This is a genomic window from Streptomyces sp. NPDC101237 (assembly GCF_044767465.1).
GTDB lineage: Bacteria > Actinomycetota > Actinomycetes > Streptomycetales > Streptomycetaceae > Streptomyces > Streptomyces gramineus.
Map to the genome: position 1 here is coordinate 221,495 of NZ_JBIWNY010000003.1, position 56,242 is coordinate 277,736.

At 69.8% G+C, this 56,242-nt stretch carries 51 protein-coding genes and 2 pseudogenes (2 of these 53 cut by a window edge); 19 read left to right on the forward strand and 34 right to left on the reverse strand.

Features of this window, described 5'->3' with window-relative positions; genetic code table 11:
• Positions 1-10 carry the end of a BTAD domain-containing putative transcriptional regulator gene (locus tag ACIRQ9_RS06910; RefSeq protein WP_404167923.1) on the forward strand. It extends 3,257 nt beyond the left edge of the window, so the window shows 10 of its 3,267 coding nt (coding positions 3,258-3,267); its start codon lies beyond the left edge, outside the window; the stop codon is at positions 8-10.
• Between the two features lie 25 nt (positions 11-35).
• On the opposite strand, the gene ACIRQ9_RS06915 is transcribed toward ACIRQ9_RS06910, so the two are convergent.
• Both ACIRQ9_RS06915 and ACIRQ9_RS06920 read right to left on the reverse strand, forming a co-directional pair.
• Positions 36-866, reverse strand: a complete 831-nt coding sequence (locus ACIRQ9_RS06915; RefSeq protein ID WP_404167925.1) for an ABC transporter permease — start codon at positions 864-866, stop codon at positions 36-38.
• The gene (locus ACIRQ9_RS06920) at positions 863-1,870 is read right to left on the reverse strand and encodes an ATP-binding cassette domain-containing protein (protein WP_404167927.1); all 1,008 of its coding nucleotides are present in this window, start codon (positions 1,868-1,870) and stop codon (positions 863-865) included. Before ACIRQ9_RS06920 ends, ACIRQ9_RS06915 begins: the two co-directional genes overlap by 4 nt.
• 88 nt (positions 1,871-1,958) lie before the next feature.
• Between ACIRQ9_RS06920 and ACIRQ9_RS06925 the strand changes: the two genes are divergently transcribed.
• The gene (locus ACIRQ9_RS06925) at positions 1,959-2,480 is read left to right on the forward strand and encodes a GNAT family N-acetyltransferase (RefSeq protein WP_404167929.1); all 522 of its coding nucleotides are present in this window, start codon (positions 1,959-1,961) and stop codon (positions 2,478-2,480) included.
• A gap of 78 nt (positions 2,481-2,558) precedes the next feature.
• On the opposite strand, the gene panB is transcribed toward ACIRQ9_RS06925, so the two are convergent.
• Positions 2,559-3,434, reverse strand: coding sequence for a 3-methyl-2-oxobutanoate hydroxymethyltransferase (gene panB / locus ACIRQ9_RS06930; protein WP_404167931.1), 876 nt, complete (start codon positions 3,432-3,434; stop codon positions 2,559-2,561).
• Between the two features lie 192 nt (positions 3,435-3,626).
• Here panB and ACIRQ9_RS06935 point away from each other — a divergent pair, with 192 nt between their 5' ends.
• The 4 genes from ACIRQ9_RS06935 (at position 3,627) to ACIRQ9_RS06950 (ending at position 8,568) form a co-directional block, all read left to right on the forward strand.
• Positions 3,627-5,225 carry an MFS transporter gene (locus ACIRQ9_RS06935; protein ID WP_404167933.1) on the forward strand — a complete coding sequence of 533 codons (1,599 nt, stop codon included), beginning with the start codon at positions 3,627-3,629 and terminating at the stop codon, positions 5,223-5,225.
• A gap of 83 nt (positions 5,226-5,308) precedes the next feature.
• Positions 5,309-5,944, forward strand: coding sequence for a TetR/AcrR family transcriptional regulator (locus ACIRQ9_RS06940; RefSeq protein WP_404167935.1), 636 nt, complete (start codon positions 5,309-5,311; stop codon positions 5,942-5,944).
• A gap of 200 nt (positions 5,945-6,144) precedes the next feature.
• Positions 6,145-7,197: an endonuclease/exonuclease/phosphatase family protein gene (locus ACIRQ9_RS06945; protein WP_404167937.1), complete on the forward strand. Its 1,053-nt coding sequence runs from the start codon at positions 6,145-6,147 to the stop codon at positions 7,195-7,197.
• Between the two features lie 147 nt (positions 7,198-7,344).
• Positions 7,345-8,568 carry an MFS transporter gene (locus tag ACIRQ9_RS06950; RefSeq protein WP_404167939.1) on the forward strand — a complete coding sequence of 408 codons (1,224 nt, stop codon included), beginning with the start codon at positions 7,345-7,347 and terminating at the stop codon, positions 8,566-8,568.
• 347 nt (positions 8,569-8,915) lie between these two features.
• Here the strand turns inward: ACIRQ9_RS06950 and ACIRQ9_RS06955 are convergent, their stop codons facing one another.
• The 3 genes from ACIRQ9_RS06955 to ACIRQ9_RS06965 all read right to left on the reverse strand — a co-directional run bounded on the left by ACIRQ9_RS06955 (position 8,916) and on the right by ACIRQ9_RS06965 (position 12,449).
• Complete coding sequence (locus ACIRQ9_RS06955; protein WP_404168214.1) at positions 8,916-10,835, reverse strand: protease pro-enzyme activation domain-containing protein; 1,920 nt, start codon at positions 10,833-10,835, stop codon at positions 8,916-8,918.
• A gap of 328 nt (positions 10,836-11,163) precedes the next feature.
• Positions 11,164-11,787 carry a DUF305 domain-containing protein gene (locus ACIRQ9_RS06960; protein ID WP_404167941.1) on the reverse strand — a complete coding sequence of 208 codons (624 nt, stop codon included), beginning with the start codon at positions 11,785-11,787 and terminating at the stop codon, positions 11,164-11,166.
• A complete protein-coding gene (locus ACIRQ9_RS06965) occupies positions 11,787-12,449 on the reverse strand; it encodes a DUF3105 domain-containing protein (RefSeq protein ID WP_404167943.1) in 663 nt (220 codons plus the stop codon). The genes ACIRQ9_RS06960 and ACIRQ9_RS06965 overlap by 1 nt, the downstream gene beginning before the upstream one ends.
• A gap of 168 nt (positions 12,450-12,617) precedes the next feature.
• On the opposite strand from ACIRQ9_RS06965, the gene ACIRQ9_RS06970 reads away from it, so the two are divergent.
• Positions 12,618-13,061, forward strand: coding sequence for an Rrf2 family transcriptional regulator (locus tag ACIRQ9_RS06970; protein WP_404167945.1), 444 nt, complete (start codon positions 12,618-12,620; stop codon positions 13,059-13,061).
• 11 nt (positions 13,062-13,072) lie between these two features.
• On the opposite strand, the gene ACIRQ9_RS06975 is transcribed toward ACIRQ9_RS06970, so the two are convergent.
• Positions 13,073-14,266: a globin domain-containing protein gene (locus tag ACIRQ9_RS06975; RefSeq protein ID WP_404167947.1), complete on the reverse strand. Its 1,194-nt coding sequence runs from the start codon at positions 14,264-14,266 to the stop codon at positions 13,073-13,075.
• A gap of 309 nt (positions 14,267-14,575) precedes the next feature.
• Here ACIRQ9_RS06975 and ACIRQ9_RS06980 point away from each other — a divergent pair, with 309 nt between their 5' ends.
• The gene (locus tag ACIRQ9_RS06980) at positions 14,576-15,937 is read left to right on the forward strand and encodes a glutamine synthetase family protein (RefSeq protein ID WP_404168216.1); all 1,362 of its coding nucleotides are present in this window, start codon (positions 14,576-14,578) and stop codon (positions 15,935-15,937) included.
• A 74-nt stretch (positions 15,938-16,011) separates the two neighbouring features.
• Here the strand turns inward: ACIRQ9_RS06980 and ACIRQ9_RS06985 are convergent, their stop codons facing one another.
• From ACIRQ9_RS06985 to ACIRQ9_RS07050, 14 genes are all read right to left on the reverse strand, one after another.
• Positions 16,012-17,280: a tyrosine-type recombinase/integrase gene (locus ACIRQ9_RS06985; protein WP_404167949.1), complete on the reverse strand. Its 1,269-nt coding sequence runs from the start codon at positions 17,278-17,280 to the stop codon at positions 16,012-16,014.
• 79 nt (positions 17,281-17,359) lie between these two features.
• On the reverse strand, positions 17,360-17,617 hold the full coding sequence (locus tag ACIRQ9_RS06990; RefSeq protein WP_404167951.1) for a helix-turn-helix domain-containing protein: 258 nt from the start codon (positions 17,615-17,617) through the stop codon (positions 17,360-17,362).
• A gap of 438 nt (positions 17,618-18,055) precedes the next feature.
• Entirely contained in the window at positions 18,056-19,531 is a 1,476-nt protein-coding gene (locus ACIRQ9_RS06995) for an ATP-binding protein (protein ID WP_404168218.1), read from the reverse strand.
• Between the two features lie 2 nt (positions 19,532-19,533).
• Positions 19,534-20,370, reverse strand: a complete 837-nt coding sequence (locus tag ACIRQ9_RS07000; protein ID WP_404167953.1) for a bifunctional DNA primase/polymerase — start codon at positions 20,368-20,370, stop codon at positions 19,534-19,536.
• Positions 20,367-21,413, reverse strand: coding sequence for a DNA cytosine methyltransferase (locus ACIRQ9_RS07005; RefSeq protein WP_404168219.1), 1,047 nt, complete (start codon positions 21,411-21,413; stop codon positions 20,367-20,369). Before ACIRQ9_RS07005 ends, ACIRQ9_RS07000 begins: the two co-directional genes overlap by 4 nt.
• 228 nt (positions 21,414-21,641) lie before the next feature.
• The gene (locus tag ACIRQ9_RS07010) at positions 21,642-21,830 is read right to left on the reverse strand and encodes a hypothetical protein (protein WP_404167955.1); all 189 of its coding nucleotides are present in this window, start codon (positions 21,828-21,830) and stop codon (positions 21,642-21,644) included.
• Complete coding sequence (locus tag ACIRQ9_RS07015) at positions 21,821-22,033, reverse strand: hypothetical protein (protein ID WP_404167957.1); 213 nt, start codon at positions 22,031-22,033, stop codon at positions 21,821-21,823. The genes ACIRQ9_RS07010 and ACIRQ9_RS07015 overlap by 10 nt, the downstream gene beginning before the upstream one ends.
• A 209-nt stretch (positions 22,034-22,242) precedes the next feature.
• On the reverse strand, positions 22,243-24,318 hold the full coding sequence (locus ACIRQ9_RS07020) for a cell division protein FtsK (RefSeq protein ID WP_404167959.1): 2,076 nt from the start codon (positions 24,316-24,318) through the stop codon (positions 22,243-22,245).
• 90 nt (positions 24,319-24,408) lie between these two features.
• Positions 24,409-24,609: a DUF6257 family protein gene (locus tag ACIRQ9_RS07025; protein ID WP_404167961.1), complete on the reverse strand. Its 201-nt coding sequence runs from the start codon at positions 24,607-24,609 to the stop codon at positions 24,409-24,411.
• Positions 24,610-24,687: 78 nt separating this feature from the next.
• Positions 24,688-25,065, reverse strand: coding sequence for a DUF6251 family protein (locus ACIRQ9_RS07030; protein ID WP_404167963.1), 378 nt, complete (start codon positions 25,063-25,065; stop codon positions 24,688-24,690).
• Positions 25,049-25,396, reverse strand: coding sequence for an RRQRL motif-containing zinc-binding protein (locus ACIRQ9_RS07035; protein WP_404167965.1), 348 nt, complete (start codon positions 25,394-25,396; stop codon positions 25,049-25,051). Before ACIRQ9_RS07035 ends, ACIRQ9_RS07030 begins: the two co-directional genes overlap by 17 nt.
• The gene (locus ACIRQ9_RS07040) at positions 25,396-26,271 is read right to left on the reverse strand and encodes a protein spdB (RefSeq protein ID WP_404167967.1); all 876 of its coding nucleotides are present in this window, start codon (positions 26,269-26,271) and stop codon (positions 25,396-25,398) included. The genes ACIRQ9_RS07035 and ACIRQ9_RS07040 overlap by 1 nt, the downstream gene beginning before the upstream one ends.
• Entirely contained in the window at positions 26,268-26,915 is a 648-nt protein-coding gene (locus ACIRQ9_RS07045; protein ID WP_404168220.1) for a GGDEF domain-containing protein, read from the reverse strand. Before ACIRQ9_RS07045 ends, ACIRQ9_RS07040 begins: the two co-directional genes overlap by 4 nt.
• A gap of 14 nt (positions 26,916-26,929) precedes the next feature.
• Positions 26,930-27,199 (reverse strand): DUF6284 family protein, encoded by a 270-nt coding sequence (locus ACIRQ9_RS07050; RefSeq protein WP_404167969.1) that lies wholly within the window; start codon positions 27,197-27,199, stop codon positions 26,930-26,932.
• Between the two features lie 500 nt (positions 27,200-27,699).
• Between ACIRQ9_RS07050 and ACIRQ9_RS07055 the strand changes: the two genes are divergently transcribed.
• Positions 27,700-28,458 (forward strand): helix-turn-helix domain-containing protein, encoded by a 759-nt coding sequence (locus ACIRQ9_RS07055; RefSeq protein WP_404167971.1) that lies wholly within the window; start codon positions 27,700-27,702, stop codon positions 28,456-28,458.
• Between the two features lie 2 nt (positions 28,459-28,460).
• Positions 28,461-28,934, forward strand: coding sequence for an NUDIX domain-containing protein (locus ACIRQ9_RS07060; protein WP_404167973.1), 474 nt, complete (start codon positions 28,461-28,463; stop codon positions 28,932-28,934).
• Here the strand turns inward: ACIRQ9_RS07060 and ACIRQ9_RS07065 are convergent.
• The 4 genes from ACIRQ9_RS07065 to ACIRQ9_RS07080 all read right to left on the reverse strand — a co-directional run bounded on the left by ACIRQ9_RS07065 (position 28,922) and on the right by ACIRQ9_RS07080 (position 32,564).
• Positions 28,922-29,488, reverse strand: a complete 567-nt coding sequence (locus ACIRQ9_RS07065) for an HD domain-containing protein (RefSeq protein ID WP_404167975.1) — start codon at positions 29,486-29,488, stop codon at positions 28,922-28,924. The two genes, ACIRQ9_RS07060 and ACIRQ9_RS07065, sit on opposite strands and share 13 nt — an antisense overlap.
• Position 29,489: 1 nt before the next feature.
• Positions 29,490-29,951: a GntR family transcriptional regulator gene (locus tag ACIRQ9_RS07070; RefSeq protein ID WP_404167977.1), complete on the reverse strand. Its 462-nt coding sequence runs from the start codon at positions 29,949-29,951 to the stop codon at positions 29,490-29,492.
• 317 nt (positions 29,952-30,268) lie between these two features.
• Entirely contained in the window at positions 30,269-31,555 is a 1,287-nt protein-coding gene (locus ACIRQ9_RS07075) for a PIN-like domain-containing protein (protein ID WP_404167979.1), read from the reverse strand.
• A gap of 22 nt (positions 31,556-31,577) precedes the next feature.
• Positions 31,578-32,564: a hypothetical protein gene (locus ACIRQ9_RS07080; RefSeq protein ID WP_404167981.1), complete on the reverse strand. Its 987-nt coding sequence runs from the start codon at positions 32,562-32,564 to the stop codon at positions 31,578-31,580.
• A gap of 1,207 nt (positions 32,565-33,771) precedes the next feature.
• Here ACIRQ9_RS07080 and ACIRQ9_RS07085 point away from each other — a divergent pair.
• Positions 33,772-33,861 (forward strand): annotated as a pseudogene (locus ACIRQ9_RS07085) (glutamine synthetase); the annotation flags it as partial.
• 87 nt (positions 33,862-33,948) lie between these two features.
• Here ACIRQ9_RS07085 and ACIRQ9_RS07090 read toward each other — a convergent pair.
• The 5 genes from ACIRQ9_RS07090 to ACIRQ9_RS07110 all read right to left on the reverse strand — a co-directional run bounded on the left by ACIRQ9_RS07090 (position 33,949) and on the right by ACIRQ9_RS07110 (position 38,099).
• Positions 33,949-34,137 (reverse strand): hypothetical protein, encoded by a 189-nt coding sequence (locus ACIRQ9_RS07090; RefSeq protein ID WP_404167983.1) that lies wholly within the window; start codon positions 34,135-34,137, stop codon positions 33,949-33,951.
• Between the two features lie 130 nt (positions 34,138-34,267).
• Positions 34,268-35,287 carry a TolB family protein gene (locus tag ACIRQ9_RS07095; protein ID WP_404167985.1) on the reverse strand — a complete coding sequence of 340 codons (1,020 nt, stop codon included), beginning with the start codon at positions 35,285-35,287 and terminating at the stop codon, positions 34,268-34,270.
• The gene (locus tag ACIRQ9_RS07100) at positions 35,284-36,552 is read right to left on the reverse strand and encodes an MFS transporter (RefSeq protein ID WP_404167987.1); all 1,269 of its coding nucleotides are present in this window, start codon (positions 36,550-36,552) and stop codon (positions 35,284-35,286) included. The genes ACIRQ9_RS07095 and ACIRQ9_RS07100 overlap by 4 nt, the downstream gene beginning before the upstream one ends.
• A 1-nt stretch (position 36,553) precedes the next feature.
• Positions 36,554-37,453, reverse strand: coding sequence for an alkaline phosphatase family protein (locus ACIRQ9_RS07105; RefSeq protein WP_404167989.1), 900 nt, complete (start codon positions 37,451-37,453; stop codon positions 36,554-36,556).
• Between the two features lie 70 nt (positions 37,454-37,523).
• A complete protein-coding gene (locus tag ACIRQ9_RS07110) occupies positions 37,524-38,099 on the reverse strand; it encodes a pyridoxamine 5'-phosphate oxidase family protein (protein WP_404167991.1) in 576 nt (191 codons plus the stop codon).
• A 146-nt stretch (positions 38,100-38,245) separates the two neighbouring features.
• Here ACIRQ9_RS07110 and ACIRQ9_RS07115 point away from each other — a divergent pair, with 146 nt between their 5' ends.
• Positions 38,246-41,266, forward strand: a complete 3,021-nt coding sequence (locus tag ACIRQ9_RS07115; protein ID WP_404167993.1) for a bifunctional [glutamine synthetase] adenylyltransferase/[glutamine synthetase]-adenylyl-L-tyrosine phosphorylase — start codon at positions 38,246-38,248, stop codon at positions 41,264-41,266.
• Between the two features lie 127 nt (positions 41,267-41,393).
• Here ACIRQ9_RS07115 and ACIRQ9_RS07120 read toward each other — a convergent pair.
• Positions 41,394-41,654, reverse strand: a pseudogene (locus ACIRQ9_RS07120) (TetR/AcrR family transcriptional regulator C-terminal domain-containing protein); the annotation flags it as partial.
• A gap of 11 nt (positions 41,655-41,665) precedes the next feature.
• Between ACIRQ9_RS07120 and ACIRQ9_RS07125 the strand changes: the two are divergent.
• Positions 41,666-41,809, forward strand: a complete 144-nt coding sequence (locus ACIRQ9_RS07125; RefSeq protein ID WP_404167995.1) for a hypothetical protein — start codon at positions 41,666-41,668, stop codon at positions 41,807-41,809.
• A 32-nt stretch (positions 41,810-41,841) separates the two neighbouring features.
• Here ACIRQ9_RS07125 and ACIRQ9_RS07130 read toward each other — a convergent pair whose 3' ends face one another.
• Entirely contained in the window at positions 41,842-42,663 is an 822-nt protein-coding gene (locus ACIRQ9_RS07130; protein ID WP_404167997.1) for a phosphatase PAP2 family protein, read from the reverse strand.
• An 82-nt stretch (positions 42,664-42,745) separates the two neighbouring features.
• Entirely contained in the window at positions 42,746-43,768 is a 1,023-nt protein-coding gene (locus ACIRQ9_RS07135; protein WP_404167999.1) for a LacI family DNA-binding transcriptional regulator, read from the reverse strand.
• A 394-nt stretch (positions 43,769-44,162) separates the two neighbouring features.
• Here ACIRQ9_RS07135 and ACIRQ9_RS07140 point away from each other — a divergent pair, with 394 nt between their 5' ends.
• The 5 genes from ACIRQ9_RS07140 (at position 44,163) to ACIRQ9_RS07160 (ending at position 50,889) form a co-directional block, all read left to right on the forward strand.
• Positions 44,163-45,437: an extracellular solute-binding protein gene (locus ACIRQ9_RS07140; protein WP_404168001.1), complete on the forward strand. Its 1,275-nt coding sequence runs from the start codon at positions 44,163-44,165 to the stop codon at positions 45,435-45,437.
• Positions 45,438-45,536: 99 nt separating this feature from the next.
• Complete coding sequence (locus ACIRQ9_RS07145; protein WP_404168003.1) at positions 45,537-46,541, forward strand: carbohydrate ABC transporter permease; 1,005 nt, start codon at positions 45,537-45,539, stop codon at positions 46,539-46,541.
• A 13-nt stretch (positions 46,542-46,554) separates the two neighbouring features.
• The gene (locus ACIRQ9_RS07150; RefSeq protein ID WP_404168005.1) at positions 46,555-47,466 is read left to right on the forward strand and encodes a sugar ABC transporter permease; all 912 of its coding nucleotides are present in this window, start codon (positions 46,555-46,557) and stop codon (positions 47,464-47,466) included.
• Between the two features lie 182 nt (positions 47,467-47,648).
• Complete coding sequence (locus tag ACIRQ9_RS07155) at positions 47,649-49,364, forward strand: glycoside hydrolase family 13 protein (protein WP_404168007.1); 1,716 nt, start codon at positions 47,649-47,651, stop codon at positions 49,362-49,364.
• 151 nt (positions 49,365-49,515) lie between these two features.
• Positions 49,516-50,889 carry an alpha-amylase family protein gene (locus ACIRQ9_RS07160; protein WP_404168009.1) on the forward strand — a complete coding sequence of 458 codons (1,374 nt, stop codon included), beginning with the start codon at positions 49,516-49,518 and terminating at the stop codon, positions 50,887-50,889.
• A 97-nt stretch (positions 50,890-50,986) separates the two neighbouring features.
• Here the strand turns inward: ACIRQ9_RS07160 and ACIRQ9_RS07165 are convergent, their stop codons facing one another.
• Entirely contained in the window at positions 50,987-51,577 is a 591-nt protein-coding gene (locus tag ACIRQ9_RS07165; RefSeq protein ID WP_404168011.1) for a DUF4232 domain-containing protein, read from the reverse strand.
• Positions 51,578-51,919: 342 nt separating this feature from the next.
• Here ACIRQ9_RS07165 and pulA point away from each other — a divergent pair, with 342 nt between their 5' ends.
• Positions 51,920-56,242 carry the 5' portion of a pullulanase-type alpha-1,6-glucosidase gene (pulA, locus tag ACIRQ9_RS07170; RefSeq protein WP_404168013.1) on the forward strand. Its footprint extends 1,044 nt past the window's final position, so the window shows 4,323 of its 5,367 coding nt (coding positions 1-4,323); its start codon is at positions 51,920-51,922; the stop codon falls past the right edge of the window.

Sequence of the window (56,242 nt, forward strand, 5' to 3'; positions counted from 1 at the left end):
CCTGCTCTGAGACCCGGCACCGGGCACGCCCGGTGTCAGCTCTTGGTACGGAACTTGTAGACCGCGTACGGCGCCGCGACCGCGGTGATCGCCACCGACCAGCCCAGCGTGATCCACAGGTCGTGGGCGACCGGACCGCCGATCATCAGTCCGCGCGCCGCGTCGGCCAGCGTGGACAGCGGGTTGTAGTCGGTGAAGGCCTGCAGCCAGCCCGGCATCGACTGGGTCGGCGCGAAGATCGACGAGCCGAACTGCAGCGGGAACAGCACCAGGAACCCCATCGCCTGCACGGACTGCGCGCTCTTGAGGATCACGCCCAGGGTGAGGAACACCCACATGATCGAGGAGGCGAACACCGCGGACAGGCCCACGGCGGCGAACAGCCCGGCCCAGTGGGTGATGTGGAACCCGACCAGCACGGCGACGACCATCAGCACGGCGGTCGCGAACAGCATCCGCACCAACTCGACGGAGATCTTGGCGAACAGCACCGAGCCGCGCCCGATCGGCAGCGACCGGAACCGGTCCATCACACCGGAGTTGAAGTCCTGGCTGAACCCGGTGCCGACGCCCTGCGAGAGCGTCATGCTCATCATCGCGATCATGCCCGGGATGACGTACTGGACGTAGCCGGCCTGGCCGCCGCCCAGCGCCTGGCCGATCGAGCCGCCGAAGACGTACACGAACAGCAGCGTGAAGACGACCGGCATCAGCAGCGCGTCGAACATCGACTCGGGGTCCTGCCGGATCCACAGCAGGTTGCGGCGGATCAGGGCGCCGGTGTGCCGCAGATGCCCGCGCAGCGGGATCCGGGCGTCGGCGGTGCCCGGGGCGGTGACGGCCGGGGTGGTGGTGACGGCGCTCATACGGCGACCTCCTCGCGGTCGTCGGCCGGCGTGGCGTCCTGCGGGGCACTGGCGCGGTGGCCGGTGAGCGACAGGAAGACCTCGTCCAGGCTGGGAAGTTCGGTGACGATGGAACTGATGGTGATACCGCGGGCGGTGACGGCGCCGACCACGGCGGTCAGCTGCTCGTCGCTGAGGATCGGCACCAGCAGGGTGCCGCGCTCGGCGTCCACGGTCGTGCTCGCGAGCCCGGTGATGCCCAGCTCGTCGATCATCGCGGCGAGGGGCCGCACCTGCAGCGGGTCGACCGGCTGCACGCGCAGCGTCCGCCCGCCCACCTTGGCCTTCAGTTCCTCCACCTTGCCGCCGGCGATGACCTTCCCGCGGTCCACGACGGTCAGCTCGGAGGCGAGCTGCTCGGCCTCCTCCATGTACTGGGTGGTCAGCAGCACGGTCACGCCCTCGCCGACCATCGCCTTGACCTCGTCCCACACCTCGTTGCGGGTGCGCGGGTCCAGACCCGTGGTCGGCTCGTCCAGGAACAGCACCTGGGGGTGCCCGATCATCGAGGCGGCCAGGTCGAGGCGGCGGCGCATGCCGCCGGAGTAGGTGCTCGCCGGGCGCTTGGCGGCGTCCGTCAGCGAGAACCGCTCCAGCAGCTGGTCGGCGCGGGTCCGGGCGTCCTTGCGGGACAGGTCGAGCAGCCGCCCGATCATGTACAGGTTCTCCCAGCCCGGCAGCTTCTCGTCGACCGAGGCGTACTGCCCGGTCAGGCCGATCACCCGGCGCAGCTGGCGGGGCTGGTGCAGGACGTCGTAGCCGGCGACGGTGGCCTGCCCGGCGTCCGGCTTCAGCAGGGTGGACAGGATCCGCACCAGGGTCGTCTTGCCGGCCCCGTTCGGTCCGAGGACACCCATCACGGTGCCTTCGCGGACGTCCAGATCAACTCCGTCGAGAGCCTTGGTGTCGCCGTAGTGCTTCACCAGCCCCCGTACGGTCACGGCGGTGTTGTCGATTCGCGTCATGGGAAGAACCGTGCCAGGCGCCACCGACAAACCACCGACAGGCCGCCGACACCGGCCGACAGCCCGCCGACACGGGTACCGTGCCCGCGTGACCACCCTTTCGGCCCAGGCCCTCGACACCGGGCGGCTGGAGCTGCTGCCGTTGCGCGTCGAGCACGCCGATGAGATGGCGGCGGTGCTCTCCGACCCGGCCCTGCACACCTTCACCGGCGGCGCCCCGGACACCGCGGCCGGCCTGCGCTCGCGCTACCGGCGGCTCGCCGAGGGCTCCCGCGACCCGGCCGTCACCTGGCTGAACTGGGTGATCCGGCTGCGCGCCGAGTCCTGCCTGACGGGCTACGCGCAGGCGACGCTCACCGGTCCCGTCGCCGAGGTCGCCTGGGTGGTGGGCACCGCGTGGCAGGGCCGGGGCATCGCCACGGAGGCGGCCCGCGCCGTCGTCGGCCGGCTGGCCCGGCCGCCGGTCCGCGCCGTCGTCGCCCACATCCACCCCGGCCACCACGCCTCGGCGGCGGTCGCCGCGGCCGCCGGGCTGGTGCGCACCGACGAGGAGCAGGACGGCGAGGTCCGCTGGCGGCTTTCGGTGCCTCCGGGAGCGCGGCCGGTGTGAGCCGCGGCCCGGACGCGGGCAGCCGGCCCGCCGACGGGGGATGATCGGCGGGCCGGCCTGGGTGTTGCCGCAGTGGCTCTAGTGGACGGAGTGCTCCTCCAGCGGGAACGTCCCGCCGACCACGTCCTCGGCGTAGGCGCGGGCCGCGTCGCCCATCACGGCGCGCAGGTCCGCGTACTTCTTCACGAACTTCGGCACCCGGCCCGAGGTCAGGCCCAGCATGTCGGTCCACACCAGGACCTGCGCGTCGGTCTCGGGACCTGCGCCGATCCCGACGGTCGGGATGTGCAGCACGCGGGTCACCTCGGCCGCCAGCTCCGCCGGGACCAGTTCGAGCACGACCGCGAACGCGCCCGCGTCCTGGACCGACTTGGCGTCGCGCAGCAGCTGCTGGGCCGCCTCCTCGCCGCGGCCCTGCACGCGGTAGCCCATCGCGTTGACGGACTGCGGGGTCAGGCCGATGTGCGCCATCACCGGGATGCCGGACTCCACCAGCAGCCGGATCTGCTCGTGCGACCGCTCGCCGCCCTCCAGCTTGACCGCGCCGACCCCGGCCTCCTTCACCATCCGGGTCGCCGAGCGCAGCGCCTGCACCGGGCCCTCCTGGTAGGAGCCGAACGGCAGGTCGCCGACGATCAGGGAGCGCCGGGTGCCGCGGACCACGGCCGCCGCCAGCACCGTCATCTCGTCCATCGTGACGGGCACGGTGGACTCGTATCCGAGGTGGCAGTTGCCGGCCGAGTCGCCGACCAGGAGCACCGGGATGCCGGCCTCGTCGAAGACGGAGGCGGTCATCGCGTCGTACGCGGTGAGCATGGGCCACTTCTCGCCGCGTTCCTTGGACAGCGCGATGTCGCGGACCGTGATGCGGCGGGTGCCCTTGCCTCCGTACAGCGTCCTGCTGCCGTCGGAGGGGCTGTTCTGCGCAGGCTGGGCAGCCGAGAGCTGCGTCATGTGAACGGCTCCTTCACGTCATCTCGAGGCACCCTCACGGTGTCCCCGGACCGGTTCCATGGTGGCACTTCGTGCCGTCCGCGGCCAGAGGACCCCCCTGTGATCCATCGGTCACCCGTTCTGAGTAAGGCCTCGGTAAAGGAATTCAGATACGAGACGGTGCCGTATTGAAATGGCCCTAGGCTCGTCGGCATGACAACTCCTGCCGACCACGCTCCAACCGGCCCGCGCATACCCGAGGAGGTGCACCGGCGCCGCTGGGCGATCCTCGGCGCGCTGATGCTGAGCCTGCTGATCGTGGTGCTCGACAACTCGATCCTGAACGTCGCGATCAAGACCATCTCCACCCCCGCGCCGACCGGCCTCGGCGCCACCCAGAGCCAGCTGGAGTGGGCGATCAACGCCTACACCCTGGTCTTCGCCGGCCTGCTCTTCACCGCCGGCCTCATCGGCGACCGGCTCGGCCGCAAGAAGGTGCTGATCGGCGGCCTCCTCGTGTTCGGCGTCGGCTCCGCCCTGGCCGCCGAGTCCGCCTCGCCGGCCCAGCTGATCGCCTACCGGGCGCTGATGGCGCTCGGCGCCGCGTTCGTGATGCCCGCCACCCTCGCCGTCCTGATGAACGTCTTCGAGCGTCAGGAACAGCCCAAGGCCATCGGCATCTGGGCCGGCGGCGTCGGCCTCGCCATCGCGATCGGCCCGATCACCGGCGGTGTGCTCCTCGACCACTTCTGGTGGGGCTCGGTCTTCCTCGTCAACGTCCCGATCGTGATCGTCGCGCTCGCGCTGATGCTGTGGCTGGTGCCCGACTCGCGCGACCCGCGCCCCGGCCGCCTGGACCCCGTCGGCGTGGTGCTCTCCGTCGTCGGCCTGGTCCTGCTGGTCTACGGCATCATCAAGGGCGGCGAACTCGCCGACTTCACCGACGCCAAGGCGCTCGCCACCATCATCGCCGGTGTCGTGGTGCTCGCCGGCTTCGTGATCTACGAGATGCGCAGCGACCACCCCTCCCTGGACGTCACCTACTTCAGGAACAAGGTGTTCTCGTCCGCCATGGCCGCCATCGCGCTGGTCTTCTTCGCGCTGATGGGCGTCACCTTCTTCTCGGTCTTCTACACCCAGAGCGTGCGCGGCTACTCGCCGCTGCAGTCCGGCCTGCTGCTGCTCCCGCTGGCCGTCGCCCAGCTGATCTTCGCGCCGCGCGCCCGGCTGGTCGTGGACCGGATCGGCAACAAGGCCACCACCACCGGGGGCCTGGTCCTGATCGCGGCGATGCTCGGCATGTTCGCCACCTTCGAGGTCGACACCCCGATCTGGCTCCTGGAGGTCGTCTTCTTCCTGATGGGCACCGGCATGGCGCACATCATGACGCCCACCTCGGTCGTCATCATGCAGGCCCTGCCCCGCGAGAAGGCCGGTTCCGCCTCGGCGCTCAGCAACACCTTCCGCCAGGTCGGCGGCGCCCTCGGCATCGCCGTCCTCGGCTCGGTCCTGTCGACGTCGTACCGCAACGGCATCGAGGACAAGCTCGGCGCGCTGCCGCCGGGCCTGCGCGACACCGCCGGCGAGTCCATCGAGGCCACGCTCGGCGTCGCCCAGAAGCTCGGGGCGCAGGGCAGGTCCCTGGTCACGCCCGCCAACGACGCCTTCCTGCACGCCATGCACATGACCGCCCTGTGCGGTGTGGGCGTCGCGCTGCTCGGCGCCGTGGTCACGGCCCTCTTCCTGCCGGGCAGGCCGCCGGCCGGCCAGCAGGGCGACCGCGAACAGGAGTTGGTGGCCGCCGCGGAGTGAGCTGACGCACGATACGGCGGGGATCCACGGGGGGAGGCTTGGCTGCGGGAGAATTTCCGCAGCCAGTGAGAGGACGGTATGACGTGAGGCTTGCCGACAGTCGGCCGCGGTCCGTGGGTCCCGCCCGGGGGCGTCCCCGCAGCGAGGCGGTGGAGAGCGCCATCCTGGAAGGGGTGATGAAGCTCCTCGAGGACGGCGTCCCGCTCGCGGAACTGTCCATCGAGCGCATCGCCCGGACCGCCGGCGTCGGCAAGGCCACCATCTACCGCCGCTGGAACGGCAAGGAGGAACTCTTCGTCGACGTCATGCGCGCCGCCGAGCCGCCCGACCCCGAACTCCCCGGCACCTCCATGCGCGACGACCTCGTCGTCCTGCTCGAATCACTGCGCCGGCGCGGGCTGATGAACCGTTCGTCGGCGATCCTGCACAACGTGTACGCCCAGATGAAGAGCAGCCCCCGCATCTGGAACGCCTATCACGTCAACGTCGTCAACCCGCGCCGCGAACTCGGCAAGGAAGTGCTGCGCCGCGGCCAGCGCAACGGAGAACTCCGCACCGACATCGACGTGGACGTCGCCAACGACATGTTCACCGGCCCGATGCTGCTGCGGGCCATCCTGCGCCCGGACGCGGACCTCCCCGAAGGCCTCGCCGAGGAGATCGTCGACTCGGTGCTGGCCGGCCTACGGCCCGTCAGCCCGCCGGAACCGAAGCCGTAGCGGGCGCGGGCGTCCCCGGCGGAATGTGCACGTTTCGTCACAGTGCACGCCGACCGGCCGGAAACCGGAACCTCGTCGGCCGGTGTCTTCGTCTTCGTCTTCCGTACGGCCGTCATGTGACGGCGGGATCGGAGCCGATCATCCCCTAGGGTCGTATCCCGGGGGACGACGGTGTGCACGGCAGGTTGTGAGGCAGGCGTATGGCGCAGCAGGCGTACATGACGGAGACGGACAACGGCGGCTCGGGGCCCGAGCGCCGGGGAGACCGGTTCCGGCGCCTGGTGGACCGTCTGGTGGCGGGCTGGCGCGACGACCCGCGCATCTGGCGCCGGGGCCTCGTCCTCGCCGCCGTCGCGTTGCTGCTGGCCGGCGTGATGCTGATGCACTCCCGCATCCCCAACGCCGTCGGCAATCTCGGCAGTCTGACAGAGACGTTCCTGCCGTGGCTCGGCCTGCTGATCCCGGTGCTGGTGGTGCTCGGCCTGGTGCGCCGGTCGGCCACCGCGCTCATCGCCGTCCTCCTCCCGGCGATCGTCTGGCTGAACATGTTCGGCGGACTGCTCACCGACAAGTCCGGCACCGGCGGCGACTTCACGGTCGCCACGCACAACGTGAACGCCGGGAACCCCGATCCGACCGGCACCGCCGACCGGCTCGCCGCCTCCGGCGCCGGTGTGGTGGCCCTGGAGGAGCTGACCGCGTCGGCCGTGCCCGCGTACGAGAAGGCGCTGGGGTCGACGTACAAGTACCACGCGGTGGAAGGCACCGTGGGGCTGTGGAGCAAGTACCGGCTGACCGGCGTGAAGGCCGTCGACATCAAGCTCGGCTGGACGCGGGCGATGCGGGCCACGGTCGCCACGCCGGAAGGTTCCCTCGCGGTCTACGTCGCCCATCTCCCCTCGGTCCGGGTGAAGGTGAACGCCGGGTTCACCGCCCGGCAGCGGGACACGAGCGCGGACGCGCTGGGCGAGGCCATCGCCGACGAGAGCCTGCCGCGGGTGATCCTGCTGGGCGACCTCAACGGCACGATGAACGACCGTTCCCTCAACGGCGTCACCTCGCAGATGCGCTCCACGCAGGGCGCGGCGGGCAGCGGGTTCGGGTTCAGCTGGCCGGCCGCGTTCCCGATGGCGCGCATCGACCAGATCATGGTGAAGGGCGTCGAGCCGGAGGGTTCCTGGGCCCTGCCGAGGACGGGCAGCGACCACCTCCCGATCGAGGCCCGTGTGAACCTGACCACATCGGATTCGTAGAATCCGCTGGTCAGAGGGGTCACCTCGTCTTTGTTAGGACAATCGGACACCGGGTCGTAACCCGGTGGAACACTTGTCCTGGGATGCTTTGTTCCGTAACTGAACTTAGAACGTACGGAACCCCGCTCCCGAAAGGCAACGCCCGCCATGCCCCTGGCCCTGCTCGCCCTGGCCGTCGGCGCCTTTGGTCTCGGCACCACCGAGTTCGTGATGATGGGCCTGCTGCCCGACGTCGCCGACGACCTGCGCATATCGATCCCCACCGCCGGGCACCTGGTCTCGGCGTACGCGCTGGGCGTCGTCATCGGTGCCCCGCTGCTCGCCGCACTCACCGCGCGCCTGCCCCGGCGCACGGTCCTGATCTCCCTGATGGCCCTGTTCGTGGCGGGCAACGCGCTGTCCGCACTGGCCCCCGGCTACCACTGGCTGCTGGCCGCCCGCTTCCTGAGCGGCCTGCCGCACGGCGCCTTCTTCGGTGTCGGCGCGGTCGTCGCCACGAACCTGGTGGCACCGGAACGCAGGGCCCGCTCGGTCTCCCTGATGTTCATGGGCCTGACGGTCGCCAACATCGCGGGCGTCCCCGTCGCCACCCTCATGGGCCAGCACCTGGGCTGGCGGGCGACCTTCCTCGGCGTCAGCCTGATCGGCGTCGCCGCGATGGCCGCGGTCGCGCTGCTCGTCCGCCGCGCCGACACCCCCGCCCCGGCCCTTGGCCTGCGCGGCGAACTGACCGCGCTGCGTTCCCTGCCGGTCTGGCTGGCCCTGGCCACCACGGTCGTCGGCTTCGGCGCGCTCTTCTCCGCGTACAGCTACATCACGCCGATGCTGACGGACTCCGCCGGGTACGCCCACTCCGACGTGACGCTGCTGCTGGCCCTCTTCGGCGTCGGCGCCACCGCGGGCAACCTGATCGGCGGCCGCCTCGCCGACCACGCCATGCGCGGCACGCTCTTCGGCGGCCTCGCCTCCATGGTCGCGGTGCTGCTCCTGTTCCCCGTCCTCATGCACACGCAGTGGAGCGCGGCCCTCGCGGTGACGCTGCTCGGCGTGGCCGCCTTCGTCACCGGCTCGCCCCTCCAGCTGATGGTCATGGAACGCGCCTCGGCCGGCCCGTCCCTCGCCTCCTCCGCCAACCAGGCCGCCTTCAACCTCGCCAACGCGGGCGGCGCCTGGATCGGCGGCGTGGCGCTGGCCGCGGGGTTCGGCGTGACGTCCCCGGCGCTGGCGGGCGCGGCCCTCGCGGTCCTGGGCCTCGGCGTGGCGGGCGTGGCCCTCGCGGTCGACCGCCGCCGGGCGGTGCCCTCGGCGGTTCAGGAACGCGTCGTCGCCTCGCACCTCCCCGACCCCACGGGACTGGTGCGCTCCTCCTGACCGGCGGCGCCCCGGCCGGCTTGCGGCCCGTGACGTCAAGGAACGCGGGCAGGATCCACCTTCGGGTGAAGCGATGCGGACGGGACGCGGACGACCCGGTCTGCCTGCGATGATGCTCTCGACACCAGCCCCGGGAGGCACACGATGTCCGCCGCAGCCATCGAGCGGCCCTCCGGCGACGAGCCGTTCTCGCTCACGGCCATCGCGGACGTCGAGGGGATCCTCAAGGCCGCCTCGAAGGCCGACTGAGCGCCGGCTCTCGCCTCCCGCGGCACGGCACGGCAGAAGGGCGCGAGGCCGGTGAAGACCTCACGCCCTTGTGCTCAGCGGCTCACCGCGTCAGCGGATCAGTGCTTGCGGTGCGCCTGCGCCTTGTACGACGAGACGTAGCCGTCCGCGGGCGAGCCCACGCCGGTCACGTCGTCGTAGCCCTTCACCGCGGACAGCGAGCTGTCCTTGCCGAGGCTGCGGACCGAGGTCAGCAGGCCGGCGGTGGCGTCGAAGCCGTTGGCGAAGTCGACGCGGGCGACCGCGAGGCCCTTGCCGGTCGGGTTGTCGGTGACGTCGTGGAAGACGCCCTTCTTCCCGGCCTTGGCGTAGATCGACGGATTGGCGAAGCCGAGGGCCTTGCCGCCTGCCGCCTCCTGGGCGAGCGCCTGCACCGCCGCGATGGTCGGCGCGGCCAGCGAGGTGCCGCCGATGCGGTACTCGCTGTACTGCTGCGACCCGTCGGCGAAGGTCTGGGTCTGGCCGACCAGGAACCCGGTGTTGGGGTCGGCGATCGCGGAGATGTCCGGGACCACACGGTTGCCGGTGGCGCTGTTGGCCGTCGCCAGCGAGTTCGGGACGACGCCCTTCTGGTAGTAGGGCTCGGCGACCGTCGCGCTGGTGCCGCCGCCCGCGCCCGAGGTGAAGGCACCCGGGAAGGAGGTCCAGCTCTTGCCGTCGGCCGACAGGGTCGCCTTCTCGGTGCCCCAGCCGGTCTCCCACTGGTACTTGTCGCCCTTGCCGACGGCCAGCGAGGTGCCGCCGACCGCGGTCACCCACGCCGAGTTGGCCGGGGTGTCGACCTGCTTCGTCCCGGTGTTGGCGACCTCGTCGCCGTTGTCGCCGGAGGAGAAGTAGAAGCCGATGCCCTGCACCGCGCCCAGCTGGAAGACCTGGTCGTAGGCGGCCGCGAGGTCCGGGGTCTGGTTGGCCTCGATGTCGCCCCACGAGTTGGAGACGATGTCGGCGAGGTGGTTGTCGACCACCTTGCTGAGCGAGTCCAGCAGGTCGTCGTCGTAGCAGGAGGCGGCGCCGACGTAGGTGACGTCCGCGTCCGGCGCGACCGCGTGCACGGCCTCGACGTCGAGGGTCTCCTCGCCGTACCAGCCGGCCGCCGAGCACTCGTCGGTCTTGGTGTAGGCGTTCGGCAGCACCTGGTGCAGCTGGCTCGTCTTCCAGGCCGCGTCGCCGTTGCGCTTGGCGTAGGTGCCGGCGTCGAAGGCGATGGTCGGCGAGGCGTACGCGTCGGTGATCGCGACGCGGACCTTCTTGCCGGTGTACTTGCCGGCGCCGTAGGCCGCCCGCAGCTGCTTGCCGGTGTAGCCCTTGATCGCGTAAGGGATCTTCGAGCCGTAGGCCGACGGCAGCGAGGTCGCGGTCCTGGAGCCGTAGTACGAGGAGAACGGCCCGGCGTTCTTGAACACGGCGTCCGGGGGCGGCAGCGTGTCGTCGTGGCTCGCCTTGTGCGGCGCGCTGTCCAGGCCGGTGACGGTCAGGATGGCGCTGCTCACGGCGGCCGGCACCGACGCGGTCTTCTCCGGCGCGCGGTACGTCTTCGAGCCCTTGGCGTAGTTGTGCAGCTGGGTGCCGAAGGCCTGCTCGACGGCGGAGACGTCGCCGGAGACGGATATGTAGTGCTGGGTGACGTCGGTGACCTTCAGACCGGACGCGGTCAGCCAGGACTTGACGGCCTTCACCTGGGCCGCGGTGGCGCCGTAGCGGGCCTGGGCCTGCTTGGCGCTGAGGTACTTGCCGTAGGAAGGCGAGCCGGGGTCGGACACGGCCTTCGCGTAGGCCGCGAGGCCGCTGGCGTCCCGTCCGGCCAGATAGACGCGCGCCTTGACCTGCGCGCTGTTCGAGGTGGCGCCCTTGTCCGCCTTGGCCGTGGCCCAGGCGGGCTTGGTGCCCTTCAGGGCGTCACGGGCCGGGCTGTCCGCGGCGTGCGCCGCGGGTATGCCGAGTGCGAGCGCGCCGGCGATCATCGGCAGTGTCGCTGCCATGCTCACGCTGGCCCGCACCTTGGCACGGTTCGATCTCATACTGCCCCCTGCTATGCGGTTCGACGCATCGAGTGGTCGGTCATGCGTGATCATCGGGAGGCCAGCGGCGGAACGGCCCGTGAATGGATCACACGATGGGGGTCACTCTTGCGGTGAACTGTTCATGCCAGGGGAATGAAAAGGCCAAGGAAACCCCAAGTGGGCGTTGATCAGGGGCCTTTGGTCTGATTTGGCAGTCATGCCAAACGTTGCGGGAAGATTGCGATCGCCGGAAAACACTTGCCATGCCGCCAAGTCGACAAATCCCCCACCTCGCGGGGCAGTTAGTTCAGTCGCGCGGTCGCGCGCCGCGCTCCTTCAGCATCTGCGCCATCGCCGTCAGCTCCGACTGCTGCGCGTCCACCATGCCCTGGGCGAGGCTCTTCTCCACCCCGACGGTGCACTTGGCCACGCATCCCTCGGCCATGTGGATGCCGCCCTTGTGGTGATCCGTCATCAGCTGCAGGTAGAAGACCTCCGCCTGCCTGCCGTTCAGGGTCCCCAGCTTCTTCAGCTCGGTGTTGGTCGCCATGCCCGGCATCAGCGAACCGTCCTTGCCCGAGGCCATGTCGCCCATGCCCATCCACGTCATCGGCGGATCGGCCGACACCTTCGGCAGACCCCACAGATCCAGCCAGCCCAGCAGCATGCCACGCTGGTTGGCCTGCGTCTGGGCGATGTCGTAGGCGAGGCGCCGCACGTCGGCGTCCTTCGTGCGGTCGCGCACGATGTACGACATCTCCACGGCCTGCTGGTGATGGACCGCCATGTCCCGCGCGAACCCCGCGTCCGCCGAGTCGGCGGACGGGACCGCGACGGGGCCGTCGCCGTCCTCGCCCGCGACCGCGTAGGTGATCGCGCCGGCCGCGACCAGCACCGCCACCGCGGAGCCGGTGATCAGCACCGTCCGCATCACTGGCCCTTGCCTCCCGTGCACGCGGCGCCCGGCTCGGGCGTCTGCTTGCCCTGCACGAACTCCTCGAAGAACCGGCCCACGTTCGGGTCGTCGGCCGAGGTGACGGTCCGCTGGTGCCCCCACGCCGTCAGCATGATCGGGTCCTTCTGCTTGTCGTCCGGGCTCATCAGCGTGTACGGCGTCTGCTTCACCTTGGCCGCGAGCGCGTCGACGTCCGCCTTCTTCGCCTTGCTGTTGTACGTCACCCAGACCGCGCCGTGCTCCAGCGAGTGCACGGCGTTCATGTCGTCCAGCGCCGCGGTGTAGACGTCGCCGTTGCAGTTCTGCCAGACCGGGTTGTGGTTGCCGCCCACCGGAGGCTCGGTCGGGTAGTGCACGGCCGTGGTCACGTGCGTGCGGCCCAGCGTGCCCTTCCAGGTGTTCACGCCGTCCTTGCCGGTCACGAAGTGCCCCGAGGTCTTCGCGTCGGCGGCCGTGGTGTCGTCACCGGACTGCTTCTTCACCAGCACCACACCGCCGACCACGAGCCCGGCGACGACCACCACGCTCGCGGCGATCACCAGGATCCGGCCGCGACGCTCGCGCGCACGCTCCGCGCGCCGCATCTCCTCTATGCGCGCCTTGCGTTCGGCGGTGCTGCTCTTCTTCGCGGAACCCATGGAATGTGTCCTTCTGGGGGGTAAGAGGTGTGAGAAGCGGGCCCGCTGATCGTAATCGGGAGAGGGGCCCGGCCGTGGGGAGGGCTCAGGAAAGGCCGGGAAAGTCCTGCGATCCGACAGGAAACCGATAATTTGAACGACGGATGCCTATTACCTACCCTGGCCGGTATGAGGCTGCTGCGCTCCACCGACCTCGCCCTGCGGCTCCTGATGCGGCTCGCCGTCGCGGGCGAGTCCACTCCCACGACCCGCGAGGTCGCCGGGGACATGGACGTGCCGTACACGCACGCCGCGAAGGTGGTCGCCGAACTGCAGCACCTGGGACTGGTCGACGCGCGGCGCGGCCGGGGCGGCGGGCTCACGCTCACCGTCAAGGGCAGGACCGCCTCGGTGGGCGCGCTCGTGCGCACCTTCGAGGGCGAGGGCGACGTCGTCGACTGCGAGGGGGCCGCGCCCTGCCCCCTGCACACCGGCTGCCGGCTGCGGGGGGCGCTGCGCCGGGCCCAGGAGGCCTTCTTCGCGGCCCTGGACCCGGTGACCGTCGCGGACATCGTGCGGGACCCCACGGGGCCGCTGCTGCTCGGCATCTCGCGGCGCCCGCAGGACGCCTGACGTGGGCCCGCTCAGCCCCGCGCGAGCCACAGGTCGGGGCCGAAGACCTCGTAGTGGACGTCGGCCGGTGCCACGCCCCTGCCGATCAGCTGCGTGCGCACCGCCCGCATGAAGGGCAGCGGGCCGCACAGGTACGCGCGCGTGCCCGGCCGTACGGCGATGTCCGCCCGGTCGAGGTCGACCCGGCCGGGCCGGGCGTCCGGAGCCGCGTCGCGTTCGTAGAAGAAGTGCACGGACGCGTCCGGGAGCTTCGCCGCGAAGGCCGCGTGGTCGGCGCGCAGGGCGTGGTCGGCGGGGGAGCGGTCGCCGTGCACGACGGTGACCGGGGCCCGGTGGCCGTCGGCCGCCAGCGCGGCGAGCATCGCCACCATCGGCGTCACGCCGATGCCGGCGGAGGCGAGCAGCAGCGGCCGGTCCGCGGCGCTGCCCGGCACCAGGTCGCCGTACGGTTCCGAGAGGTCGAGGACGTCGCCCTCCCGCACGTGCGCGTGCAGGTGGCCGGAGACCTCGCCGTCGGGCGCCGGGCCCTCGCCGCGCACCCGCTTGACGCTGAACTGGCGGATCTGCCCGTCCGGCGCCCCGGACAGGCTGTACTGGCGTATCTGGCGGGCGCCGTCGGGGAGGGTGACGCCCACGGAGACGTACTGCCCGGCGCGGAAGCCGCGGACCTCGCCCCCGTCGGCCGGCCGCACGCGGAAGGTGACGACGTCCGCGGTCTCCGTGACCCGCCCGACCACCTCCCAGGGCCGGAACCCGGTGCTGCCGCTCTCCTCGTACAGCCGCTTCTCGATCGCGACGAGCGCGTTCGCCATCAGCCAGTAGACCTCGTCCCAGGCGGCCGCGACCTCGGGTGTGACGGCGTCGCCGAGGACGTCGGCGATGCCGGCGAACAGGTGCTCGTGGACCACCGCGTACTGCTCGGGCGCCACGCCCAGGGAGGCGTGCTTGTGGGCGATGCGGCCGAGCAGGGCGTCGGGCCGCTGTCCGGGGTGGTCCAGCAGGTGCGTGGCGAACGCGGCGACGGAGCCGGCCAGGGCCTGGCTCTGGGTGCCGGCGGCCTGGTTGCCGCGATTGAAGAGGTCGCGCAGCAGGCCGGGGTGGGCGGCGAAGAGGCGGGCGTAGAAGCGTTGGGTGATCTCGCCGATGGCGGCGCCCACGGCGGGGAGGGTGGCACGGACGGTGGCTGCGGACTGGTCGGACAGCATCGGGGCTCCTCGTGTCTCGGCTCGGCATCCCGCACGCTAGTAAAAGTTGCACCTCAGATTCAAATTAAAGCGCCGTGGTCTCCGTCACCCGCGAACCGGACCGGCCATTACGGATGTCGGTGCGAACAGGCAAGATGGGCGCGAGGGCGGTACATCCGCCGTACGGGAGCCGTTCAGGCCGAGGACGCTGGGGCGATCATGGTCCGCAACGCGCATGAAATGCTGTTGTGGTGTGATGCCCAGGTGCCCGACCGCCTCCTGTGGGACCGGGAAAAGGCGGCCTGACCAGCAAGGATGGGGAAGCTGAAGATGGACAAGCAGCAGGAGTTCGTGCTCCGGACCCTGGAGGAGCGGGACATCCGGTTCGTACGCCTGTGGTTCACGGACGTGCTGGGCTTCCTCAAGTCCGTGGCCGTGGCCCCGGCCGAGCTGGAACAGGCCTTCGACGAGGGCATCGGCTTCGACGGCTCCGCGATCGAGGGCTTCGCCCGGGTCTACGAGTCCGACATGATCGCCAAGCCCGACCCGTCCACCTTCCAGGTCCTCCCGTGGCGCGCCGAGACCCCCGGTACCGCCCGCATGTTCTGCGACATCCTGATGCCGGACGGCTCGCCGTCCTTCGCGGACCCGCGCTACGTCCTCAAGCGGGCCCTGGCCCGCACCTCCGACCTCGGCTTCACCTTCTACACCCACCCCGAGATCGAGTTCTTCCTCCTCAAGGACCGCCCGCTGGACGGCACCCGCCCGGTCCCGGCCGACAACTCGGGCTACTTCGACCACACCCCCACCAACGTCGGCATGGACTTCCGCCGCCAGGCGATCACCATGCTGGAGTCGATGGGCATCTCCGTGGAGTTCTCGCACCACGAGGGCGCGCCCGGCCAGCAGGAGATCGACCTCCGGTACGCCGACGCGCTCTCCACGGCGGACAACATCATGACGTTCCGCCTGGTCATGAAGCAGGTGGCGCTGGAGCAGGGCGTGCACGCGACCTTCATGCCGAAGCCGTTCTCCGAGCACCCCGGCTCGGGCATGCACACCCACCTGTCCCTCTTCGAGGGCGACCGGAACGCGTTCTACGAGTCGGGCGCGGAGTTCCAGCTCTCCAAGGTCGGCCGCTCCTTCATCGCGGGCCTGCTGAAGCACGCCGCGGAGATCTCGGCGGTCACCAACCAGTGGGTGAACTCCTACAAGCGCATCTGGGGCGGCTCCGAGCGCACCGCGGGCGCCGGCGGCGAGGCCCCCTCGTACATCTGCTGGGGCCACAACAACCGCAGCGCGCTGGTCCGCGTGCCGATGTACAAGCCCGGCAAGACCGGCTCGGCGCGGGTCGAGGTCCGCTCCATCGACTCCGGCGCCAACCCCTACCTGGCCTACGCCCTGCTGCTGGCGGCCGGCCTCAAGGGCATCGAGGAGGGCTACGAGCTGCCGCCGGGCGCCGAGGACGACGTCTGGGCCCTCTCCGACGCCGAGCGCCGCGCGATGGGCATCGAGCCCCTCCCGCAGAACCTCGGCGAGGCCCTCACCCTGATGGAACGCAGCGACCTGGTCGCCGAGACCCTCGGCGAACACGTCTTCGACTTCTTCCTGCGCAACAAGCGCCAGGAGTGGTACGAGTACCGCTCCGAGGTGACCGCCTTCGAGCTGCGCAAGAACCTGCCGGTGCTGTAGGCGCAGGTCAGAGCAGTTCCCTAGCTCGTTCTGTCCGTGGGGCCGACGGTCGCAAACCGTCGGCCCGCGGCGTCTCAGCCTTCCTGGGCCGTCTGTGGGCCGTGCGACGCCGGATCGGCCCCCGCGTACAGGCCGTCCACCGCCTTCCGGGCCCGCGCGTCGCTGCTCGGCATCAGGTGCGTGTAGACCCGAAGGGTGAACCCCGGGTCGTTGTGTCCGAGGTAGTTGCTGAGTGCCTTGATGTTCTCGCCGGCGTCCAGCAGAACCGATGCGTAGAAGTGCCTGAGCGCGTGCATGCCATGTTCGCGAGCGGCCTGGTAGCGCTCGCGCGGCTTCGGCTGAGGAATCACGCCAGCCGCGGCCAGAGCGGGCTTCCACGCTCGATCGTTGAAGTCCGTGCGACGAACGGCCCCGGTGCCGTCGAGACGAGTGAACAGCAGCCGTCGCGTGACGGGGGTTCCACCTACCCGAAGCCACGGCAAGGTGACCTCTACCGGCGGGAAGGCTTCCATATGGAGCTTGAGGACCTGCGCCACACGGTCCGGCAAGGGAACGTCTCGCAGCTTCTCGCGCTTCGGCGGTGCGAAGACCATGCCCTGTTTCGTCGCCTGCACCTGATTCACCACGTGCAGCCACCCGGAGTCGAAATCGATCGCGTCGGCAGACAACCCGAAGATCTCCCCTTGCCGGAGTCCGCATCCGCCTCCGAGATCCACGGTCGCGTGATACCGCTCAGGCAGTGCGCCGCGAACGGCGAACACCCGCTCAGCGCTCCATGGCACGACACGACCGGTTCCCGCGGCCGGCGGCCGCACGGATTGCGCGTGGCACGGGTTCTTTGAGAGGTGGCCGTCGTCAACGGCCGCGTTCAGGATTGTCGAGACGCTGTTGTAGATCACGCGCCGATACGACGTTGCGGGCACGGCCCGCTCCAGTTGGCTCAGCCAGTCCCTGATGTGTTCCGGTTTGAAAGAACCGAGCGGCCGGGTCCCGATGTACGGAATCGCGTGGCCGCGGATCGCCGACTCCACCGACGCTCGTGTCGTCATGCCGGTGGTCTGCGTCTTCAGCCACTTGTCGGCGTACTGGCCGAACGTCACGCGGCCGGCGGCCGGGTCGATGTACTGACCGCGGGACATGTCTGCCTCAATGGCGGAGAGCCACTGTTCTGCGAGCCGCTTTTTGCCGTCAGGGAAGCTCTTGGATTTCTCGGTGCCGTCGGGCCCGACGTACCGGGCTCGGTAGCGCATGCCTGCGCCGTTGCGGCTGGTCTTGACGCGGACTTCCTTGCCGTTGGCATTGGTCTCGGCCTTGAACCAGCGGTCTTGGATGTGGCCTGCCATTTGGTGGCGATCCCTTCTCGACAAGCGCCAGGGAGAGCCGCTGACAGTGGCTCTCCCTGGCGTCTGGCGTGCTATTCGGTTAGGCGGCGTTGCGGTCGGCGTCTTTGCGGCTGGTGACGTATGCGTGCACGTCCGCGGGGTCGTAACGGATGTACTTGCCGATCCGGAAGCCGGGCGGACCGATGCGCTTCTTGCGCCACTGGTAGACGGTTTCCTTGGGTACCTCGAAGATCTCGGCGATGTCGTCGGCGGTGAGGTACCGGTCCGGGAGACCGCCCCGGAGGGTGGAGCGGGGGTCGTCTCTGGCGGGGGCGGACGCGCTCACGGGGTCCTCCATCGAGTTGGAAGTGCGCTTGGCGGGCGGGGCTGTGCTGTCCGAAGCTGGGATTTCTGCGTCATCGCGTCACCTGCGTCAGTCAGGCTTCTGACCTGCGGGTTCTGGTGACGCAGTGCGACGGGTGCTGCGTCACCGATGACACGGGCGCTCGTCACGGGGTGACGCAGGTGACGCGGGGTGACGCAGGATTCGCCGTCTGCGTCACCCGCTTTCGCCGCAGGTCAGCGACCGTCTTTCAGGCCCTCAGTGACGTTGTGACGCAGATCTTCCCTACTTAGGAAAAAGAAGGAGGGTGTCTGTTGGTCTTACGTGCTGCTCAGGGCTTGAAGAACGGGCCGCTTCGCGGCGCGCACTGTGCAGGGCGGCTGCCGCCGCCGAACAGCAAGAGGAGCACCCCCGGGCGGGCGTGCTCCTCTTGCTTGTCCGCCTGTGCGGAGGTCAGAACGCGGGCTGCTGCTCGGGTGGCGGGGGCGGGGCCTGGCGGCTGAGTTCGATGTAGCGGGCGGCGCTGGTGCGGCCCCAGTCGACCAGGACGCCGCGTGCGGCGAGGGTGGGTTGGATGCGCCTGAGCCGGTCGGAGAGGACCTTGCCGGTGGTGGGCCAGCCCTTGGGCAGGGGGCGGCATTCTTCGCCGCTGTAGAGGGTGGTCAGGGTGTGCAGCCACTCAGCCGACGTCATGCGGACCTCTTCGCCTGGGGTGAGGTCGGCGGCGTGCTTGAGGACGGTCTGTGCCAGGAGGTCGCCCTCGATGACGTCGTCGTTGAGGTCGTCCAGGCTGGCCCGGTATGCCTCCAGGGTTCCGAAGCCGGTGGCGGTGTCGAGTTGGGCGCACAGGTGGGCGAAGTCGGCCATGCGCAGGTCGGTCGGGGTGTCGGCCTGTACGGCGCGGACCTTGACGGTCAGGTCGAGCAGGGAGCCGAGGACGACGGGCAGGATCTCGGCGTACTCCGTCCACAGTTCCGCTTCGGTTCGGCGGACCCGGGGGCGTTCCAGGCGCAGGGTGAGGAGTCGTTCGGCGAGGTCGGGGCGGATGACGCCGACGTCGATGCCGGTGAGCAGCATGGGCCGGCGGTAGCGGGAGCGGACGACGTCGCCGTCGGTGAACAGCGCCCGCTTGATGCTCTCGGCTCCGGTGATGATGCAGCACATGAGGTCGGACAGGTCAGGGGGCAGGTGGGAGAGGTTGTCCAGGGCGGTGATCCATCCGGCCGCGACCGCCGCGATCATGTTCTCTTCGTCCTTGGGCGCCCGGCGCAGGTCGCCGCTCATGCCCTCGATGATCCGCACGAGCATCCGCCCGCCGGTCGACTTGCCGGCGCCCTGCGGGCCGGTGAGGAACGGGGCGGGGACGGGTGCGGACGGCTCCAGGCAGCCGATGAGCCACGCGATGGCCAGGGCCTCGGTCCTGGCGTCGGCGAAGTTGCACAGCCGCATCAGCAGGTCGATGCCCTTGCCGTTGGTGTCCGCGACGGGCAGGGGGAGTTCGCCGGTGAGCTGGGTGCGCCGCCAGCACACCTCTGCGGGGTCGGGGACGCGGATGTCCCAGCCGGTGGGGTGGATGCGGACGGACTGTCCGTCGTCGCGGCCGAGGTCGAGCCAGGTCGCTCCGTCGAATCCGGGGGCGACGCGGATGTGGGTGGGCTGTACCTGCTCGGTGAGGGCGAGTGCCTCGATCAAGTCCAACGCCTCCTTGAGGGCGGTTCCGTTGAAGACGCCGACCCCGTCACGGAAGAGGCCGACCATGAGTTCCTGACGGTGGCTGCCGGTCGTTCCCTGCGAGCGGATCGGGCGGGCCACGGGGTGGCCGGTGCGCTGCGCGTACACGGTCCCGTCCACGGTGCGGAAGTACCGGAAGTGGGACTGCGCGTAGTCGGTGATGACCTTGCGTGCGGGGTCCTTCTCGTCGTCGGACACGGTCACAGTCCCAACGTGGTCAGGGCGTTCGTCCACGCGTCCGTGCAGTGCCGCGGAGACTCGCCCTTGGCCTGCGCGGCGGTGAACAGCCGGCCGACGTGCGTGTCGGTGAGGCAGCCGCACCGACCGTGCGTCGACAACACCGCGAGGAACGTCCGGTACACCGTCGCGTGGACCGCGCTACGGGCCTCCGTGATCCGCTGCACTGCCATAGCCACGCCACGATCCAAATAGGTCGGCGTGCGGTGCGGGCATACGCCGCCACCGCCCCCCAGGGGGCCTGTGAGGCTCTGTGGAGCCCTGCGGGGCGCGGCGGGTTCCTTTGCCAGGGCGCGCACAGAGTCCGGCAGAGCCGCCGTAACGCCCGTGCCGCTTCCGAGCCAACGTGCGTACGCAGTGCGGGACTTGATGTCGACGCCGGGCCGGACTGCGTTGGCGGACGGCATGGTGCCCTGGTAGATCCAGTGCTCGCCGCGCGTCGTGGGCACGGTGCGGGTGGCGGGCAGCGTGGCGCGGGCCCATGCGATGGCGGTGGGGTTGTCGAGGTCGACCACGGTGAGGCCGGCGCCGCCGGGGTGGTAGGCCACCGCCGCCGCCCGCTGCCACGCCTGCGCCCACGCGGGCGAGGCGATGACATGCGGGTCGGTGGTGGCGGCGGCCCACGCGTGGCACGGTGCCGGGCACCCGCAGGCGCCCGCCGTCTTCATGTTCGGTCGGCCGCCGCAGGCGTTCCGTGCGCAGGCGGGGCAGTTCCCGAACGGCAGCTTCCCCCGACGCAGCGGCACCACCGGCAGACCGTTGGCCGCCAGTCGCAGGGCGGTGCGCAGGTGCTCGCTCATGCCGCCGCCTTCAGGGTGGAGCAGACCGGGATGCCGGTGGGCACGGAGACGATGTGCGCGGCGAGCAGTGGCGGCACGGCGTTGCCGACCTGCTCGAACTGTTTGGTACGGGTCCCGTGGAACGGGTGATCGGCCGGGAAGGACTGGAGTACCGCGGCTTCGGCGAGGGTGAGGTTGCGTTCCTCGACGCCGTCGCCCACCCACTTGCAGCGGTTCGCGGTGCCGGTGATGGTGAAGGAGGGTTCGCTCAGCGCCCGCTCGTAGCGTTCGACGTCACCACCGGGCAGCTTCCAGCCCTGTCCGCTGCGCAGCTTCCAGGAGCGTGCCCGGCCGGTGAGCGCGTTGCTCGGGCGGTCAGCCGTGAACTCGTTGCCGCCGGCCGCCCGCCCGCGGCTGTTCGTGGAGCGGTCGCCGCGGGTGTTGACCGTGACGCCGGACGGCAGGCCCAACGCGTCGGCCATGGACACCCAACGGGCCAGGTACCCGCCGAACAGATCGGCCGCCGGGGTTTTGGCGTGCGTCGGACCGGGCGCGGTCACCGGGCGGATGCGGGAGGCCAGGAGGATCGCCCGCCTGCGGGTCTGCGGCACGCCGTAGTCGGCGGCGTTGAGGATGCCGACCCACACGCTGTAGCCCCAGCCGCGCAGGATCCCGGCGTACTGCTGGAACAGGGTGAGGACGTCGGGGACTTCCTCCAGGCACACCCACTGGGGGCGCAGGTCGTACAGCCAGCGCATCGGCTCCGCGGCGAGCAGCGACCGTACGTCCGCGCAGCGGGCGAGGAGTTCGGTGCGGGTGTCGCGGCCGTGGGCGAGGTCGTCGACGGCCTGGTGCACGAGCGCCTGATCGGCGAGTCCGGCACGCTTGCCTGCGCGGGACCAGGCCTGGCACGGCGGCGACGCGATGAGCCCGGTGACACGGTCCTTGAACGGCCCGGTCGGGTGGGTGGCGACGTCGGTCTGGATGGTCGCGTGGCCGGCGGCGCGCGCGGTCTGGCAGGCGGCCGTGTCCCACTCCAGACCGGTGTCGGTCAAACCGAGCATGCGCAGGCCCTCGGCCCAACCACCCGGGCCACGGAACAGTTCAACGATGCCGTCGGGGACGTTCCTGGTCGAGGTCGCGTCCACAGCCTTTAAGGGCCGGGGCGCGGCCGGTGCTCGCCGGATGTCGGTCGGTTCGGTCATGCTGGAGTTCTCCAGTTCCTTGGTTGGGTCCTGGTTGGGCAAGGGCGACCCCGGTTCTTGGCGGAGTGGGGGTCGCCCTTGGTGTCGTTACGGGTTGGGGATGGCTTGGACGACGGCGGTGGTCATGTTGGTGATGGGTTGGGCGGCGCCGGTGGAGGCGAGGAAGAACCCGAACATGACGGCGATGAACGCGGCGCCGGCGCTGAGGCTGTTGCTCCGCAGCAGGAAGAACAGGACCAGCCCGAAGAGCAGGACGAGAGAGACGGTCACGGCCATTCGGAGAACTCCCGATCGGTGAGCCGGCGGGGGCGGGCGGTGCGGGTGCCGTCGCGGTGGACGGCGCGGCCGGTGTTCAGCAGTCGGCGGCCGGCGCGCAGCCGGTAGCGGCGGCCGTGGCAGCGACGGCAGAGCTTGACCTTGCGGCGGGCCTGCCGGACGCCGGTCCCGGAGCACTTCCGGCACGGCGCGAACGGCTTCACCGCACATAACACTGTGTAACCAGCGAGGGTGAGCAGCAGGGCACAGCTAGCGAGAGCCACGAAGGCTCACATCCCTTCTCAGGGCGGTTTCAGGGTGTTTTCGCAGGTGGGCCGCTAGACGCTAGTCGGCTGATCAGCGGCCCTGCGGGGCGCTAGTACGGCTGCTAGACCTAGCGGCCGGGGCTGCTAGGTCTAGCAGTGGTGCTCGGTCAGGCGGCGGCTCGATCGGCGTTACGGCGAGTAATCGCGGCGGTGATGTCGGCGCGCTTGATGCCGCGCCGGTTGGCGCCTTCGCCGTCGTCGGTGGTGCCCCAGACCTGCCCCGGCTTGATGCCCCAGGGCTTGACCGCGGCGGTGACGTTCTCGCCCTGCCAACCCGCGTAGGTGTCGGGGTCGTTGGCGGCGAGGCGGGCGGCGATCCGCTCGCACCACACGGCCTTCTCGTCATCCGCGATGACGTTCAGGGTGTCGGCGAGGATGTCCGAGCCGTTGCCGGTCGTCTCGGGGCCGTTGCCGATCGCATGGCCGGTGACGTTGCCGTACGCCTCCCTCGCCTGGCGGGCGCGGGAGACGATGCGTTCGGCGGCGACCGCGTCCACGAACGCTGAGGCGACGATGCGGGGGTCGTCGCCCTCGCCGGCCATCCAGCAGATACCCCGGTCGGAGCGGGAGAACATCGTCGCCCGGTACCCCGACTTGTACATCGACGTCCCCAGCACCATGTCATTGGCCGGCTGCCCCATCACCTTCAGGCAGAACCGCAGCACCGCGTTCGCGCTGATCCCCGTGGGCAGCGACTTCGCGTCGGGCCGCTGGGTGCCGAACATGGCCACGATCCCGAGGGCGGGGCCGCGCTTGGTCAGGTCGGTGCAGATCGACTCGATCTCCTTGCCGTACTCCTCGTGCTCGAACGGCACCTGACACTCATCGAACCCGACCACGATCGGATGCAGCCCCAGCCCCTTGTCACTCGCCAACTCGGGCGTCACCTTCGACTCCGGGCAGCGCGTACGCGGCAGGGACTTGATGACCTTCGCCCGCCGCCGCAGTTCCTCCTTCAGCTCCCGCAGGGCCTGGACGACGTAGAGGATGTCGTCGTCCTCCTCGCCGGCGCGGTAGCGGTGGCACACCGGCTCCAGCGCGCCGAAGTCACCGGTGCCCTTGAAGTCGAACGCGTGCAGTTCGGCCCGCGGGTCCAGGGCGGCGATGAGCAGCAGCAGCCGCATCAGGAACGTCTTGCCCATCCGCGGGATCGAGCCGACCACGACGGACGCGAACATGAGGGTGACCGAGACGTCCCGCATGCGCTGGTCGTTGCCGAACACGACCGGCCGGAACAGGTCCACCGTCCCCGACTTCGCCAGCGGCCACGCCGGCTTGGTCGTCTCGTTCATCGGCTTGTCCCCGACCCACAGCACCAGCCGGCCCTCATGCTGCTCGGGGTCCGGGGCGGGCCACACGCAGCCGGTCTTACGGCGAAGCCCTGACGCGAGTGGCTTGCGAGCCTCCATGATGTCTTCCGGCGTGACGCCGTAGGGAAGGTCCAGGTCGGCACGATAGCCGGGCCCGTCCCGCACGATCTCCGAAACGAACCGCAGCCCGTTCATGTCCCCGCCCTTCTTGATCGCGGCGGTCACCTTCGCGTTCCCGATCGAGTCCAGGCCGCGCAGGACGATCGAGCCGGTCAGCTTCTGCACCTCCGTCTTCAGTACCGCCGGACCGACCACGGGGGAATCGGGCTGCTGGCCGCCGATGCCGAGCAGCAGCACGCCCCCGGCGGCGAACGCGTACAGGTAGGCGGGGGCGAGGACGTACAGGTACAGGGCGAAGCCGACACCAAACACCGCGGCGACCAGGGTGACCAGGCCGCGCAGCCGGATCCGGCCCGCCCGCAGCCGGGCCAGGCGCATGTACTCCTCGACGTCCTCGGTCCGCACCGCGAAGTCACGCAGGGGTGCGGCTTCGCGGTCCCACATCCACCGGTTGGTTGACGCGACGAACCGGCACGCCCCGCGGGGGGACATGAGGGCGAGTCGTCCGGCGTACACGGGGATGCGGACGCCGTGGTAGAGCGCGGCGTAGCCCAGGTTCGCGCCGGCGTGGCGGGTGGTCGCTGCGAAGTCTCGGCGGTTGGTGAGCCAGCCGGCGAGCACGGGCTTGCGCTTCTCGATGCGGACTTTCGGGTCCGGCAAGGCCGGGTTGTCGACCGGCACGGGTGCGGCCGGCATGTCGTCGTCGGTGGCGGGCACGGGGCGCAGGTGCGGGCCCATGGTGCTGTCCGTCATTCTGGGAACTCCCTGCTGCACAGAAATGGGTGGTGGGTGACCCGGGGGCGGCCGGTTTCCTTGGCCGGGACGACCGCCCCCGGGGTGTAGCTACTTGCCGTTCTTGCTGTTCGCGGCGCGGCGGCGGGCCTGGTTCTCGATCCGCTCGACCTTGCGCTGAAGGTCGCTCTGGTCGACCCGGCCGCCGAACTGGCGGTCGTCGGCGAGTCCGCGCTTGGCCATCCGGGCGACCAGCAGGGCGATGCGGGCCTTCTCGCCGGCGGTGAAGCGGAGCTGCTCGTTGCTGCTCACGTCTGTCTCCCGTTCCGGGCCGGACTGTCCGGCTCCCCACGACCCCCGGCCGATCGGCTCGGGGATCGCAGGCAACCGTCAGCGCCGGCCGCGGGTGCGGCGGACGGTGTCGGCGGCGCGCTTGCCGTCCTCGCCGCCGACCGAGCGGACCACGGTGACCACACCCCACGCGCACACCGCCGCGATCAGCGCGAGGAGGGCGAGGTTCGCGGCCATCGCGGTCAGGACCCCGACCAGCAGCGGGCCGAAGTACACGCCGGCCGCCACCGTCCCGGCACCAATCCCGGAACCGAGCGCGATGCGCTGCACCGTGCGATCCGGCGGCGCCTGATGTACGTGCTGATGGATGACCTGCGGCCCGCTGTACTGCTGGGGCGGGGCGGGCAGGTGGTCGGTGTAGGTGTAGGTGCCGTCCGGGAGTTGTACGACCTGGGGCACGTCAGGCAGCGATTCCATCGCGGGATCCTTCGGGGAAAGCGCACGGCGTGCACGTGCCGAGCGAGGGAGAGATGACGTAGCCGGCGTCACGCCGGCAGTCGGGGCATGTGCGGCGGGCGGCATTGGCCTTGGCAAGCGCCGTCCACCGGCCCGGGGTCATGGGCCGGACCGGTTTGGCCAGGTCGACCCGGTACAGGTAGGCGACCAGCGGCGGGCGCCGGCGCCGCGGGCGTTCGAGCTGGGCCGCGACGTCCTGACCGCCGGGCCGCAGGCCGCAAGCCCGGAGTTGGCGGCGTGTGGCGTAGCCGTCCGGTGCCAGGTGCCACCGGAACACCGGCAGCGCGGCCATCAGGCGACGCGCTTCCAGGACGCCCTCAGGCGGACCTCGGAGGCGGAGTGGCCGGCGGCGCGGAAGCGGGTGGCCATCTCCCGGTACGACAGCGGCGGCTGCTCGCTGAGCCGGATCGCGTCGACCACGACGTCGAGTGCGTCATCGGTGAGCGCGGGACCGGACTCCAGCGCCGCTACCGGCTCCGTGGGGCCCCAGACGGGCAGTTCCCAGGAGGGTGTGACGTCGGGTGTGACGCGGCCGGTCACGCTGGTCAGGGCCCGTCCGGTGCTCTCGCCCTTGCGGGCCGTCTCCAGCTTCGACCACGCATCGGCGAGGGTGTCGGCGGTCCTGGCCTGGACGCGTGCGACGCGCGCCCCCGCCTCGGTCACGGCCGTCAGCCGCGTCTCTTCCGTGGATGCTTCGGCGCGGAGCCGGGCGCGGGCTACGGCCGCGTCGTCGCGGGCGTCCTGCTGAATGCCCCGGATCATGTCCAGCGCCGACGACGTGAGGGCGGTGCGCTCCCACAGACCGTGGACCAGCCACAGTGCCTTCGCGGCGATCGGCAGCCACGCCACCGCCAGCCACGCGCCCCGCGACGTCGCGTCGGCGAGCAGAGCGTGAGTGACCAGGACCCCGGACGCTACGGCGCCGAAGCCCCAGCCGACGCCGGTCACGGCGTTGCTGCGGTCGCCCTGCGCCGCCAGCCGACGCTCATAGGCGAGGGTGGCCAGCCAACCGCCGTCGATGCCCACCCCGACGACCAGCGCGACGCCCTTGGGCACCGACTCACCCAGCCACATCACGACCACGGCCAGCGTGAGGACCATCGATACGGCCGTCATCGCAACGGCGGGGAGCACGGTGATCAGGGACTTTGCGTTCAGGCGCGTCATGACGCCTCCTTTCGCGGTGTGGTGTGGGTGCCGGGGCGTCCGGTGCGCCTCCCGGCGGTCGTGGTGCGGCGAGGCGCGAACGCGGCGTTCTGCCAGCCGCCACCGCCCCGCTTGGCCGTGTACATGGCCTCATCCGCCAACCGCAGCAGCGCGGGCAACTCCTGTCCGGCGCCCGCGGGGGCGGCGCTGGAGAGTGCGCCACCGATCGAGGCGCCGACCGTCAGGTGGCGTCCGTCGTGCCGGAACGGGGCGGTGATCTCGTCGTGCAGACCGCGCAGCAGCCACGACGACGCGATGGGGTCGGGCAGGACCACGGCGGCGGCGAACTCATCCCCACCCAGCCGGCCCGCAACCGCCGCGCGGTAGGGGGCGAGCGCTGCGGCCAGGCCTGCGGCCGTGGCACGGATCGCGGCATCGCCGGCCGCGTGCCCGCGGGTGTCATTCAGGGCTTTGAACCCGTCCAGGTCCACGAGGACCACGGCGACGTGCGGGTGCCGGGCCAGCAGCCGGGCGGCGCGGTGCTCGAACGCGTCCCGCGTCCACAGACCCGACAAGGGGTCATGCCGCGCGACCGACAACCGGCGCCGCATCCACACGCTGTGGACACCCCAACCGGCTGCTAACGGACCAGCGGCCGAAGCCATGTCCAGCAGGCCGTTCACGCCGCGCCGCCGGGCCGGCTCGCGGTGACGGTGCGGTTGGCCAGCTCCAGCCGGGCCGCCACCGCCCGGCGCCGGGCCCGCCGGATCCGGCGGGTGTCCAGCTCGGACGGCGTGCGGTCCAGCGTGGTGATGTACGCATCCAACAGGTCAACGTCCGCCAGGATCAGCGGCATTTCCAGCTCGATCGCGGCGAGTTCCGTGCTCGTCGGCTCCATAAAGTCGGCGAACGCGGTAACAGCGTCCTGAACAGTCACGATGTGTTCCATTGGGTCTTGTTCCTCTCATCCAGGAACGGCCCGAACAGCGGCCCCGGTGTGACAGCACCGGGGCCGCGCGCCGTTGAAGTCGGTGATCCGGCTCCCCCCAGCGCTGCTCGTACGAGACGAGCAGCGGAGGCAACCGGCCGCAGCCAGCGAGCTGCGGAGAGGTTGGATCGCGCCGTGCATCACGCGCGAGAGATCCCGCGTGGCCGCCTACTTGGCCGAGGAGAGGCGGCGTGATCCTCATTTAGTTGTCAAAGAACGAACGCTGCCTTCGTACTCACCCCCTCGGGCTTTCCTCCGGACGTCATTGCAGTACCTGTTTTACAGGTACTGCATGGGGCTCCGTCAAGTACAGCGACGGAATCTCTTGGTTCTGCGCCGGCACTTACTGGCGCCCCATCAGCATTGCTCCAGCTCAGGGGACTTGGTCACCCCGCGCATGGACACCTCAAGGACGTCTCGGTACCTTCAAGAGGTCCCGAGACGTCCCACCGGGGGTGCAGATGTCCAACGAACGTTTGCGGTCTGCTTTGTTGGCCGCCGGCATGACGGTTCAGACGCTCGCCGAAGAGATCGACGTCAACCCGAAGACGATCGAACGTTGGATCACCAAGGGGAAGGTGCCGTATCGCCGACACCAATACGCCACCGCGGTGGCGCTCAAGGTCAACGTGACGACGCTGTGGGATGACGATCGTGCCGTCGAGAGCGCGGCAGACTTGACGAAAGCCGAGATTGTCAGCGTCTACCCCCACCGGCACACGGTGCCGCCCAACCTGTGGCGCGAGATCTACGCACGAGCTGAGAACAGCCTCGATGTCCTCGTCTACTCGGGGCTCTTCCTGTCCGAGGATCCTGTGTTCCTGGACCTCTTGAAGGAGAAGGTGAAGGGGACCACTCAGGTGCGCATCCTGCTCGGGGATCCGGACAGTGAGGCTGTTCGACAACGCGGCATAGATGAAGGTCACCGCATCATGGACGGCAAGATCCGGAACGCGCTGGTGAACTACCGGCCGCTACTCAAGAGCCATCCGGAGATTGGGTTCCGGCTCCACGCGACGACCCTCTACAACTCGATCTACCGGTCCGATGACGAGATGCTCGTGAACCCCCACGTGTACGGCATCGGTGCCTACATGGCTCCGGTCTTCCACCTGCGACGACTACCGGGTGGCGGCCTGTTCGACACGTATGCGAATAGCATCGAACAGACCTGGGGAGGCGCTCGCCAGGTCACGGAACAAGACATCACGGGAGCTTGACCATGGGACGCATTGACTACCTGCACGACCCCGACGCTCCGCCGGCCAACTCGGTCGTGCCGTCCGTCGTGGCGTTCGTACAGAACGATGCAGGCCAAGTGCTCATGATCCAGCGGTCCGACAACGGGCGCTGGGCACTGCCCGGCGGTGGGCACGACGTAGGCGAGTCGATCAGTGACACGGTGGTGCGTGAGGTCTGGGAGGAGACCGGCATCAGGGCGGAAGTGGTCGACGTGTCCGGCCTCTACACAGACCCCGGGCACGTCATGCAGTACGACGATGGTGAAGTCCGTCAGCAGTTCAGCATTTGCTTCCGGGCCCGGCCGGTCGGCGGCGGCCTTCGTACGAGCAACGAGACGACTCAGGTCCGCTGGGTTGACCCGGCGGACCTGGTGACGCTGGACGTGCACCCCACGATGCGGCTCCGGATTGAGCACGCTATGGACCGGACGCGCACGGCGCCTTACATCGGCTGACGCTTTGCGGCGGCGACCCGTTCGAGGACGCGGCATGTGCACGCAAGGATCTCGGGTTCGGCACGCCGGATGAACCGGCCGATCAGGCTGTCCGGCCCGTAGCGCCCAGTGATTTCGTTGATCCGGTCCACGGGGTTGGTCGGCGTGCCGTCCGGGGTGGTGTTCATGTCGCAGTAGCAGAGCGCGTCGTTCAGGTGCTCGCTCTCACGGGAAAACTCGCCGTCTAGCTCAGCGCGCAAGCCCCGCGCATCGGCCTCAAGCCATGAACACGAGTGATGAGCGACGAGGTTGACGATCCGCTCGTCGGCATCGGCCACGTCCCGGAGATACCTTGCGCCGTCCAGGGGATGAAAGCCGGTCTTAGCGAGATCCGGCGCGTAGCCGATGTCATGCAGAACCGCCGCGGCCTCCAACACGTCCGCATCCTGATCGAGGATGAGCGCGATGGTGCGCGCCCTCTCAGCGACCCCGAGGCAGTGTTTCCAGCGTCTCGGCAGCGACTCAGCGAGCAGCGACTCAGCCAGGGGATAGGCCCACTCTGTCAACGTTGACAAGCTACGAACGCCCTTCTCGCGCCGGCACGGCGCGGACCGTCCGCACCTTGCCCTGCCCTCCACCCGCCAGCACGCCAGCGGATTCCAACTTCTGCAGTGCCTTGGTCACGGTCGGACGTGACACCCCGAACCGCTCCGCCAGCACGGAAGCGCTCGGGAACGCATCCCCTGCTTTGAGTCCCTCAGTCACAATGATCTCGGCAACCCGTTGATCGAGCGGGCGCCGGTCGACTCGCGCCTCCGCGCGTACGACGCGCCACCGCTCGCCCGGTACCGGCTCGGCCACGCCCTCCTGACGCAGCACGCCGAACGCACGGAGGGCGACCCCCCGCGAGATCTTATGGTCGCGCATGACCTCAGCCAGAGACGGCAGCTCCGCCATGCCCGGGTCGTCCTCGATCTGCCTCTTCACGGAGTCGGCAATCTTCAGGAAGGTTCCCCGAGGGTTGGCCTGCTGCGACACTCGCTCTCCCTCTCCGCTCGCCTGTCGTCATCCCCCCAAGACTCCCATGCCCCGCTCTCAAGCGGCCACGGCCGGACAGGTGCGAGCGTCAGCCATCGAATGCCAACTCCCGGTGAGATGTACCCTGACGGTGAAACGGCCCGCTATCCAGCCCCTCGGGCCTCGCCTCAATCGGGTCGGCGGTGGTGTCTGGTGTTGCCCTCCCCCGGCAATTCCGTTTGACACACGCCTTGGTGACGAAGGTTTCTGCGCGCCACCTTTGTTGATGACGCAGAATTAGGCGCGGCCTACCAAAGATGTGCAGAGTCGGGCACGCATCAATATTGCCAATTCTTGTTGATAGTCCCATGCCCTCGAATTTGATCGAGGAGTTCCAGGAATGACTGAGTGATCGCGTGCGGTGAATGAAAATCGTTCACCTCTACAACCCTTGCTGCAATACGCTTACGCCCGGCTGCTTGGACAACCGTGCGGGCGGCCATGGGGGAAACTTCGCCAGAAGAGACGAGCAGGAACCCATCCATGACATGGCTTGCCAGCATGTGCTCTACATACTCAAGGTCACGGCCCGTGATTTTGCGAGAGTAGTTCTTGAACTCGACTCCTACGACGCCCACCGGCGTATTTACAAGTAGGTCGGGGGACGGGCCGCTGTCAGATATGGGCTGCGAAAAAGTGACCCCCGGAACAGCAATACCGATTTCATGCACCAGTCGGTTGAGGAGCGTCTGGCCCACTCCCTCAGATGTTCTCGAAATAGCCTCAAGCGACTCCGCGGAAACCCTTTTGTCTACAATCTGGGCGGCTCGCTGAAGAAAGGCCGCTAGTCGCTGCTGGTAATATTTCCCCCCTACATTAGCCATCTCGCGAACAAGCTCCACTCGCGGACCAATAGTACGTCCACTTTGCCTCCTATACCAATCTTCCTTGACGTCGTTAGTAATCATCAGCACAGGCCCAGGATTGGCGCGCACCTTCTCAAGGAGGTCCAACCACAGCAGGGCGTCGCCGTACTTGTTGGATTCTTTTTCTGAGTCCAGATGCCCAGGCGGAATTTTGCTGGCGTAGCGTTTCTCCGCCAATTTCTCACGATCGGCTACCGTTTCGTCGGAAGGTTGACCTCCAAGACGGCCTGCCAGAATTACCTCCCATTGCTGCAATACGGGGTCGACTTGGAGCGCGTCTTCCAACCTGCCGTCGCGGCCGCCACTTAGGCGCTGTACCGAAGATACAGCGTCCTCTACGTGACGCATGATCCTAACTCGCTCTTCGTCTGTTACTACAGGATGCCCCCTCAGCGTATCGAAGTGGTTGTCAAGCTTCGTAATGGCATCCGTCAGCGGCTTCAATAGGCCCTGGTAAACTTTGTCTTCGCCGGCTATGACGTTCGGACGATTTTCGAAAAACTCCCATCCGGCTTGGTATGGGATCCAGATCCTCTCTCGTAGAGACTCGAGAATTGAGAAAGTCTGCCTCCTGGCGTCAGCACCCAGCTTGTACGGGGCGAGAAGGACGTTGGCGTCTAGGACGATAGTCCCACTAGTCAGAATGGCTCGATATTCTTCGTCCGTGGGTGAATAATACTCGCTGAATTCTGTGCGCATGGCCGAGTGTTCCTCTTGAGTCCTACGGGCGTCCGCCAACAGGGATTTGACGATAAACCGCAAGGGGTACGACAGAAAACCCCGGATACTGCGGAAGATCAGAAAAGCCTGATGCACCCATGAAGCCTAGGAAACGGTTAATGAACTTAGCGGCTCTCCCTCGGACAACTCTGCCGGATTCATCAGTGAAGGACCCAGCTTCATCGAAAATGGTGGACCCTTCATCGGCGTGATGCCCGATGCTCCCCACCAGCGTCCATTCTTGCTCTTGAGTCCCGTATCTCGCAAAAAGAATCTCTGAGTCACTGTCCAGGTACTGCCGACCCTCATTCAAGCGTACGCTAACCGAGTAATCGAAGTCATCGACTGGAAAGAAGTTGAGGTGCAGTCCGGGGGTGAAGAGGCCTCGCGCTATCTTAATCATGTTGCGCAAGTTCTCACTATTGAAATCTTCACCGCCCGAAAAGGTGAATTCCGGGACTCTATCTTCTAGCTCATTCGAGGCGGTATGACTATTCCCACCCTTTCCCTGGCTCTTGTTTATCCTTCTACGTACCGCGGGCGGTAGCGTGGCCGGTTCGGGGGTCTCTGAGTCCAAGCCTTGAAAGCCGGTAACGGACGCTCCTAGGCCCGCGAAAGATGCGGCAACGTACCGCGCGTCGAAGAGTGCACCAGGGGCGGTGAGACGAATGAGTGAACCAGGGGGGTTTTCAGCTCTGAGGTTTCCTGACGTCCAATATTCCGAATTCTTTGCCTTCTCGGTGATATCCCGCACGAGGTCTTCGGAATTCAGCGATTCCTCAAGGCTGGGGAAGAGCGAATCTGCAAGTGACTTGTTAATGCGCGACTCGTCTGAGGACTCATAGTTGTAGGTTGTCCTGCTGTCGCCATGTCCATTTCTGACAGTTCGCTCCGCAGCGCTGGACGTCTCGGGAACGCTTCCCTCGACTTGCGCAAGAATTGAGCGCACCTTCTCGACGTCGACATACAGAAATTCTCGGATCAGCACGTTGCCCCCCTCTTGGCCCTCAATGGTGCAACACTTTGCGGGTCAGGTCTACGAAGTTGGCAACATGTGAGACGACGAATCCATCGTGGTCGCAGCCGGACAGTGGCCCGCGGCAACGTTGAGGAGCCGCCCGTAGCTTAGTGGCTGAGGGGCCAGCGACCGACAGCTTCGGGGTACCGCAATCAGCCGTACCCCGCGTGCTTGCGGCAGTGCCGGAGGGCGCCATGAGGCACGGAGGTTGGTGGCCGTGAGGCCATCTCAGGGGCGGAATCGAGCGTGGAGTAGCGAAGTTGGCGAATAGTGTCGATCGTCGCCGCGCAGGTCGAGGAAGGCTGCGGGTGGCGGCTCAAGAGGGTGCACCGCTCCCGTGAAGCCTGGAGGACGGTCGCTCTGGCGTTCTCGGCGACGTATATGTCCTCGAATTGCGTGGTCAGAGGCATGAGGGTCAGCCCGCTGTGAATCCGCCGACTCACAGCATCGGAGGGCACAACGAGCGCACAACGGCGTCAGGCGAACTCAACAACAGCCAACGCCAGCCAACCCCGTTTTGCCAGGTCAGCGACGTACCTTGACAGCCCCCGCAGACCATGCGCCAAGGGGCGGCACCCACGCACAAGGTGTGCCCCGCCCCTTGGTGCCCAGGGGCGGCCCCGTCGACAACTAGCGAAGTGCCCCTACATGCAGCTTCTTCGCGGTGGCGGCGAGGATGCTCGGAGGTCTCCCACGCGTCGGTGGAAGGTTTTGGGCAGCTCCACGACAGTGAAGCCCTCGCGCCGCAGCCACGCTACGGCGGCCTTGAGGCCGCCGCTGAATCCTGGCGTTGAAGGCCTGAGTGCTTCGCCGAAGTCGTACTTGTGAGCAACGCCGGCTATGGCTTTCGAGTCGTAGTGTCGTCCCTCGTGAACGAGTAGATAGGTTGCAGCCGCGTGGAAGCCGTAGGTGGCGCGGAACGCTTCCACCCCGAGTCGATCGTGCTCGTCAATCGCTCGCAGGATTCCGGCGCGTGTGATCTCAGATGGGGCCATGAGGGGACACGGTAGATCAAGGTACTGACAACGAGATTCCCTACCCTGAGGGTGCAGGGCTGGGCCGTCTCTGGGCCGTCGAAGGGCGGCCCAGGGTGACCAATAGCGACCAACGACGGCCATCCGATCCCGGTCCAACGCTGCGCCGACGCCGATCGCATGAGGTCGCTCCGGGCCGACGTCACTTCCTGCGCAACAAGCGCCAGGAGTGGTACGAGTACCGCAGCGAGGTCACCGCCTTCGAGCTGCGGAAGAACCTGCCGGTGCTGTAGGGGCGCGGGCCGGGGCGGCCTCCCGGCTGCTTCCGGCACGGGTGCGCCCCGCAGCGCGTGGCTCGGCTGCGGGGCGCCCGGTGGGGGTCAGTCCACCATCTGTCCGTCGAACGAACCGCCCTTGCACGTGTTGTTCGCCCAGTTGACGGTTCCGCCGCCCTGTTCGCACTCACCCGGGGTGAGGCTGGCGGCGGACGCCGTGACGGCGCCTGTGAGGCCGAGTCCGGCGAGAGCCGCCGTGGCGATGACGGCGGCGAGGATTCGTCGAATGCGCATGTGGTTCGCCTTTCACGGGTTGCCTCGGTCGGGACACCCATCAGCTTGGGGTTCAGCCATACGGGCGACACGTCATGCTGGGCCGTTCGGGTGACATCGCGGACGGGGGGCGGGGTCCGTGCCGCGTGGTTCAGGGCACGTACGCCGGTGACACCGCCGCGGTGGTGAGGCGCCGTGGCGTGCCGGTGCCGTCGGCCGGGATCTCGTACAGGTCCGCCCCGTAGTCGCCCGGCAGGGCGTAGACGAGCGTGTGGTCGTCCTTCCACACCGCCTGGTCGTCGACGCTGCGGGACTCGGCCAGCGGGGTCTCCCGCATCGTCCCGAGGTCCAGCACGTACAGGTGCCAGGGGGCGTCCTCCGGGAGGCCCTGGACGCGCTTCTTGTAGGCGACGCGGGTGCCGTCCGGGGAGAGGGAGGGGCATTCGACGTTCGGGTGGACGGTGGTGACCGTGCGGGTGCGCAGGTCGCCGCGGACCAGGTACGTCGAGCCCTTCGTCGCCAGGGTGGCGTAGAAGGTGCGGTCGTCGGACGCGAACGTCACGCCCCAGAGGTTGACGTCCGCCGCGTGGTAGGAGCGGCCGTCCCTCAGGACGCGGAACGCCTCCAGGGAGGGGATCAGCGTGCCGGTGCGGGTGTCGACGATCGCCGTGCGCGTGGAGAAGTCCGTGCCGGCGTAGCTGTCACCGCCCACGAACGCCGTCCAGGCCGCGTACCGGCCGCTGGGGGAGACCCGGGCGCGGGACGGGATGCCCGGGACGTCGTAGTGGGCGGTGGCGTGCAGCCGCGCGTTGAGGACCAGGGCGCGGTAGGTGTCCGAGACCGGGCCGTGGACGGCCTGGAGGCAGACGCCGGTGCCCGCGGCGGCGTGGAACCGCAGGCACTTGACGCCGGACGCGGTGCGCGGGGCGGACGGGTCGGACGCCGGGACCGTGGTCAGCTCGTCGCGGTGCGGGCCCCACGCCATGTTGCGGAAGACCATGCGGTGTCGGGCGGTCAGGGTGACCGTGCCCGCGGAGACCTCGGGGCCGCCCGCCTGGACCTGGTCGCGGCGCTCGGCCCGTGCCGAGGCGTGCAGGACGGCGGTCAGGGCGACGGCCGTCAGGACCGCCAGCGCCGACACGAGGATCAGGACACGGGAGCGCGGGGTCATACGGCCGCCTTCCGGACGGGACGCAGGGACACGGCGTAGGCGGCGCACGCGGCGAGCGCGGCCGTGGCCAGCAGCAGGGCCGTACGGTCGCCCCACAGCGTCCAGGCCGCGCCGAACGCCAGCGAGCAGGCGAACCGCGCTCCCGCCTGGCCCGTCTGGACCAGCGCCAGGCCCGAGGAGCGCAGCGCCTGCGGCACGCTGTCCGAGGCGGCCGCCATCAGCACCCCGTCGGTCGCCGCGTAGAACGTGCCGTGCAGGGCGAGGACCGCGTACGGCAGGGCCGAGCCGTGCCGGGACGTGAGCAGCAGGGCGTACGCCAGCAGCAGGGCGCCGTGGCCGGCCAGGAAGACGTGCCAGCGGCCCCAGCGGTCCGCGAGGCGGCCGAGGGGCACGGCCAGCAGGAGGAACGCGGCGGCCGTCCCGAGCGGGAGGAGGGCGAACCAGCGGTCCGGGACGCCGAGCCGGCGTTGCAGCAGCAGGTAGACGAAGGAGTCGCTGACCGTCGCGAGGCCGAGGAGCAGCGCGCACACCGTGAGGCGGCGCAGGTCCCGGTGGGCGAGCAGGGCGAGGGCCGCGCGCAGGGTGGGGCGGGCGTCGGCGGGAGCCGCCGCGCCCCGGCCTCCCGGCACGAACAGGACCAGCACCAGGACCCCGGTCACCGCCACGCAGAAGCTCACCGTGAACACCGCGTCGTAGCCGTCCACCGTCGCCCGCAGGATCAGGAACGCGGCCAGCGGGCCGAGCAGGGCGCCCGCCGTGTCCATCGCCCGGTGCGCGCCGAAGGCGCGGCCGCGGGTCTCGGGGGTGCTGGAGAGCGAGATGAGGGCGTCGCGCGGGGCCGTGCGCAGGCCCTTGCCGGTGCGGTCCGCGGCCAGCACCAGGCCGATGGGGGTGAGGGTGTGGGCGACCAGCAGCAGGGGCTTGCACAGCGCGGAGAGCGCGTAGCCCGCGCCCGCCACCCACTTGTGCCGGCCGCCGCCGCGGTCCGCGAGGTGGCCGCCGACCAGGCGGACGACCGCCGAGAAGCCGTTGTAGACGCCGTCCAGGAGACCGAAGCCCAGCGGGGACAGGCCCAGGCCCGCCACCAGGTACAGCGGCAGGACCGCCGTCACCATCTCCGAGGACACGTCGGTGATCAGGCTGACCGTGCCGAGGGCGAGGACGGTGGGGGCGACCGCGGTGCGGTACCGCCCGGCCGGTGCGGGCCGGGCGGTCCCTTCCGCGGACGCCGCCGGGGTGCTCGCGCGGCTGTCCGCTACGTACACGTCAGGACGCCCAGATCCCGGTGATGTCGTCGGCCGAGGCCGCGTTGCCGGCGTGCGCGCTCAGGCCCTGGGTGTCCTCCAGGGTGCGCAGCAGGTCGTAGTGGTTGTAGGTGGTGGAGGAGGTGGCGCCCGCCTTGACCGGCTGGCCGTACAGGACCGTCGGGATGCGGTTGCCGGCCAGGCGGTTGTCCTCGTCCATGGTGACGACGAGGAGGCTGTTGTGGGTCTTGGCCCAGGTCGCGTACGCGCCGAGTTTGTTCTTCAGCCAGGTGTCGCCGGTGGACACCGAGCAGTCGTGCATGTCGCTGCACAGGTTGGGGGTGACGAAGGAGAGCTGGGGCAGGGTGGTGTAGTCGGTCGGGAACTGGGTGAACGTCTTGGCGGTCGACGTCGGGACGTTGCTGAAGCCGAACCACGGGTTGTGCTTGCGCGCGTAGTCGCCGCTGCTGCACGTGGTCGAGCCCTGGCTCGGCAGGGTCTCGTTGTAGCTGGCCCAGGTGCGGCCGGCCGCCAGCTGCTCGGAGGCGAGGTTCGCCGCCTTGGAGAAGCCCGCGGTGTAGCAGCCGTCGTCGGTGATGCCCTGGGTGGCGCCGGAGAACAGGGCGAAGTAGTTGGGCTGGCTCGGGTGGGTCTCGGCGTACATCTGGGTCAGGTTGGCGCCGCCGGACGCCAGCGAGTTGATGTACGGGGCGCTGGACGAGCCGATGACCTGGCTGTACGCGTGGTTCTCGAAGACCACGACGATCACGTGGTCCGGGGCCGGTACGGCACTCGCGGCGTGCGCGGTCGTGCCGCCGAGCCCGGTCCACAGGCCGGCCGCGGCCGCGGTGAAGGCGGTGGCGGAGGCCACCGCGGTACGGGCTCGGCGCAGCGTCGACGAACGTGCGGAACTGCCGGACACATCAACCTCCGGTGCTGGGGAAGGGTGGGAGGGGTTCGGTGGCGGTGCGGACAGAGCATGCACACGCCAATTATCTCCTGTCCCACCGCCCCCGACCCGGCGGATGAAGACCGGGTGAACTGCTCCCGCGGGCCGCCTGGTCGGCCCACGTCCACGTCGTCTGGCTGAACGGCTCCCCCTTGCCGAAGCCGAGGACCCTGCGCGGCCGCACCGCGAGGACCAGGGCCCGGCCGGGCCCGTGGTGGAAGTGGCCGTCGGCCACCTCGTAGTGCCAGGACGGGCCGTACTTCGCCTCCCAGGCAGCCGCCAGCTCGCGCAGCCGCCCGTCGTCCGCGACCCGCACCGCCTCACCCTCCACCGCCAGGTCGAATCCCCGGTCCCAGCCGTTGACGCCGGTGGTCAGGACGACGTGCGGGTTCCCCGCGAGGTTGCGCTCCTTGCGCTCGCCGGGGCCGGTGCTGAAGTGCAGGGCGCCGTCGTGCCAGACCGCGAGCAGCGGGGTGACGTGCGGCCGCCCGTCCGGCCGTACCGTGGACAGCCAGAACAGCTCGGCGCCGGTGAGCAGCCGCTCCGCCTCCGCCCAGTCACGGGCCCGGGCGCCGGGGCTGCTGTAGCGGGCGTCCAGCACACCCTCGGGTTCGCGCATGATGCCTCCTTCGGTCCTGCTGCCGGTGCACACCCGGTGAGGACCACGATCGCGCCGCGAACTCATCGGCGCCCGGGACCGGCTCTGCGGTTAGGCTCTGGCGTGGACGACCTTGATCCGGTTCGCGATCCGATGGGAGGCCGCGGATGACGCCGGGGCGCAGGAGCAGTACTTTCACGCGACTGCTGCGGCACGGCTTCACCGATGCCTCGGCCGCCGAGCGGCTGCTCGACGGCCCCGAACTGGCGGCCGTGCGCGACGACCCGGTCCTCCTGGAGGCACTCGGTGCCACCGCCGACCCGGATCTCGCCCTGGACGGCCTGGTACGGCTCCTCGAGGCCCAGCCCGGCCCCACCGCCCACCGGGAACTGCTCGACACCCTGATAGCGGCCAAGCCGCTGCGGGACCGCCTGCTGGGCGTCCTCGGCGCCTCCGCCGCGCTCGCCGACCACCTGGTCCGGCACCCGCGGGACTGGGAGGCGCTGGTCACCTACGAGCCCCGGGACCTGCACCCGGGCGTCGTGGAGTTCGAGCGCGGCCTGGCCGAGGCCGGCGACCCGGTCGGCCTGCGGGTCGCCTACCGGCGCTGCCTGCTGTCCATCGCCGCCCGGGACGTGTGCGGCACCATCGACGTCGCCCAGACCGCCGCCGAGCTGGCCGACCTCGCCACCGCCACCCTGCGCGCCGCCCTCGCCCTCGCCGGGCGCGCCGCGCCCGAGGACGCCGCCGCCTGCCGGCTCTCGGTGATCGCCATGGGCAAGTGCGGCGGCCACGAACTGAACTACGTCTCCGACGTCGACGTCATCTTCGTCGCCGAGGCCGCCGCGGGCGCCGACGAGGCCAAGGCCCTGCGCTCGGCCACCAAGCTCGCCTCGCACATGATGCGGATCTGCTCCGAGACCACGGTGGAGGGCTCGATCTGGCCGGTCGACGCCAACCTCCGGCCCGAGGGCCGCAACGGTCCCCTCGTGCGCACCCTGAGCAGCCATGTCGCCTACTACCAGCGGTGGGCCAAGACCTGGGAGTTCCAGGCGCTGCTCAAGGCCCGCCCGGTCGCCGGCGACCCCGACCTGGGCCAGGAGTACCTCGACGCCCTCGAACCGATGGTCTGGAAGGCCGCCGAACGCGACAACTTCGTCGCCGACGTGCAGCAGATGCGCCGCCGGGTGGTGGCGAACATCCCTGTCGCCGAGGTCGACCGCGAGCTGAAGCTCGGCCCCGGCGGCCTGCGCGACGTCGAGTTCGCCGTCCAGCTCCTTCAGCTGGTGCACGGGCGCGCCGACGCCACCGTCCGTTCCGGCAGCACCCTCATCGCCCTCCAGGCCCTCGCCGCGGGCGGCTATGTGGGCCGTGCCGACGCCACCCAGCTCGACGACGCCTACCGCTTCCTGCGCTCCATGGAGCACCGCATCCAGCTCTACCGGCTGCGCCGCACCCACCTGGTCCCCGAGGACCAGGCCGACCTGCGCCGCCTCGGCCGTTCGCTGGGCCTGCGCACCGATCCGGTGACCGAGCTGACCCGTGAGTGGAAGCGGCACACCGGTGTCGTACGGCGCCTGCACGAGAAGCTCTTCTACCGTCCGCTGCTCGACGCGGTCGCCCAGCTCGGGCCTGGCGAGGTCAGGCTGAGCCCGAAGGCGGCCCGGGAGCGGCTGGAGGCGCTCGGCTACGCCGACCCGGCCGCCGCCCTGCGCCACCTGGAGGCGCTCGCCTCGGGCGTCACCCGCAAGGCCGCCATCCAGCGCACCCTGCTGCCCGTCCTGCTGGGCTGGTTCGCCGACTCCGCCGACCCGGACGCGGGCCTGCTGAACTTCCGCAAGGTCTCCGACGCCCTCGGCAAGACCCCGTGGTACCTGCGGCTGCTCAGGGACGAGGGCGCCGCCGCCGAGAACCTCGCCCGGGTCCTGTCGGCCGGCCGGCTCGCTCCCGACCTGCTGATGCGCGCGCCCGAGGCGGTCGCCCTGCTCGGCGACGGCGAGGGCGCGGCCCGCGAGGGCGGCGGACCCGGCGGCGGCCTCGACCCGCGCGGACGTGCCCAGCTGGAGCGGGAGACCCTCGCAGCCGTCGGCCGCGCCGACAACGCCGCGGACGGCGTGCGGGCCGCGCGTGGCGTGCGCCGCCGCGAGCTGTTCCGCACCGCGGCCGCCGACATCGTCGACTCCTACGGCACCGAGACCAACCCCGTGGAGGCCGACCAGGGCGCTCTGGTGGACCGGGTCGGCGGCGCGGTCTCCGACCTCACGGCGGCCACCCTCGCCGGCACCCTGCGGGCGGTGGTCCGCGAGGGCTGGGGCGACACGCTGCCGACCCGGTTCACGATCATCGGGATGGGCCGGTTCGGCGGCCACGAGCTGGGCTACGGCTCCGACGCGGACGTGCTGTTCGTGCACGAGCCCCAGGACGGCGTGCCCGAGCGGGAGGCCGCCGACGCGGCGAACAAGGTGGTCTCCGAGATGCGGCGGCTGCTCCAGATCCCGAGCGCCGACCCGCCGTTGCTGATCGACGCCGACCTGCGGCCCGAGGGCAAGTCGGGACCGCTGGTGCGCACCCTCAAGTCCTACGAGGCGTACTACCGGCGGTGGTCGCTGATCTGGGAGTCCCAGGCCCTGCTGCGGGCCGAACCGGTCGCGGGCGACGAGGAACTGGGCCGCCGGTTCATCGAACTCGTCGATCCGCTGCGCTATCCGGCGGAGGGGCTCGGCGAGGACGCGGTCCGTGAGATCCGGCGGCTGAAGGCCCGGATGGAGACCGAACGGCTGCCGCGCGGGACCGACCCCAAGCTGCACACCAAGCTCGGTCCTGGCGGGCTGTCCGACGTGGAGTGGACCGTGCAGCTGCTCCAGATGCGGCACGGCTGGGCCGAGCCGGGGCTGCGCACCACCCGGACCCGCGAGGCGCTGGCCGCGGCGTGCGCGGCGGGGCTGCTGGGCACCGAGGAGGCCGCGATCCTGGACGAGGCGTGGGTGCTGGCCACGCGGGTGCGCAACGCGGTCATGCTGGTGCGCGGCCGGGCCGGCGACACGTTTCCCCCCGAGACCCGGGAACTGGCCGCTGTGGGCCGGTACCTCGGGTACGGGGACGGGCACGCCGGGGACATGCTGGACGCCTACCGGCGGACGGCGCGGCGGGCCCGCGTGGTGGTGGACGAGCTGTTCTACGGGGCGTAGCCGGAGCGACCGCCGCCGGCGTACGGCCGCTGCCCTGCGTACGGCCACTGCCCTGCGTACGGCCGCGGGGCCGGGGTCCGCGCGGTCAGCTCCCGCATCGTCTCCGGCGCCGCCAGGTCCAGCGCCACGGCGCCGCCAGGTCCGGCGCCGAACCCAGCGCCAGGTCCTCCAGCGCTATCAGCAGCGGCATGACCGCCGCGGCGGCGAAGCGCGCCTCCAGCAGTACCGTGACCGCGCGCTCGTACGGCGCCGGCACGCTGGGGGCCCGCACGGGCGAGGTCATCAGGAGCGGGATCGTCTTCGGGTGCGCGGCGAACGCGGTCCGGTAGGAACGGGCCCAGGTCTCCCGCGCGGTGTCCCAGGGCGTCAGGTCCAGCGTCGCGGGATCGGTCACCCGCGGTGGCGGGCCGGGTCGCGCCGGGACACCGGGCCGACCTGACCGTCTTCGGCCTCGACCTCGTCGCGGCACCGGCGCACGAGCCGGCACAGGCACCCGTACGGATGACGGTGACCGGCGCGCACGTGGTGCACCGGGACGAGTGAAGCGACGGTGGGGGAGGCGGCCCGGGACCGGGCTACGTCCGTCTCGGCAGCGTGTAGGGCAGCGTGCCGTACCAGAGGCGGGCCGTCAGGAAGCCGAAGGTCAGGCAGAGCATGCCGCCCACCGCGTCCAGCCAGAAGTGGTTGGCCGTGGCGACGATGACCAGCAGCGTGGTCGTCGGATAGAGCAGCCCCAGCATCCGTGCCCACGGCACCGAGGCCAGGGCGAAGACCGTCAGGCCGCACCACAGCGACCAGCCGATGTGCATGGACGGCATCGCGGCATACTGGTTGGACATGTGCTTCAGGTCGCCGGAGGCCATCGAACCCCAGGTGTGGTGGAGCGTCACCGTGTCGACGAACAGGCCGCCGGTCGTCAGCCGCGGCGGGGCGAGCGGGAACAGGTAGTAGCCGAGGAGGGCCACGCCGGTCGTCCCGAAGAGGGCGAGGCGGGCCGCCGCGTACCGGCCCGGATGACTGCGGTAGAGCCACACCAGCACCCCCAGCGTCACCACGAAGTGCAAGGTCGCGTAGTAGTAGTTCATCCCGATGATCAGCCAAGTCACCGAGTTCACGGCATGGTTGACCGAGTTCTCGACGGCGATGCCCAGCACGTGCTCGGCCCGCCAGACCCAGTCCGCGTTGCGCAGCGCCTGCGCCTTCTGTTCCGGGACCGCGTTGCGGATGAGCGAGTAGATCCAGTAACTCACCGCGATCAGCAGGATCTCGAACCACAGCCGGGGCCGGCGCGGGGTGCGCAGGCGCCGCAGGAATCCTTGGTCTCCTTCGCCCGTGACGGTCCGCGGAAGGGTCTGTTCTGCGCGACCTTCCGGCTCTGTCACGGTCGAGTCACTCATAGGCACAGAGTCTGCCAGAAAAGACGTCTTCGACAGATCATCCCAAGGTTGGCATCGCAGTGCATGTCCTACTGCGCGGCGACTACTTCGCTGGTACCGCCGCCGTAGAACCGCGTACCACCAATTCCGGCATGAAAACGAACTCGCTGTGCGGGGCGGGCGTCCCGCCGATCTCCTCCAGCAGGGTGCGCACCGCCGCCTGCCCCATCGCCGGGACCGGCTTGCGGACCGTGGTGAGCGGCGGATCGGTGAAGGCGATCAGCGGCGAGTCGTCGAAACCGACCACCGAGACGTCCCGCGGGACGTCCAGACCCCGCTGCCTGGCCGCCCGTATCGCGCCGAGCGCCATCATGTCGCTGGCGCAGACGATCGCGGTGCAACCGCGGTCGATGAGCGCCGTGGTCGCCGCCTGGCCGCCCTCCAGGGTGTAGAGGGAGTGCTGGACCAGCTCGGTCTCGATCGTCTGGGCCGGCAGCCCCAACTGGTCCTGCACGGCCCGTACGAAGCCCTCGATCTTGCGCTGCACGGGCACGAAGCGCTTCGGGCCGAGGGCCAGGCCGATGCGGGTGTGGCCGAGGGAGGCGAGATGGGTGACGGCCAGGGTCATCGCGGCCCGGTCGTCGGGGGAGATGAACGGCGCCTGCACCTTGGGCGAGAAACCGTCCACCAGGACGTACGGCACGCCCTGCGCCCGCAGCCGCTCGTAGCGCTGCATGTCGGCGGTGGTGTCCGCGTGCAGGCCCGAGACGTAGATGATGCCCGCGACCCCGCGGTCCACCAGCATCTCGGTCAGCTCGTCCTCCGTGGACCCGCCGGGGGTCTGGGTGGCGAGCACCGGGGTGTAGCCCTGCCGGGTCAGCGCCTGGCCGATGACCTGGGCCAGGGCCGGGAATATCGGGTTCTCCAGCTCGGGGGTGATCAGCCCCACCAGGCCCTCGCTGCGCTGTCGCAGCCGTACCGGACGCTCGTAGCCGAGGACGTCCAGTGCGGCGAGCACGGACTGGCGGGTGGTGGCGGCGACGCCCGGCTTCCCGTTGAGGACCCGGCTGACGGTCGCCTCGCTCACCCCCGCCTGCGCTGCGATGTCGGCAAGCCGTGTGGTCACGGCACTGGACTGTACCGGCCGCATGTCCCCCTGCCCACCGATCGGGCGCCTGATGCGGCCTGGGGGGCGGCCCGGGGCGGGCTGCTGCGTCATCGCACTCCCTCGTGAAACGTGATGGCAAGAGCTTGCAGAGTCTTGCACAAGAGGCCCGCGTAGCGCCCTACCGCCGTAAACAACCGGCAATCAAGCGTCTCACGGTGGTCGCCGAGAGGTCACGCGCGGATAACTTCGGCGATGTCTTGCACTTTTTTGCTGCAAGGTCTTTCGTCGCGCTTACATCGCTGTTACGTTCCCTGACGCCCGGCCGCCGCAAAGGCGCTGTCGGCACGACAGCGAGGACGGCGGACGGGGCCGCCCTCGCATCACTCGGGCTTTTCACCCTCAAGGAGAACTCATGCGGCGTGGCATAGCGGCCTCCGCGCTGGTGGCGTCCCTCGCCCTCACGGCGACGGCGTGCGGCGGGAGCGACAGCGACAGCAAGTCGGACGGCCCGGTCACCATCACCTGGTGGGACACCTCCAACGCCACCAATGAGGCGCCGACGTACAAGGCCCTGGTCAAGGAGTTCGAAGCCGCGAACAAGGGCATCAAGGTCAACTACGTCGACGTCCAGTTCGACCAGGCGCAGAACAAGTTCGACACGGCGGCCCAGTCCGGCAAGGGCGCCCCCGACGTGCTGCGCTCCGAGGTCGGCTGGACCCCCGCCTTCGCCAAGGCCGGCTACTTCCTGCCGCTGGACGGGACCGGCGCCCTCGCGGACAAGGACAAGTTCCAGCCCAGCCTGATGACGCAGGCCCAGTACGAGGGCAAGACCTACGGTGTCCCGCTGGTCACCGACACCCTGGCGCTCGTCTACAACAAGGCCCTGCTGAAGAAGGCCGGCATCACCGAGGCCCCGAAGACCTGGGACGAGGTGCGCACCGACGCCGCCAAGATCCAGGACAAGGCCAAGGTCACCGGCTACTGGGGCCCCGAGGCGGCGTACTACACCCAGCCCTTCCTGTACGGCGAGGGCACCGACATGGTCGACGCCTCCGCCAAGAAGATCACCCTCACCTCGGCGGCGGCCAAGAAGGGCTACCAGACCTGGCTGGACCTCTACTCCGGCAAGGGCCTGCAGAAGGCGGACACCACCGCCGACGCCTACGCCCACCGCCAGGACGCCTTCGTCAACGGCAAGGTCGCCATGACCATGGAGGGCCCCTGGGAGATCACCAACTTCTACAAGGGCTCCGCGTTCGGCGACAAGTCCAACCTCGGCATCGCCACCGTCCCGGCCGGCTCCACCGGCAAGGCGGGCGCCCCCACCGGCGGCCACAACCTCTCCATCTACGCCGGCATCGACAAGGCCCACCAGGAAGCCGCCGAGAAGTTCGTCGCCTTCATGACGTCCGCCAAGACGCAGACGCAGATCGCCCTGAAGAACTCCACCCTGCCGACCCGCTCCGACGCGTACACCGCCGAGGTCAAGTCCGACCCGGGCATCGCCGGCTACCAGGCCGTCCTGTCCTCCGCGCAGCCGCGCCCGGCGCTGGCCGAGTACTCCTCCCTGTGGGGCCCGGTCGGCACCGAGCTGACCAAGGTCGCCGGCGGCAAGGAGTCCCTCGACAAGGGCCTGGGCAACGCCGAACTCGGGGTCGAGAAGCTCGTCCCCGACTTCAGCAAGTAGGTCCGAGCGGCCGCCGGATCCCCCCGACCGCTGGGGAGGGTCCGGCGGCCACCGGTCTGTGCCCAGCCCGACCCCGGAAAACCCAGAAGGTGCCGAACCATGACAGTCGCCATCGACCGCGCGACCGGCAAGCGCCACGGCGACCGCGCGCCCCGCCCCGGGCTGGGCCAGCGGATCCGCAGCAGCTACCAGAAGTACTGGTACGCCTACGCGATGGTCGCCCCCGTGGCCGTCGTGCTCGGCGCGCTCGTCGTCTACCCGCTGGTGTACGGCTTCTACCTGACGCTGACCGACGCCAACAGCCTCAACACCGCCCGCACGATCGGCGTCAACCACATCGACGCCACCTACAAGTTCATCGGCCTGGACAACTACAAGGACATCCTGTTCGGCCCGACGTCCTACGACCGCTTCTGGTCGCACTTCGTCTGGACGATCGTGTGGACCGCGCTCTGCGTCACCCTGCACTACACCATCGGCCTGGGCCTGGCCCTGCTGCTCAACGAGAAGTTCCGCGGCCGCACCTTCTACCGCATGGTCCTGGTGCTGCCCTGGGCGGTGCCGACCTTCGTCACGGTGTTCGGCTGGCGGTTCATGCTCGCCGACGGCGGCATCGTCAACGCGGCCCTGCACTTCCTCCATCTGCCGCAACCCGACTGGCTTGAGGACACCTTCTGGCAGCGGGCCGCGGCGATCCTCGTCAACACCTGGTGCGGTGTGCCGTTCATGATGCTCTCGCTGCTCGGCGGCCTCCAGGCCATCGACGGCACGCTCTACGAGGCCGCCGAGATGGACGGCGCCGGCGCCTGGCAGCGCTTCCGGTACGTCACCCTGCCCGGCCTGCGGTCCGTCAGCTCCACGGTGGTCCTGCTCGGCATCATCTGGACCTTCAACCAGTTCGCCGTCATCTTCCTGCTGTTCGGCAACACCGCCCCGGACGCGCAGATCCTGGTCACCTGGGCCTACTTCCTCGGCTTCGGACAACAGCCGCGTGACTTCGCCCAGTCCGCCGCCTACGGCATGCTGCTGCTGGCCATCCTGATCGTCTTCACCTCCTTCTACCGCCGCTGGCTCAACCGCAACGACCAGCAGCTCGCGATCTGAGGCAGGAGTTCCCATGAGTACGACCACGGTCCAGACCTCCGCCCAGGTCGCCGAGGAGACCCCCGTGACGACCCGCAGTCCCCGTGTCCGCCGCCGCGGCGAGCGCGGCCCGCTCGGCACCGCCGTCACCCACGGCATCCTGGGCGTCGCGAGCCTGATCGCGTTCTTCCCGGTCGGCTGGCTGATCTTCCTGTCGCTGGGCCCGGACAAGGACGACTACCTCCATCCGGGCGGCATCTGGCACAAGATGACGCTGGACAACTACTCCTTCGTCCTCCAGCACACCGGCTTCTGGGACTGGTTCAGGACGACGATGATCGTCGTCGGCGGCACGACGGTGATCGGGCTGATCCTCGCCTCCACCACCGGATACGCCGTCTCCCGGATGCGCTTCCCGGGCTACCGCAAGTTCATGTGGCTGCTGCTGGTCACCCAGATGTTCCCGATCGCCGTCCTGATCGTGCCGATGTACCAGATCCTGTCCAGGCTCGGCCTCATCGACAGCTACCTCGGCCTGATCCTGGTCTACTGCACCACCGTCGTCCCCTACACGGCGTGGCTGCTGAAGGGCTACTTCGACACCATCCCCTTCGAGATCGACGAGGCCGGCCGGGTCGACGGGCTCTCCCCGTTCGGCACCTTCTTCCGGCTGATCCTGCCGCTGGCCAAGCCGGGCCTCGCGGTCGCCGCGTTCTACAACTTCCTCACCGCCTTCGGCGAGGTCGCCTTCGCGTCCACGTTCATGCTCAGCGACGACAAGTACACGTTCGCGGTGGGGCTGCAGAGCTTCATCAGCGAGCACGACGCGCAGCGCAACCTGATGACCGCGACGGCCGTGCTGATCGCGATACCGGTGGCCGTGTTCTTCTACCTCGTGCAGAGGAACCTGGTGACCGGCCTCACCGCGGGCGGCACGAAGGGGTAGCGCGCCGGTTCACCGGCGCCCCGCAAGGGGCGCGGGGAACTGCGCGACCAGCCCCGACGGCGCCGCACCCGAAACCCGAGGCGGCCGCGATGTCCATCCGACCCCGCTGACACCGCGGCCGTCTCGTCATCACCGATCCACGCACGCCTGATCCGATGACCCCTTCACGTACCAAGGACGCCATGAGCCAGCAGCACTCCGCCATCGCCCCGGCACCGAACCCCGCCAAAGCCAAGCGCAGCGACTGGTGGCGGGACGCGGTGATCTACCAGGTCTATCCGCGCAGCTTCGCCGACAGCAACGGCGACGGCATGGGCGACCTGGAGGGTGTGCGTTCCAGACTCCCGTACCTGCGCGACCTCGGCGTCGACGCCGTGTGGCTCAGCCCGTTCTACGCCTCGCCGCAGGCCGACGCGGGCTACGACGTCGCCGACTACCGGGCCGTGGACCCGATGTTCGGCAACCTTCTCGACGCCGACGCGCTGATCCGGGACGCCCACGGGCTCGACCTCAGGATCATCGTCGACCTGGTCCCCAACCACTCCTCCGACCAGCACGAGTGGTTCAAGCGGGCCCTGGCGGAGGGCCCCGGCTCGCCGCTGCGGGACCGCTACCACTTCCGTCCGGGCAAGGGCGAGAACGGCGAGCTCCCGCCCAACGACTGGGAGTCCATCTTCGGCGGACCGGCCTGGACGAGGGTGCCGGACGGCGAGTGGTACCTGCATCTCTTCGCTCCGGAGCAGCCCGACTTCAACTGGGAGCACCCGGCCGTCGGCGACGAGTTCCGTTCCATCCTGCGCTTCTGGCTGGACATGGGCGTGGACGGCTTCCGCATCGACGTGGCGCACGGCCTGGTGAAGGCGGAGGGCCTGCCGGACCTCGGCGGCGCCGACCAGCTGAAGCTGCTGGGCAACGATGTCATGCCGTTCTTCGACCAGGACGGCGTGCACGAGATCTACCGGCAGTGGCGGCACGTCCTCGACGAGTACGCCGAAAACGACATGGGGCCCGAAGGGTCTTCCGAAGAGGGGCGGTGGTGGGCGACGGGCGGGCGCATCTTCGTGGCCGAGGCCTGGACCCCGACCGTGGAGCGCACCGCGAACTACGTCCGCCCGGACGAGCTGCACCAGGCCTTCAACTTCCAGTACCTGAGCACCGCCTGGGACGCGAAGGAACTGCGCACGGTCGTCGACCGCACCCTGGAGGCGATGCGCCCGGTCGGCGCTCCGGCCACCTGGGTCCTCTCCAACCACGACGTCACCCGGCACGCGACCCGCTTCGCCAACCCGCCCGGTCTCGGCACCCAGATCCGCACGGCCGGAGACCGGGAGCTGGGCCTGCGCAGGGCCCGCGCGGCCACCCTGGTGATGCTGGCGCTGCCCGGCTCGGCCTACGTCTACCAGGGCGAGGAACTCGGCCTCCCGGACGTCGTGGACCTGCCCGACGAGGTCCGCCAGGACCCGGCGTACTTCCGCGGCGCGGGCCAGGACGGCTTCCGGGACGGCTGCCGGGTGCCGATCCCCTGGACGCGGGAGGGCTCGTCGTACGGCTTCGGCGGCGGGGGCAGCTGGCTCCCGCAGCCCGCCGGATGGGGCGAGCTGAGCGTCGAGGCGCAGAGCGGCGAGGCGGGCTCCACCCTGGAGCTGTACCGCGCCGCGCTGCACCTGCGGCGGACCTGCTCCGACCTGGGCGCGGGCGAGTCGGTGGAGTGGCTGCGCGCCGCGGACGGCGTGCTGGCCTTCCGGCGCGGGGAGTTCGTGTGCGTCGCGAACACCGGCGGGGAGTCGGTGACCATTCCGGCGTACGGCCGGGTGCTCCTGGCCAGCGGCGAGATCACCGAGGCGGACGGCGAGGCGAAGCTGCCGGCCGACACCACCGTCTGGTGGACGACCGCCTGACGGTCCGTGATGAAATAATTTATCGCGTCAACTTGTGAGGGCCCGCTACCCATCCGGGGAGCGGGCCCTTAACATCTGCGCAACCGCAAGGTTTCAGCAACCTTTCAGCAAGAGCCTTCATCGGCGCCTTCAATGACGAAGGAACCCCCACATGGCACCCAAGATCCTCTCCGCCGCGCTGGCGCTGGCCGCGTGCAGCGTTGTCATGACCCCGTCCGTCGCGGCGGCGTCGCCGCCCGGCACCAAGGACGTCACCGCCGTCCTCTTCGAGTGGAAGTACGCCTCGGTCGCCAAGGAGTGCACCGCCACCCTGGGCCCCGCGGGCTACGGATACGTGCAGGTCTCACCGCCCGCCGAGCACATACAGGGCTCCCAGTGGTGGACCTCCTACCAGCCGGTGTCGTACAAGATCGCGGGCCGCCTCGGCGACCGCACGGCCTTCCAGAACATGGTGAACACCTGCCACGCGGCCGGTGTGAAGGTGGTCGTCGACTCGGTGATCAACCACATGTCGGCGGGCAGCGGCACCGGCACCGGCGGCTCGTCGTACACCAAGTACGACTACCCGGGCCTGTACTCCTCCTACGACTTCGACGACTGCACCTCGCCGGTCTCGAACTACGCCGACCGCTGGAACGTCCAGCACTGCGAACTCGTCGGCCTCGCCGACCTGGACACCGGCGAGGAGTACGTCCGCAAGACCATCGCCGGCTACCTGAACGACCTGCTGAGCCTCGGCGTCGACGGGTTCCGCATCGACGCGGCCAAGCACATCCCGGCCGAGGACCTCGCCAACATCAAGTCCCGGCTCACCAACCCGTCCGCCTACTGGAAACAGGAGGTCATCTACGGCGCGGGCGAGGCCGTCCAGCCCACCGAGTACACCGGCAACGGGGACGTCCAGGAGTTCCGCTACGCCTACGACCTCAAGCGTGTCTTCAACGACGAGAACCTCGCCTACCTCAAGAACTACGGCGAGGGCTGGGGATACATGAGCAGCTCGGTCGCCGGGGTCTTCGTCGACAACCACGACACCGAGCGCAACGGCTCGACGCTCGACTACAAGGACGGCGCCAACTACACCCTGGCCAACGTCTTCATGCTCGCCTATCCCTACGGCGCCCCGGACATCAACTCCGGCTACGAGTGGAGTGACGCGGACGCGGGCCCGCCCAACGGCGGCACGGTCAACGCCTGCTGGCAGGACGGCTGGAAGTGCCAGCACGCCTGGCCGGAGATCATCCGCATGGTCGCCTTCCGCAACGCGACCCGCGGCCAGGCGGTGACGAACTGGTGGGACGACGGCGCCGACGCGATCGCCTTCGGCCGGGGCGCGAAGGGGTTCGTGGCGATCAACCACGAGACCGGCTCCCTCACCCGGACCTACCAGACGTCCCTGCCGGCGGGCACCTACTGCAACGTGCAGAACAACACGAGCGTGACGGTGAACGGCTCCGGCCAGCTCACCGCGACCCTCGGCGCCAACACGGCCCTCGCGGTCTACGCCGGGAAGACGGCCTGCTGACCGGTGTCCGGCGGCCCGCACCGCCGGACACGGCGCGCGGGCGGCGGGGTACGGCCGCGGAGCCGCGGCCCCGCCGCCCGCGACGCGACGCGCCCGGTCAGTCGGTCACGTCGACGTGCCTGGCCAGCGCGGTGACCGACAGGTCGCCGTGGTCGACCCACTGCGGGAAGGCCAGCGTCCTGTGCCGGGTGGCGGCGGGCGGGGTGATCTCCAGGTAGGAGGCGTGCACCGCGCCCGAGGTGCCGGTGTTGGCGTGCGTCCAGGCCACCACGGCCTCGGCGCTCTCGCCGTCCTTCAGGACCAGGGTCTTCCTGCCGGGGTCCTTGGCGTACCAGGTGTCGCCCCAGTGCGTGTGGGCCGCGAGCGCGTGGTGCGCGGTGTTCTCCAGTCCGAGGCCGGGGTAGCCGCGCACCGCGCAGGACCTGCCGCTGAGGTTGCGCAGCCTGATCACGACGCCCTCGTGGTTCATCCCCCCGGCGAGCTGCCGGCCGAAGGTGGCCTTGAGCGCGTTCGCGGAGCAGGTCGACGCCTGCCGCGCGGTGCTGGGGCTCGCGGCCTGCGCCGTGCCCGCCCAGGCGAGGCCCAGGCCGGCGACGGCGGCCACGGCGAGCACCGCGCGGCCGGTCCTGCGGCGGACGCGGCCCCCGACGGTGCGGGTCCGGTCGATGGTGTTCCGGTGATCGTTCACGGTGACGGTGCTCCACTCGTGCTCCGCGGCGCGGTCGGCGGCGCTAACCGTACCCGCTCTCCCCGCCGTCCTCTGGTGACCTACACACGGTTCGATGCGGGATACAGCCGTTTTGTTCAGCGGAACCCGGAAAAATCTCCCGCCGCCGCCGTTCCGGCGCCCGTCGTGCGGCCGGTGGAGCACGCCCGCGCCGGGGGAGCGGCCTTCGCGGGCGAAGGTGTCCGCACGGCCGTTGAAAGTTCTTTCCGGGAATTGCACACCTCTTGCTGTAATCCTTTCGGCGGCGGTACGGTCGCGCGGGGTCGGACCCAAGAGAGCCGCTATCGCTAGGAGTTCACACCGGTGATACATGTCAGACGGCTCGCGGCCGTCGCCGTCGCCGCCCTCGCCGCCGCGCTCGTGCAGCCCCTGGCCGCACACGCCGCCGCACCGCCCGCACCGCCGTCCGACGCGAAGCTCGCCGCCGAGCCCGCCCGGCACGACGACACGCGCGAGCAGTTCTACTTCGTCATGCCGGACCGTTTCGCCAACGGGGACACCGGCAACGACAAGGGCGGCCTCACCGGCTCCCGCCTCTCCACCGGCTACGACCCCACCGACAAGGGCTTCTACCAGGGCGGTGACCTCAAGGGCCTGACCAAGCGGCTCGACTACATCAAGGGCCTCGGCACCACCGCCCTGTGGATGGCCCCGATCTTCAAGAACAAGCCGGTGCAGGGCACCGGGAGCAACGCCTCGGCCGGCTACCACGGCTACTGGATCACCGACTTCACCCGGGTCGACCCGCACTTCGGAACCAACGCGGACCTCAAGACCCTGATCTCCACGGCGCACGCCAAGGGCATGAAGGTCTTCTTCGACGTCATCACCAACCACACGGCGGACGTCGTCGACTACGAGGAGAAGTCCTACGACTACCTCTCCAAGGGCGCCTTCCCCTACCTGACGAAGGACGGCCGACCCTTCGACGACGCCGACTACGCGGCCGGCGGCAAGGGGTTCCCGGCCGTCTCCGCCGCCTCCTTCCCGCGTACGCCGACCGTGGCCGGCGACCGCAAGGTGCCGTCCTGGCTCGACGACCCGACGATGTACCACAACCGGGGCGACTCCACCTTCGCCGGCGAGTCCGCGACCTACGGCGACTTCTCCGGCCTCGACGACCTGTGGACCGAGCGTCCCGAGGTCGTCAGCGGCATGGAGAAGATCTACCAGCGGTGGGTGCGCGACTACGACGTCGACGGCTTCCGGATCGACACCGTGAAGAACGTCGACATGCCGTTCTGGACCCAGTGGGCGACCGCGCTCGACGCCTACGCGGCCCGGCACGGCCGCAAGGACTTCTTCATGTTCGGCGAGACCTACTCCGCCGACACCTCGGTCACCTCCCCGTACGTCACCCAGGGACGGCTGGACGCCACCCTCGACTTCCCGTTCCAGGACGCGGCCCGCGCCTACGCCTCCCAGGGCGGCAGCGCGCGGAAGCTGGCGAGCGTCTTCGGTGACGACTACAAGTACACGACCGACAAGGCCAACGCCTACGAGCAGGTCACCTTCCTCGGCAACCACGACATGGGCCGGATCGGGTACTTCCTGCGGCAGGACGACCCGAAGGCCACCGACGCCGAACTGCTGGCCAAGGACCGGCTCGCCAACGAGCTGATGTTCCTCAGCCGCGGCAACCCGGTCGTCTACTACGGCGACGAACAGGGCTTCACCGGTTCGGGCGGCGACAAGGACGCCCGGCAGACGATGTTCGCCTCGAAGGTCGCCGACTACCTGGACGACGACGAGATCGGCACCGACCGGACCGCCGCGAGCGACGCCTACGACACCCGGGCACCGCTCTACCGGCAGATCAGCGCTCTCTCCAGGCTGCGCGCCGCCAACCCCGCGCTCGCCGACGGCGTGCAGACCGAGCGCTACGCGGCCGACGGAGCGGGCGTCTACGCGTTCACCCGGACGGACGCGAGGACCGGCCAGGAGTACGTCGTCGCCTTCAACAACGCCGGCACGGCACGGACCGCGTCCTTCACCACCGGCTCCGCGGGCATGCGCTACCGCGCGCTCTACGGCACCCACGGCACCGTGACCTCCGACGGCGCCGACCGCCTGACCGTCACCGTTCCCGCCGGATCCGCCGTCGTCTACAAGGCCGCCGGCCCCCTCGACAGGCCCGCCGCCCGCCCCGAGATCACCCTCGCCGCCCCGGCCGCGGGCGCCACCGGCACCGTCGAGCTGACCGCCGACGTCACCGGCGGCGGGCTCGACCGGGTCGTCTTCGCCGCCCAGGTCGGCGACGGCAGGTGGACCACGCTCGGCTCCGCCGACCACGCCCCCTACAAGGTCACCCAGACCCTCGACGGCACGCTCCCGGCCGGCACCGCGCTGCGCTACAAGGCGGTCGTCGTCGACATCGCCGGCCACCGGTCCGCCGCGACGGCCGAGAGCACCTCCGGCACCCCGGCCGCCCCCGAGACCCCCACCGCCTCCTCCCGCGACTACGCGGTCGTCCACTACAAGCGCACCGACGGCGACTACGGCGACTGGGGCCTGTACGCCTGGGGCGACATCGCCGACGGCGAGGCGACCACCTGGCCCGCCGGCCATCCGTTCACCGGCCGCGACGCGTACGGAGCCTTCGCGTACGTCAAGCTGAAGCCCGGTGCCTCGACCGTGGGCTTCCTCGTCGTCGACAAGAACGGCGACAAGGACGTCTCCGCCGACCGCTCCATCGACGTCACCAGGACCGGCGAGGTCTGGATCGAACAGGGGAAGGCGGACGTGATGACCGAACGCCCCGCCTATCCCGCCCAGGACACCACCAAGGCGGTCGTCCACTACCACCGCGCCGACGGGAACTACGACGGCTGGGGCCTGCACGTCTGGACGGGCGCCGCACACCCCACGGACTGGTCCAGCCCCCTGAAGCCGGTGCGGACCGACGCCTACGGCGCGGTCTTCGAGGTACCGCTCGCCGAGGGCGCCACCGCCCTCAGCTACATCATCCACAACGGCGACGAGAAGGATCTCCCCGCCGACCAGTCCCTCGATCTCAAGGCCGACGGCTACGAGGTGTGGCTGCTGAACAGCCAGGAAGGACACCTGCTCCCGCAGCCCGCCGGCAGCGCGGCCGCGCTCGACCTGACCACCTCCAAGGCCGTCTGGATCGACCGGGACACGGTCGCCTGGAACGGCGTGGACGGCGCCGCCTCCACCCAGCTCCTGTACTCCCGCGACGGCTCCATCGCCACCGCGGACGGCAGGCTGACGAGCGACGACGAGCGGTGGCTGCGGCTGACGAGGACCGCCCTCACCGACGCCCAGAAGGCCAGGTTCCCCCACCTGAAGGACTACACGGCCTGGTCGGTCGACCCGCGCGACCGGGGCCGGGTGCGCGAGGCGCTCACCGGCCAGCTCGTCGCCTCCCAGCGGGCCGTGAACGGCGCGGTGCTGGCCGCGACCGGCGTCCAGACCGCCGGAGTCCTCGACGACCTGTACGCGACCGCGACGAAGGCCAGTCTCGGTCCGGTCTTCCGCCACGGCAGGCCGACCCTCTCCGTCTGGGCGCCGACCGCGCAGAGCGTGCGGGCCGAGATCGGCGGCACCACCGTGGCGATGCGGCGCGACGCCGCCACCGGCGTGTGGTCGGTCACCGGCCCCGGGTCCTGGAAGAACCAGCCCTACCGGTACGTCGTCAAGGTCTGGGCGCCCAGCGTCCGGAAGGTGGTGACCAACAAGGTCACCGACCCCTACTCGGTCGCCCTGACCGCGAACTCCGAGCGCAGTCTCGTCGTCGACCTGGACGACCGGTCGCTCGCCCCCGGCGGCTGGTCCACCTACACCAAGCCCAGGGCGGTGCCCCTCAAGGACGCCCAGATCCAGGAACTGCACGTGCGGGACTTCTCGGTGGCCGACGACACGGTGCCGGCCGCCGACCGGGGCACCTACCTGGCCTTCACCGACAAGGACAGCGACGGCTCGAAGCACCTGCGGGAACTCGCGAGGTCCGGGACGTCCTACGTCCACCTCCTGCCGGCGTTCGACTTCGCCACCGTGCCCGAGAGGAAGGCGGACCAGGCGAGCCCCGGCTGCGACCTCGCCTCCTACCCGGCCGACTCCGCCGAGCAGCAGAAGTGCGTCGCCGCGACCGCCGCCGAGGACGCCTACAACTGGGGATACGACCCGTACCACTTCACGGTCCCGGAGGGTTCCTACGCCACCGACCCGGACGGCACCGCCCGTACCGTCCAGTTCCGGCGGATGGTCAAGTCGCTGAACGACGACGGCCTGCGGGTCGTCATGGACGTCGTCTACAACCACACCGCGGCGAGCGGGCAGGCCGACACGTCCGTCCTGGACCGGATCGTGCCCGGCTACTACCAGCGGCTGCTCGCCGACGGCTCGGTCGCGAACAGCACCTGCTGCGCCAACACCGCGCCCGAGAACGCCATGATGGGCAAACTGGTGGTCGACTCGATCGTCACCTGGGCCAGGGAGTACAAGGTCGACGGCTTCCGCTTCGACCTCATGGGCCACCACCCCAAGGCCAACATCCTGGCCGTCCGCAAGGCCCTGGACGCGCTGACCGTCGCGAAGGACGGCGTCGACGGAAGGAAGATCATCCTGTACGGCGAGGGCTGGAACTTCGGCGAGGTCGCCGACGAC

Bases quoted from the DNA above. Each gene is read 5' to 3' on its own strand.
- ACIRQ9_RS06915 (WP_404167925.1), bottom strand. From the start codon at position 866: ATGAGCGCCGTCACCACCACCCCGGCCGTCACCGCCCCGGGCACCGCC.
- ACIRQ9_RS06920 (WP_404167927.1), bottom strand. From the start codon at position 1,870: ATGACGCGAATCGACAACACCGCCGTGACCGTACGGGGGCTGGTGAAG.
- panB (WP_404167931.1), bottom strand. From the start codon at position 3,434: ATGACGCAGCTCTCGGCTGCCCAGCCTGCGCAGAACAGCCCCTCCGAC.
- ACIRQ9_RS06935 (WP_404167933.1), top strand. From the start codon at position 3,627: ATGACAACTCCTGCCGACCACGCTCCAACCGGCCCGCGCATACCCGAG.
- ACIRQ9_RS06945 (WP_404167937.1), top strand. From the start codon at position 6,145: ATGGCGCAGCAGGCGTACATGACGGAGACGGACAACGGCGGCTCGGGG.
- ACIRQ9_RS06950 (WP_404167939.1), top strand. From the start codon at position 7,345: ATGCCCCTGGCCCTGCTCGCCCTGGCCGTCGGCGCCTTTGGTCTCGGC.
- ACIRQ9_RS06955 (WP_404168214.1), bottom strand. From the start codon at position 10,835: ATGGCAGCGACACTGCCGATGATCGCCGGCGCGCTCGCACTCGGCATA.
- ACIRQ9_RS06960 (WP_404167941.1), bottom strand. From the start codon at position 11,787: ATGCGGACGGTGCTGATCACCGGCTCCGCGGTGGCGGTGCTGGTCGCG.
- ACIRQ9_RS06965 (WP_404167943.1), bottom strand. From the start codon at position 12,449: ATGGGTTCCGCGAAGAAGAGCAGCACCGCCGAACGCAAGGCGCGCATA.
- ACIRQ9_RS06970 (WP_404167945.1), top strand. From the start codon at position 12,618: ATGAGGCTGCTGCGCTCCACCGACCTCGCCCTGCGGCTCCTGATGCGG.
- ACIRQ9_RS06975 (WP_404167947.1), bottom strand. From the start codon at position 14,266: ATGCTGTCCGACCAGTCCGCAGCCACCGTCCGTGCCACCCTCCCCGCC.
- ACIRQ9_RS06980 (WP_404168216.1), top strand. From the start codon at position 14,576: ATGGACAAGCAGCAGGAGTTCGTGCTCCGGACCCTGGAGGAGCGGGAC.
- ACIRQ9_RS06985 (WP_404167949.1), bottom strand. From the start codon at position 17,280: ATGGCAGGCCACATCCAAGACCGCTGGTTCAAGGCCGAGACCAATGCC.
- ACIRQ9_RS06990 (WP_404167951.1), bottom strand. From the start codon at position 17,617: ATGGAGGACCCCGTGAGCGCGTCCGCCCCCGCCAGAGACGACCCCCGC.
- ACIRQ9_RS07000 (WP_404167953.1), bottom strand. From the start codon at position 20,370: ATGAGCGAGCACCTGCGCACCGCCCTGCGACTGGCGGCCAACGGTCTG.
- ACIRQ9_RS07005 (WP_404168219.1), bottom strand. From the start codon at position 21,413: ATGCTCGGTTTGACCGACACCGGTCTGGAGTGGGACACGGCCGCCTGC.
- ACIRQ9_RS07010 (WP_404167955.1), bottom strand. From the start codon at position 21,830: ATGGCCGTGACCGTCTCTCTCGTCCTGCTCTTCGGGCTGGTCCTGTTC.
- ACIRQ9_RS07020 (WP_404167959.1), bottom strand. From the start codon at position 24,318: ATGACGGACAGCACCATGGGCCCGCACCTGCGCCCCGTGCCCGCCACC.
- ACIRQ9_RS07030 (WP_404167963.1), bottom strand. From the start codon at position 25,065: ATGGAATCGCTGCCTGACGTGCCCCAGGTCGTACAACTCCCGGACGGC.
- ACIRQ9_RS07035 (WP_404167965.1), bottom strand. From the start codon at position 25,396: ATGGCCGCGCTGCCGGTGTTCCGGTGGCACCTGGCACCGGACGGCTAC.
- ACIRQ9_RS07040 (WP_404167967.1), bottom strand. From the start codon at position 26,271: ATGACGCGCCTGAACGCAAAGTCCCTGATCACCGTGCTCCCCGCCGTT.
- ACIRQ9_RS07045 (WP_404168220.1), bottom strand. From the start codon at position 26,915: ATGGCTTCGGCCGCTGGTCCGTTAGCAGCCGGTTGGGGTGTCCACAGC.
- ACIRQ9_RS07050 (WP_404167969.1), bottom strand. From the start codon at position 27,199: ATGGAACACATCGTGACTGTTCAGGACGCTGTTACCGCGTTCGCCGAC.
- ACIRQ9_RS07055 (WP_404167971.1), top strand. From the start codon at position 27,700: ATGTCCAACGAACGTTTGCGGTCTGCTTTGTTGGCCGCCGGCATGACG.
- ACIRQ9_RS07060 (WP_404167973.1), top strand. From the start codon at position 28,461: ATGGGACGCATTGACTACCTGCACGACCCCGACGCTCCGCCGGCCAAC.
- ACIRQ9_RS07075 (WP_404167979.1), bottom strand. From the start codon at position 31,555: ATGCGCACAGAATTCAGCGAGTATTATTCACCCACGGACGAAGAATAT.
- ACIRQ9_RS07090 (WP_404167983.1), bottom strand. From the start codon at position 34,137: ATGCGCATTCGACGAATCCTCGCCGCCGTCATCGCCACGGCGGCTCTC.
- ACIRQ9_RS07095 (WP_404167985.1), bottom strand. From the start codon at position 35,287: ATGACCCCGCGCTCCCGTGTCCTGATCCTCGTGTCGGCGCTGGCGGTC.
- ACIRQ9_RS07110 (WP_404167991.1), bottom strand. From the start codon at position 38,099: ATGCGCGAACCCGAGGGTGTGCTGGACGCCCGCTACAGCAGCCCCGGC.
- ACIRQ9_RS07115 (WP_404167993.1), top strand. From the start codon at position 38,246: ATGACGCCGGGGCGCAGGAGCAGTACTTTCACGCGACTGCTGCGGCAC.
- ACIRQ9_RS07130 (WP_404167997.1), bottom strand. From the start codon at position 42,663: ATGAGTGACTCGACCGTGACAGAGCCGGAAGGTCGCGCAGAACAGACC.
- ACIRQ9_RS07140 (WP_404168001.1), top strand. From the start codon at position 44,163: ATGCGGCGTGGCATAGCGGCCTCCGCGCTGGTGGCGTCCCTCGCCCTC.
- ACIRQ9_RS07145 (WP_404168003.1), top strand. From the start codon at position 45,537: ATGACAGTCGCCATCGACCGCGCGACCGGCAAGCGCCACGGCGACCGC.
- ACIRQ9_RS07150 (WP_404168005.1), top strand. From the start codon at position 46,555: ATGAGTACGACCACGGTCCAGACCTCCGCCCAGGTCGCCGAGGAGACC.
- ACIRQ9_RS07155 (WP_404168007.1), top strand. From the start codon at position 47,649: ATGAGCCAGCAGCACTCCGCCATCGCCCCGGCACCGAACCCCGCCAAA.
- ACIRQ9_RS07160 (WP_404168009.1), top strand. From the start codon at position 49,516: ATGGCACCCAAGATCCTCTCCGCCGCGCTGGCGCTGGCCGCGTGCAGC.